Origin of the sequence: Enterococcus sp. DIV2384 (assembly GCF_050534975.1) — a bacterium.
In the GTDB taxonomy this organism is placed as follows: Bacteria; Bacillota; Bacilli; order Lactobacillales; family Enterococcaceae; genus Enterococcus; species Enterococcus faecalis.
This window is the reverse complement of sequence record NZ_CP172905.1, coordinates 2503014-2560684: the sequence shown is the minus strand read 5'-3', so window position 1 is coordinate 2560684 and position 57671 is coordinate 2503014. Positions and strand designations below refer to the sequence as shown.

Genomic DNA, 57671 nt, shown 5'->3' with positions numbered 1-57671 from the left:
AAACGTTGCTTGATTTTGTGCAATCGCCGTATTTCACGAAGGAAACGGTCGAAAAAGAAAAAGGCATCATCGGACAAGAAATTCAAATGTATTTAGATGATCCTAACTGGCGCTTGTTCTTTGGGATTTTAGGCAACCTTTATCCGAAACATCCATTGCACATTGATATTGCCGGTACAGTGGCAAGTATTGCGGAGATTACCGCAGAAGATTTGTATACATGCTACAATACGTTTTATCATCCAAGTAATATGACCTTATTCGTGGTAGGAAAAATGGACCCCGAAGCGTTAATGGCGTTCATTCGTGAAAACCAAGCGGCGAAAGAGTTTCCTGCCGCCCAACCTATTCGTCGGCATTTTCCTGAAGAAACAGCTGCTGACATTGTCAAAGAGAGCGCCATTGAAATGGCAGTCACACGGGCAAAAGTGCTTGTTGGCTTGAAAGGCTTAGATGAAGTGCCAACAACGGGTCGTGACTTAATGAAATATCAAGTCACCGTGAATTTGTTGTTACAATTATTGTTTGGTAATACCTCTCAAAACTATTTGGCTCTTTATGATGAAGGCTTGTTAGATGATAGTTTTAGTTATGACTTTAATTTAGATCGCAGTTTCCATTTTGCGGATATTGGCGGCGATAGTGAGCAACCAGAAGTCTTAGCAGAACGAATTGAAGCTATTTTATTATCTGCCACAACAAGTCCAGAATTAACGGAAGAAAATTTGTCCTTATTGAAGAAAAAAATGATTGGTAAATATTTCCAATCCTTAAACTCTTTAGAGTATATCGCCAACCAATTTTCACAATCATTGTTTGGGGAAACCACGCTGTTTGATAAGATTGAAGTCATTGAAAGCATTCAATTAGCCGACGTCCGCCAAGTAGCAGAGACCTTTATTCGTGAAGAAGGATTGAGCCGTTTCTACATGTATCCTAAAGGAGAAACCGAGCAATAAACCAACTGTTTAAGAAAAAGAAAAATCTTTGAAATCTTTCAATTTTGTTATCCTCAGTTGGCTTCTTTTGTGGTATTCTTAAAGGACGGGAATGTTTTCCTTGGCAATTGAAAAAGACTGATGAGACAATCGATAAATTAACAAAATAGACTGGAGAAGATGGACGAGTGGCCAGCGTAAATATTGGAGAAACACTAAAAGAAGCAAGATTGCAGAAGAACATCTCAATTGATGAACTGCAACAAATGACAAAAATTCAAAAAAGATATTTAGAAATTATTGAACAAAACGATTTTGAGTCCTTACCAGGCACCTTTTATGTGCGGGCGTTTATCCGCCAATATGCAAGTGCGGTCGGCTTAGATGGCAATCAATTGGTAGATATCTATGATGGCAAAGAACCAGCAATTGTCGAAGAACCCAAGCCAGTGTATGAAGAGCTTGAAGGGTCACGTAAGCAATTGCATGACGAAGAAAAGCAATCCAGTTGGTTACTGCGGAACTTACCAGCCATTGCCTTTTCGTTAATTGGTTTAGCCATTGCGGTCGTGGTGCTGTATATTATGTGGCAAGATCAAAAAGCCGAACCGATTATTCAAACACCGGCAACTAGTGCCAGTGTGGAAAAACCCAAAGAATCAAGTCAAGCCCCAGAAAGTAGCACACAAAGTAGTACACCGCCGTCTTCTTCAAGCGAACCAGAGAAGAAAACAGCTGTGGCTGTGGTGAGTGATGCCAACAATCAAGTGACTGCAACGGTTAAAGATGCGAATAGTCCAATCAACATTACCTTTAAAGGGACTGAAGGCTCTTGCTGGATTGGCGTGATGGTCGATGGCAACTATACGTACCAACACACCCTGCAAGCAGGAGAGACCCAAACAACAGCTTTACCTGCGAATGCCGCCAATGCAACACTGATCCTAGGCGCCTCAAATAACGTCGCCATTCAAGTCGATGGCGCCGATTTAACACTGGAAAAAACGCCAGTTTTAATTCGTAAGGATGTTACATTAGGGATTACGTATCGTTAGAAATGGTGTAAGAAGAATCTGGATAAACTGTCAAACGGCAATTATTCCAGATTCTTTTCTTTTTTTCGTGACACTGCCAGCAAGATAACGTAAAATAGAATAGGAGAAGGAAGGGGCAATTGAAGTGAATTTACCAAATAAATTAACAGTTTTAAGAATATTTATGATTCCGATTTTTATTATTATTGTGTCGGTGCCGATGGACTGGGGAACGATTAGTTTTGGCGACACAACGTTAGCCGTTACCCAATTAGTGGGCGCGATTATTTTTGCAGTTGCTAGTTTTACAGACTGGTTGGATGGCAAAATTGCCCGTGCGCAAGGCTTGGTGACGAACTTCGGAAAATTTGCGGACCCATTAGCGGACAAAATGCTAGTGATGACCGCCTTTATCGTCTTAGTTGGTCAAGGCAAAGTACCCGCTTGGATTGTAGCAATTATTGTTTGTCGTGAATTGGCAGTAACTGGTTTACGGTTGTTATTAGTCGAACATGGCGAAGTAATGGCAGCAGCTTGGCCGGGAAAAGTAAAAACAGCTACCCAAATGGTTGCAATTATTTTACTGTTCATTAACAACATTCCATTTTCAGCACTCCATCTACCACTAGATCAAATCATGCTATATGCCTGCTTGATTTTCACCATTTACTCTGGTGTTGATTATTTTGCTAAGAATAAAGATGTTTTTAAAGGTTCGATGTAAAGAGAGAATCAAAACGCTTGGCTTGTGCCAAGCGTTTTTTAGTATTCATGATTGAATCGGCAAATAGATTTTTAAGTAGAGGAACAGATGAATCGATAAAACAAATCGGCAATTTCTGTATGCTATTTTTCATTTTGGTTATATCTACATATAAATAATTAGTTTGTTGTTGACAAAGTAAACTAAATAGATTACTATTTAGTTCGTTAGCTTATATATAAACTAAATAAATTTTTTGGAGGAAATTATGAAAAAAACAGATATTTTAAATAAACTATTAAAAATTGCTCAACAACCTTACTTAATCTTTGCTTCTAGCATAGAGGAGAAACCAGATAACACTTTTGAAACGTTAAAATTGCTTGCTTCTGAAGAAAATGTAACAGCTGGAAGAATCGCTGAATATTTAGATATAAAACCTTCTAGTGTGACACAAATCATAAAAAAATTAGAGTCTGTTAAAGCAGTTAAACGAGTCAAAAATGAATCAGATGCTCGGGTCACATTCGTTGTATTGACCGATAAGGGACGAGAAAGTTTAAGTACTCAAGGAAATATTTCTAATGGATTTAATGAAGAAATGTTTAAGGGCTTTTCAGAGGAGGAACTAGAGTCTTTAAATAATTATTTAGAACGTATAGAAAAGAATATTTCTAGTGAAGAATTTTTAGATAAAATTGAAACAATTTTTGGCGACGATAAAAATTGGGAACATTTCAGAAAAATATCAGCTAGATATGGTAGAGCTAGAGAACAGATGATGGGACATGATGGCTTTGGTAGATTTGGTGAATTCAATGGTGAATACGGTGGCTTTGAAGGATGGAAGAGAGGTCGGAGAAGATAATGGCAGTAGGTGGAGGCGGCAAAAATAGTCATGATTCTATCCGAGCAGATAAAACAAAATTTTCGTTTAAAGAATTTTTAGGCTTAATCAAGATGACAGAGCCTAACTATTTACTGCTTGGCATTGGGATGATATTTCTTGTGATTTCTTCTAGTATCCAAGTGTACGTTCCAAAACTTGCTTCAAGTTTAGTCAATAATTTTCAAAAGGGAGTAGATTATAGTTTATTAGGTAAAGTTGTTGGATTATTTATATTTTCAGCACTCGTTTCTGCATTAGGAGGGACAATTTTAGGTATTTTTGGTGAAAATGTCATCCAAAATATGCGTAAACGCTTATGGAATAAATTAACTATTCTAAAAGTTTCTTATTTTGACTCTGTTAAAGCGGGTGAAATATCCAGCCGGGTCGTAAATGATACTAATCAAGTTAAGCAATTGTTAGCCGTTACTTTTCCTCAAACAGTTGCCAGTGTGATTACAGTTATTGGTACGGTATATATGATGATTAAAATGGATTGGCATATGTCGCTTGCTATGGTAATTGCTGTTCCTGTTGTAATCCTTTGTATGATTCCAGTAATGGCATTTGGTTCAAAAGTTAGTCACATTCGCCAAGATGCTATGAGTCAATTTAATGGACTTGCTACTGAAACGTTGAGTGAAATTCGTTTAGTCAAAACTTCTAATGCTGAATCTCAGGCGCAGGTTCGTGCTGCAAATGAAGTGGATCGGTTATTTAATGTAGGGAAAAAAGAAGCAATATTTGATGCATCTATGCAACCAATTATGATGATGGTCTTTATGAGTATGGTATTTGGGCTATTAGCATATGGGATGCATCGAATTGCCATTGGTGTGATGACAATCGGAACATTGATGAGTTTCTTAATGTATCTATTTAATCTTATTGGCGCCATGCCAATCATTGCGACGTTATTTTCTGAAGTAGCTAAAGCAGCAGGATCAACGCGACGAGTGCAAGAATTGTTATCTAGAGAACCTGAAGACTTTGAAAGTGGACAAGATATTGATTTATCGGAAAAGACTTTATCAGTTAAAAATGTAAAATTTTCTTATGAAGATGCACCAGAGGAACCTATCTTAACAGACATTTCTTTTACTGCTCAGCCAAACCAAGTAATTGCTTTTGCTGGCCCATCAGGTGGCGGGAAATCGACGATTTTTAGTTTAATTGAAAGGTTTTATGAACCTACAGAAGGACAAATTAAATTTGGAGATATTGACATAAAAGATATCAAATTATCAGATTATCGTCGTCAAATCGGCTTTGTATCACAGGATTCTGCGATTATGGCAGGGACAATCAGAGATAATCTAACGTATGGCTTAGCAGAAAACTTCTCAGATGAACAACTATGGGATGTCTTGGAACTAGCATATGCGCGAAAATTTGTAGAAGAAATGCCGGATAAATTGAATACGGAAGTCGGTGAACGTGGCGTTAAAATTTCTGGAGGACAAAGGCAGCGTATTGCAATTGCTCGTGCATTCTTGCGGAATCCCAAGATTTTAATGTTAGATGAAGCTACTGCTAGCCTAGATTCAGAATCTGAGATGAAGGTCCAAGAGGCATTGTCTAATTTAATGAAGGGCCGAACGACATTGGTTATTGCCCATAGATTGTCGACAATTGTTGATGCGGATAGCATTTACTTTGTTGAAAAAGGGAAAGTAACTGGTTCAGGAAAACATGATGAGCTAGTAAGTAAACATAAAACTTACGCTAAATATGTATCCGAACAATTTAAAGTAACGGAATGAACGAAATAAGCAAACTTAAAATGAAGCTAAGACAACACATGCATTTAACTAATTGTCTTAAGATTTAGAAAGAACTTGGACATAACCCCCAAGTTCTTTTTTATAACTTATTTTTACCCACAAGATAAAAAGCGTGGGACAAAAATCACTTTGGATTTTTGCTCTACGCTCAAAAACTAATAAACGGCGGGAACAGAAGCAACTCCTTCGGAAATAAGCCGAAATTCTCCAAAAATTAAAGAACAATTTTCGGAAATTCCTTCTTATTTCTCGGAGTTAAACACTTCTGTCCCGACCTCTTTAAATACCTCCATGGTAGTTCAATTGCTTCATAAAATGTAGAGTCACGGTATAAAGCCAATTCGCGAGGACCGATATTACAAAAATAAGCACCATTCAGATCTTTACGACAAATAATGCGGATCGGTCTTAGTCGTGCTAATGTTATCACGGATTTTTTTCAAGGAATCGGCATTTTGATCAAAATTGTGATACATCGTATTTGTATATAAAATATCCATTACCGTTAAGTAACTAATCCGTGAAGCCAAGGATTCCGCACGAAACAAGCCTTCTTCAGTGACGACAATAATTGCTTCGTCGGACAAGCCTGCCAATTCTGAACCGCTGTTACCAGTTAACGTAATCATTTTTGCGTTGGTTTTTTTAACTTGTCGTGCTAGGTTGATTGATTCTTTGGTTTTGCCTGAATGGGAAAAAATAAACACGCAATCTTCACTGGTTAATTTTGTGACAAAGCTTAACTGCATGTGGTAATCAAAAATGTAGTTGCACCGATAGTTAGTCCGAATGAATTTATGGAAACTATCAAAAGCCACAATCGAGGAGCCACCTTGCCCAAAAAAGTGAAGCGTTTTGGCAGAATACATCAAAGCCAACACGTTATCTAACAGCTCCTTTGTTAAGAACTGTGTGGCGTTACTGAGGGAATAAATATTGGCTTGTAAGACTTTTTTAGCAATGGTAATACTATCATCATCTGGTGAAATATCATCGGCGCCATTCACGCTATTGATGTTTTGAAAAGTCGGCTGATAATTAGAATTTCTAGCAATATCAATTTTAAATTCTTGGAACCCAGAATAGCCAATCTTTTTTACAAATTGATACACGGAAGATTGGGAGACGCCAATTTCGTTGGCCAGACTTTCTAACGTCATTTGTGTCAATAATGATTCAGAATGAACAAAGTAATCGGAAATTTTCTTTTCTGTGAGGCTCAAATTCGGTTTTTTGATCCGAATCCGTTGATCCAAATAGTGGTTTTTCATTAACACGTTCCTCCAATCTTATTTTTTTAAAATAAAATGAATGCCTTTTCATTGTTGGTATAGACTGATTATAGTGGAAAAAGAGGACAAATACAATTTCTCTTTTTCTCCACAAAAAAGAAATTCTTTAAAAAAGCCAAAAAAAATAAATAATCTTTTTTCTGAAAAATGAAGGGGTCTTGAAAAGACTTCTCTCAACTAAAGAAAGTAGCCAGTAAAAAGAACGTGATACCAAGAGATTTACTTGTGTTTTTTGTATGAAAGCTCCTTAAAAATAAAAACGTTTTACCTTTTGAGTAGGCAAGATTTTTGCTAAAAAATAAAAAATATTTTTTAATTAGTGTAATCGTTTACATTATTTTTTTTATCCTTTATGATTGAAGTATCAAAAGAGGCAGGTGAAAGAAAAATGGATATTGGCTTTATTGGACTTGGGAAAATGGGTTTGAACATGGCGTTAAATGTTCACGAACAAGGCTGGCCCATTATTGGCTTTGATGTAACAAAGGGAGCAAGAGCGACTGCTAGAGAGCAGGGGCTTTCCGTTGTAGATTCGTTGCCGGAATTATTGAAAGCGCTTAATAAAAGGAAGGTGATTTTTTTAAGTACCCCCGCTGGTCAGATTACCAATCAATTAGTGGCAGAATTGGTAGAGCAATTAGCACCAGAGGATATCATTGTGGATAGTGGCAATTCAAATTTTCATGATAGTGTTGCGAATGCTCAGCTTGCTAAGGAAAAAGGAATTTATTTTATTGATTGTGGTACTTCTGGTGGCATCAAAGGAGCGCGGGAAGGAGCGTGTTTAATGGTTGGCGGTGCGCCTGAAGCTGTCAAGGTGTTAACCCCATTTTTTGAAGATTTAGCTTGTGAACAAGGGTATCTTTATGCTGGAAAATCAGGAGCTGGTCACTATTTGAAAATGGTGCATAACGGGATTGAGTACGTCATGATGCAAGCCATGGGCGAAGGATTCAATTTATTAGAAGCTGCCGAATATGATTTTGCGTTGGAGAAAGTAGCCGATGTGTGGAATCACGGCTCGATTATTGAAGCTCGCTTGATGGGCTTAGCGAAAGAGGTTTTTGCGGAAAATCCTACGTTAGCCAATTTAGAAGGGAAAGTTGCAGCAAATGGCGAAGCCAAATGGATGATTGAAGAAGCATTGCGTTTGGAGATGCCCGTCCCAACTACGGCGTTGTCCTTATTTACTCGAAATGAAAGTATGCTAGCAAATCATTTTTCAAACAAAGTGGTCGCTTCTTTGCGACAAGGATTTGGCGGGCATGAAGTCGTAAAAAGTCAGTAAAGGAGTTTAGTCATGTTAAAAAAACAAAAAATTGCCATAGTGAATTCCAGTAGTTTTGGTCAAATTTTTCCTGAACACTTGACGCGCTTAGAAAAAATAGGCACCGTAAAGCATTTTACAGTCGACAGTGAAATTGGTGGGAAAGAGTTAGCGGAACGTTTACAAGGATATACGATTATTATTGCTAGCGTGACGCCATTTTTCACGAAAGAATTTTTTGAACATAAAGATGAATTATTGCTGATTTCTCGCCATGGTATTGGGTATAACAACATCGATTTAGACGCTGCAAAACAGCACGACACAATTGTTTCCATCATCCCGGCTTTAGTAGAACGAGATGCCGTGGCGGAAAACAATGTCACAAATTTACTAGCTGTTTTACGGCAAACCGTGGCTGCAGATGCCAGCGTTAAAGCAGATCAATGGGAAAAACGAGCGAATTTTGTCGGTCGGACGTTATTTAACAAAACTGTGGGTGTCATTGGTGTTGGGAACACAGGAAGTTGTGTCGTTGAGACGTTACGAAACGGATTTCGCTGTGACGTGTTAGCGTATGATCCCTATAAATCCGCCACTTATCTGCAAAGTTATGGAGCCAAAAAAGTAGACTTAGATACGTTGCTAGCTTCAGCTGACATCATTTGTTTATGTGCCAATTTAACTGAAGAAAGTTATCACATGATTGGCTCGGCGGAAATTGCCAAGATGAAAGACGGCGTCTATCTTTCCAATAGCGCACGAGGCGCCTTGATTGATGAAGAAGCCATGATTGCCGGCTTAGAATCGGGCAAAATTGCTGGGCTTGGGACAGATGTTTTAGAAGAGGAACCAGGTCGGAAAAATCATCCTTATCTTGCGTTTGAAAATGTAGTAATGACACCGCACACCTCCGCTTATACCATGGAATGCCTGCAAGCGATGGGAGAAAAATGTGTACAAGATGTGGAAGACGTGGTGCAAGGTATTTTACCTCAACGGGCAGTGCAAGAAGTCAGCCGTTACGTTAGTTAAGAAGGAGGAGGAGCATGTTAACTGATTTAAAAGTGAAAGTTGGACCGCAATTTTATCGTTACCACGAAGGCGCCTTAGCTTCGGTGCCGTCACTTTTCAAGGAATATCACGCCCAACGAATTTTGGTGGTGCATGGCACCGTATCCTTTGAAAAAGCTCAGCCATTTTTGCCCTTCTTGGCAGATTCAGAGTATCAATTCTTCTATCACACTTACACAGGAGAATGTAGTTATTTTGGCGCCGAACAAATTTCACAGCAAATAAAGGAACACCAGATTGACTTTCTTCTGGGAGTCGGCGGCGGTAAGTTAGCCGATTTAGTGGGCTACAGCGCCCATTTAAACAATCTGAATTTTGGCTTGGTCCCCACTTTGGCTAGTAACTGTGCGCCGTGGACACCGTTAGCTGTGATGTATCAAGAAAATGGCGCGGCCGAAGGCAAAACGGAACATTTCTTTCGCCAAGCTGCGTTTTTAATCACTGATCCTAAGTTGCTTCTGGATGCGCCCCGTGATTATTTTGTCGCTGGTTTAGCTGATACGTTAGCGAAATGGTATGAATCAGAGACCATTTTACGCCAAGCCCATTTGCAAGGGGAACCCTTTTTACAATTAGCGGGAGCGACCGCCAAGCTTTCGCAAGAAGCGATTATGCGGGACTCAAAATCAGCCTTAGCAGCGATGGACGAGGGCAAACTCACGCCTGAATTTGTCCATCTTTCAGAAATTGTTTTCGCTGTTTCTGGATTAGTCGGCGGCTTCGGCGACAAATACGCCCGCAATGCAGCAGCACACGCCATGCATGATGCTATGAGTAAATTTTTACCCAAAAGTCATGACTATTTACACGGCGAAAAAGTAGCTTACGGCATCTTCTATCAATTAGCATTGGAAAAAAGGTGGGCCATCATAGACGCATTAATCCCTTTTTATCAAGAGCTAAACTTGCCCATGTCGTTACGACAAATGGGCCTTTACCCAAAAGAAGAAGCAGTACTCGATGCAATGGTTCAATTTATTGATTCAAAAGAAAAGGTTCATTTAATTCCTATTGAGATTTCGGAAGAACGTTTACGTCAAGGGATTGAAGAGCTAGAAAAGTATATCCAAAACCAAGGATAAGAAGGAGGAACTATGGAAACGTTAAGTGTTTTACAAAGTTTGATAATGGCGCTTTGGGTGGCAGCAATTATGTCCAGATGGCTTGGAGGAGGAGCAACGTTAACGTTGCGTTTCTCGCCCTTAATGACAGGGTTAGTAGCAGGTTTAGTGATGGGCGATGTCCCGAAAGCGATGATCGTCACCGCAGCATTACAAATGATTTACATGGGTGTTTTTTCACCAGGTGGCTCTATGCCAGCAGAACCATCAATTGCGGCAGCGATTGCTGTGCCAGTTGCGTTGCTAGGGAATTTGAAGCCGGAAGCGGCTATCGCCGTAGCGGTTCCTGTCGGTCTTTTAGGAAGTTATTTATATCAATTCCGTTTCTTTATTAACACGTTTTTAGGGAAGTATACCGATCGTGCGGTGGCTGAACTAAATTCTAAAAAAATTGCCCGCTCAATTATCTGGTATCCAACGATCGCCTCATTTATTTTATTCGTTCCATTAGTCTTTTTTGCTCTTTATTTAGGGGCACCAGTCATTGCCGATATTATTAAAGCATTAGAAGGAACCGTTGTGATTCACGTGTTAGAAGTAGTCGGTGGTGGTTTAGCCGCAATTGGGATTGCGACAACGGTCTATGTCATTGGTCGAAAAGATTTCTTGGTTTTCTTTTTCCTTGCATACTTCATGAGTATCGTCTTTAAGTCATTGGAAATTACCATGGTAACGTATGCCATCTTTGGCGTAATTATTGCGTTAATTTTTGTGCAAGTCCAAAAAGGCAAACCTGTAGCAGAAAGTGCTGGTTCCGCCAGTGCCACCACTGATTTTGATGATGATGACGATTACGATGACGGGTTTTAAAAGAAAAAGGAGGAACTGAAATGACGGAAACAACAGAAAAAGTCGTGCCGAAAACAACGAATTTAGCACCAGAAGAAATTACCAATAAAGATGTTACAAAAGCCTATCTCCGTTGGCATTTTGCCAATGAAATTCCCCATTCCTTTGAACGTTACTTGGCGCCTTCGTTATTGTACGCAATGATGCCACTTTTAAAGAAATTATATAAAGACGATGAACAATTAAAAGCCGCTTATATGCGTCAACTGCTGTTTTTCAATACGCAATTAAGCTGGGGCGGCGGGGTCATTACTGGGTTGATGGCTTCCATGGAACAAGAGCGGGCCAAAGAAGAACATGAAGGCCGCGAAATCATGATGCAAGATGATTTAATGTATAACACCAAAGCTGGCTTGATGGGCGCGTTAGCGGGGATTGGTGATGCGATTGACTCAGGTACGGTTCAATATATTTTTATTGCGATTGCGGTGCCGTGGGCGCAACAAGGTAGCGCATTAGGTGCGATTTTCCCCTTTGTCGCGTTTGCCCTTTATCAAGTACTGTTAGGTGTGTTCTTTGCGAGACAATCCTTCAAAATGGGGCGGAATGCCACAGGCTTAATGCAAAGTGCTGGGATTCAAAAAGCCATTGAAATGTTATCTGTTTTAGGGTTGTTCATGATGGGGATTTTAGCTGGTAATTATGTCAAAGTTTCTTCAACTCTTCAATTTAAACTTTCTGGCCGTGAGTTTGTGGTTCAAGATATCCTTGATCAGATTGTCCCAGGACTCTTACCGCTAGCTGTTGTAATGGGCGTGTATTGGTTCTATACGAAAAAAGGCTTGAAAGTTACGCAAGCATTATTGTGGTTAACAGGTATCTTAATTGTCTTAGCAACAGTCGGTATTTTATAAAAAGAAAAGGACGTGAATCAGATGGGCGTAGTAAATTTAGCAAGAGTAGATGAACGATTAATTCATGGACAAGTGATGGTGACCTTGTCCCAAAAAAGTGGCGTTAATTCCATTTTCGTTGTTGATGAAGTGGTGGCAAAGGATAAATTTATGCGTGATTTATACAAAAGTGCAGGCAGTCGGACAGGACAAAAAACCATTGTCATTACGCCGGAAAAAGCTAAATTTTATTGGGATGAATACCAATTCAAAGAGTACAACTGTATTTTAATCGCTAAAACCGTCTCTGTAATTTATGACTTAGTAAAACACGGAGTCCCTATGAAGGAGTTAAACATCGGCGGTATTGCACAGAAGAATCCAGAAAAAGATTTATTAGTAACCAAATCTGTTTATTTAAACAAAGAAGATGCCGAAAAATTAAAAGAACTACATGAGGTGTATGGCGTAGAAGATATTTATTTCCAAGCAACGCCTTCTGCACCAAAAACTAGTTTAAAAGAGGTTTTAGGCAAATTTAATTTATAAAAAAGGCCAGTCGCTTGAGTCATTGCATGACTGTTTGAAGTAATGACTCAAGCCACTGAATTGAAGGAGGAACTTTTATGTTAGGGATTGTGATTGCTACACACGGTGCACTAAGTGACGGTGCGAAAGACGCAGCTACCGTGATTATGGGCGCAACCGAAAATATCGAAACCGTTAATCTAAATAGTGGAGACGATGTCCAAGCACTAGGCGGACAAATTAAAACAGCGATTGAGAACGTCCAACAAGGGGATGGCGTGTTGGTCATGGTTGACTTATTAAGTGCGAGTCCTTACAATCAGGCAGTTTTGGTGATTAACGAACTCGAACCAGCTCTACAAAAGAAAATCTTTGTGGTGAGTGGTACCAACCTACCAATGGTCTTAGAAGCGATAAACCATCAATTATTGGGCACACCGATTGCTGAAGCGGCGCAAGCGATTGTTGCGCAAGGCAAAGAAAGTGTGCAAGCATGGGATATTTCTATGACTTCCTTTGAGGACGAAGAGGATGAGGACGATGATTTTTAAGAATGTAGTAAAGGGTGAAAGCAATGAAATGGGGATTTAGATGGTACGGAGCGGCAGGCGATGCCATTCCGTTAAAACATATTCGACAGATTCCAGGAATTACTGGTGTTGTCGGTACCTTGTTAAATAAACTACCAGGTGATGTTTGGACAGTAGCCGAAATTCAGGCACTTAAACAATCGGTGGAACAAGAAGGATTAGCACTTTTAGGAATTGAAAGTGTCGCTATTCATGATGCCATTAAAGCGGGGACGGATCAACGAGACCACTATATTGATAATTATCGCCAAACGTTACGTAACTTGGGGAAATGTGGAATTTCCTTAGTGTGCTACAGTTTCAAGCCTATTTTTGGTTGGGCTAAAACGGACTTGGCGTATGAGAATGAAGATGGCAGTTTATCGTTGTTATTTGATCAAGCTGTGGTAGAGAACATGCAGCCAGAAGACATGTATCAATTGATTCACAGTCAGTCAAAAGGATTCCGGTTACCAGGTTGGGAAGAGGAGCGTTTGCAACAATTTCAAGAATTGAAAGCCATGTATGCCGGCGTAACAGAAGAAGATTTGGTCGAAAATTTGCGCTACTTTTTAGAACGTGTGATTCCTGTCTGTGAAGAAGAAAATATCAAAATGGGGATTCACCCCGATGATCCACCTTGGGAAATTTTTGGTTTGCCAAGAATCACTAAAAATTTAGCGGATTTGAAACGAATCCTTTCCTTAGTGGACTCACCAGCAAATGGGATTACATTTTGTACAGGTTCCCTCGGTGCGGACCCGACGAATGATTTGCCTACTATGATTCGTGAAATAGGTCACAGAATTAATTTTGTTCATTTCCGCAATGTGAAGTATTTAGGTGAGCATCGTTTTGAAGAAACGGCGCATCCTAGTGTCGCTGGTTCGTTAGATATGGCGGAATTAATGCAAGCACTGGTAGATGTAGGGTATGAAGGTGTTATTCGTCCTGACCATGGGCGGGCAATTTGGGATGAAAAAGCGATGCCTGGTTATGGTTTATATGATCGAGCAATGGGGTTGACCTATATTCAAGGACTGTACGAAGCAACCAAAGCCAAACAAAATAGGAAGTGACAGAATGGAAACAAAAGTTGAAAAAAATCAACTGTATCAACAATTAGCGACATGTAAACTTTTACCACTATACACTGCAACAGATTTACGCTATTTGCCACAAGTAGAATCGGTCTTAGTAGAAAACGAATTACCGTTTATTGAAGTCACTTTTCGGAGTCAGCTGGCCTTGCCTGCCATCAAACAACTTGCTGCTTCAGGGAATTTAATAGTAGGCGCAGGAACTGTTAGAACCTTGAAAGAAGCACAAGAGGCAGTAGCGAACGGTGCGCAGTTCATTGTTTCCCCAGCGATTGTTCCAGAAGTCATTGATTTTTGTCTGGCAAATGAGGTGCCTATTTTTCCAGGAACAGCTACGCCTGGGGAGATTCAGCGAGCGCTGGCGTATGGCTTACGAGTGGTTAAATTTTTCCCAGCCGATATTTACGGCGGGTTAAAAGCCATCAAAAGTTTAAGTGGCCCGTTTTATGATGTTCAATTTTTACCAACTGGTGGGATTGATGAAACAAACTTTATAGAGTATGTGGAAGCAGAAGAAGTATTAGCAGTGGGCGGCTCCTTTATTTTATCGGAAAAGATGCTTCAAGAAGATGAAGCTTCGGCACGCCAGCATGTTCAATCTTTACTCACGAAAATCAAAGAACGACAAGCAAAATAAAAAGATGAGGTCGGGACAGAAGCGTTTAACTCCGAGAAATAAGAAGGAATTTCCGAAAATTGTTCTGTAATTTTTGGAGAATTTCGGCTTATTTCCGAAGGAGTTGCTTCTGTTCCCGCCGTTTATAAGTTTTTGAGCGTGGAGCAAAAATCCAAAGTGATTTTTGTCCCACGCTCTCTTTTTTTTCTGTCCAAATACTACTGACATTATTTTAGTTTTCATTTTGTAAAAATAGTATAGGAGAAAAGCAATCAGTTATGTATAATTAGTGAAAGAAGGTTGCGTGAAGTAAAAATAAAAAGGAGAGCAAAGGATGTTAAAAAATGTAGAAGTGTTCTGGCAAAACTTTTTAGATAAACATGAATTAGATATGTTGATGCCCGATGTGTGGATGTTTGGTGATGGCTCTTCTGAGATGGGTAATCGTTTGGGTCAATTGGTTGTTTCTGGTCGTAAGACAGCGACATGTTCTTCTTTAGATATTTATAAGATGGAAGAAGAACAACTCCCTAAAGCTGGTCAATACGACATAATTTTAGATGGTCAGTCTCAACCGCTGGCTATTATTCGAACAACCAAAGTTGAAATTATGCCCATGAATAAGGTCTCAGAATCTTTTGCACAAGCGGAAGGTGAAGGAGATTTGACGCTGGATTATTGGTATGAAGAGCATGCACGGTTCTTTAAAGAAGAACTGGCCCCCTATCAGCTACAATTTTATCCCGACATGTTGTTAGTTTGCCAAAGTTTTGAAGTAGTGGATCTGTATACAGAAAAAGAATAGACAGAGAAGCGGTGACTGACACGATTGAAACGAGCAGTTGTCGCTTTTTTACTGATTTTTTGAAAAAGTTGCGTATGTTTATATAGACAGGGTGATAGAAAAGAGATGTGTATTTTAAGTGTCGAGGAAAAGATGGTACAATAACCTAAGGAATACTAACAAGGAGTGAATGTTATGAAAGAAGAATTTTCATATGAAATTTTAGAAGAAGTCGCTGTGTTATCTGAGAATGCTCGTGGCTGGCGTAAAGAATTGAATCTAATTAGTTGGAATGGTCGTCCACCAAAATTTGATTTGCGTGAGTGGGCCCCTGATCACGAAAAAATGGGTAAAGGCATCACCTTAACTAACGAAGAATTTGCTGAATTAAGCAAAACAATTAAATCCATGTAAAAGGAGCACCCTGTCAATGAAAAGTATGACTGGATTTGGAAAAAAGACTATTCAAAATGAAAATTATCAATTGGATGTTGAAGTTAAAAGTGTCAACCAACGGTTTTTAGATATTCAATTGCGTATGCCAAAGGAACTGAATGCCTATGAACTGGTGATTCGGCAAGTAATCAAACGCACGTTAAAACGTGGACGTGTGGAAGTCTATGTAAATCTCCAAAAAATCGGCAACAATCAAAAAGAAGTGCGCGTGCAGTGGGACTTAATTGATCAATTATTAACTTCGGTAGATCAACATTTAAAGGAAAACTATCCGGAAGCAACGTTTGATGCAGGGGACACGGTCAACCATTTATTAAAGCAAAATGATTTTGTCGAAATAGTGGAAGCAGAAATCGTTGCTCAGACATTTGAACCATTTTTTGTTCAAGCATTTGAAGCAGCCATCGCTAGTCTTGACCAAAGCCGGGTGCAAGAAGGCACGCAAATTAAACAAGTCCTGCTTGACTACGTAGCAGTGTTGACCCAATCAATTCAAGAGCTGCAAGCGTTTGTGGGCGTTTTTGAACAAGAATACCGTCAACGTTTTGAAGCGAAATTAAACGAATGGTTAGGTAGCCAAGTGGATGAAACACGCTTATTAACAGAAATGGCCATTTTATTGGAAAAAGGCGATATTCATGAAGAATTGGATCGTTTGGATATCCATATTGATAAGTTGCATCAGTTGCTTGACGAAACAGAACCAGTGGGCCGAGAACTAGATTTCTTAATTCAAGAAATGAACCGTGAAGTCAATACGATTGGTTCGAAATCAAGTCCAATTGAAATAAAAAATAGTGTCGTTCAAATGAAAACAACCTTAGAAAAGATTCGGGAACAAATTCAAAATGTCGAATAGAGAAAATGGTTTCGTGTTTTTCCAGAAAACGCTATAATATAGAAGTAACGAATAAATGACAGAGGTGAAAGCAATGACTAAATTTTATGATGTAACCTTTCAAGAATTAAGTGGTCGTTCTGTGGTAAAAACAGAAGTCGCTTCAGACAGAGAACCATTTGACGTCTGGCAAGATGCTTGTGCAAGCTATTCTGAAACAGAATTAAATATCCAAATTAACGAAGACACGTTTGTTACTTTGAATCGTCACTTTGTTGTTCGCATTGACGTGAAAGAAGTTGACGGCCCTGTCGACAAACAAGTTCGTCGTCGCGATGAATTGATGAACGTGGTCAATACGCTTTCTAATATGGGCTTATAAAAAATACCACCAAGCATTTCACGCTTGGTGGTATTTTTTTTAATTAGAATAAAAGAAACAAGCCAACGGCGCATAGGAAAGAAAGAACTGCGGCACTTAAAAAGATTGTCCGCATGGCTGCAGTTTTACTGCTTTCTTTGCCGTGTTTTTTCTGACGTTCTAAACGTTTTTGAAGCTGACGGGTAATTACTGAGAAGATTAGCCCGAAAAGGACTAAAACACTTGTGGCAATCGATTTGGGAATAAAATGATTCGGTTCTGCAACGGTGGTATCCCCAGAATGTTCGTTTGATTCTTCCGCAGCTTCAGCTGTTGTTTGTTTTGGCTTAACTTCTTGGTAAGCCACTTTAGGCGCTTGAACAGTACTATTTAACAATGTCAAAGGCGTGTCGACTTGCACCTGCCCTGCTACTAATTTAAAAGTAGGCTGACTGCCTTTGGGAACGACACCGTATAAATCGTTAGCCAAAGTGACTTTTTTGTGATCAATGGTTTGTGGTCCTTTGTCTAAAAGTTTTTTGCGTTCGTATGTCGTATAGGCATAGTCCAGCAAAGCATTCCCAGCCACATGCCGTTCGTATTCACCATCTTGGTTTTGCCAATTACCAACGCCTAAAATGACTTCAATTAAACGGAAATCTCCTTGTTTGACAGTCGCAATATAGTTAAAACCGCCTGTTGGACTAGAGCCTGTTTTTAAACCATCCACGCCTTGGTAGCCATACTTAGCGCCTGGTAAAGAATAATTGTACGCTTCAAAAGTTTCCTCGTAAGGCGTGCCGACCATTGTTTTCACCACTGGTTTATTGGTGATTTCTAAAATTTCTGGATAATTTTTCAGAAAATGATAGGTTAGTGAAGCTAAATCTCTAGCTGTAGAGACGTTATCGCCATTTGGGTCAATTCCTTGCATTTGATACAGGCCGTTAAAGGCACTTGCTTGCGCTCCACTGCAGTTGTAATAGGTAGTATTTGTCATCCCTAATTCAGCCGCTTTTTGATTCATTAAATGAACAAAGTCAGTAGGCTGGTTCCCTGAAATTAAGTTTGCCAACATGAGAGTCGCCACATTAGAAGAGGGGACAGCAATCATTTTTAACAGTTCACGGACTGGATAAGCAACACCTAACGTAATTTTGTTATTACTAATGGCGTATATTTTAGAAATATCGACATCTTTTTGCGTAGCAGTCACAGTCGTATCCATTGTAAATTTTCCTTGCTCCATTGCTTCAAAGGCCAAGTACATGGTCATCACTTTGGCAATACTGGCAGGATTCCACGCTAAATCTGGTTGCTGCGACCAGAGAATTTCTCCAGAATCAGCATCAACAACGATGGCTGCTTTGGGAATGCCATCCGCTTTCAGGGTTGTCCCCATTTTTTTAGCAATTGCGGTAATATCTTCTTCTGCGTGAGTCACAGTAGGTTGGGCAAAAAAGGCCCCACAACTGACAACTAAGCCTAGCAGAAACAATGTAAATGGTTTAATTCGTGCGATGTTTCTCAGTCCTTTCTTATTCACGTTTTTTTCATCCTAAAGGAGTCATCACTTCATTTTACTTAAAAAATGGCTGCCTGTATAGGAATTCTAGGTAATTTGTTTAAAAAAAGAACAAGTTATGAAAGCCAAATTAAAGAAGAAATGTTATTTTTTCAGTGAATCTCCAAGAAAGTCTTGAAAATTGCAGAAAAAAAGTGCAAAATAGAACTAATACTGTGAAATTATGTTTTGAAAGGAAGTCGTTATGTCAGAGCGCGGGTTATTAATCGTATTGTCAGGTCCTTCAGGAGTGGGGAAAGGGACTGTAAGAAAGGCTATTTTCGACAGTGAAGAAAATGATTTTCAATATTCAATCTCAATGACCACTCGGAAACAGCGAGAAGGCGAAGTGGATGGAGTAGATTACTATTTCCGTTCAAGAGAAGAATTTGAAGCGATGATTGAAGCTGGAGAAATGTTGGAATATGCGGAATATGTTGGTAACTATTATGGGACACCATTAACGTATGTTAACCAGACGCTAGATGAAGGCAAAGACGTCTTTTTAGAAATCGAAGTCCAAGGGGCTAAACAAGTCAAAGACAAAGTGCCTGATGGCGTATTTATCTTTTTGACACCCCCCGATTTAGCGGAATTAAAATCAAGAATTATTGGCCGCGGAACAGACGAAATGTCTGTGATTGAAGAACGAATGGCTGTGGCCAGAGAAGAAATCGAAATGATGGCGCTGTATGATTATGCGGTAGTGAATGATGAAGTTCCTTTAGCCGTGCAACGAATTAAAGACATTATCGCGAGTGAGCACTTCCGTGTTGACCGTGTAATTGGAAAATATATTAAAATGTTAGAGGAGATGTAGCCTTATGATGTTAAAACCGTCAATTGACTCATTATTAAAAGAAGTCCCTTCAAAATATTCTTTGGTTATTTTAGCAAGCAAACGTGCGCATGAATTAGATGAAGGCGTTCAACCAACCGTTGAATCCTTTGATTCTGTAAAAAGTGTGGGTCGTGCGTTAGAAGAAATCGAAGCAGGAACAGTGATCAGTGATCCAAATCCTGAAGAAAAACGCGAACGTCTACGCATTGAACGTGAAGAACGCAAACGCCAACGTGAACAAGAACAAAAAGAATTAGAAAACCGTTTACGTGACGAAAAAAATTAATTGAATGATTGTCAACGAATGGAGAAAGCCGTCTGTCTATTTCAGAGGCTTTCTCTTCGTTTATTCTGAAAGGTGCCAACGAGACACACAAGACAAATCAGTCAATCTTTAGTACAATAGGCAAAGAGAATTTACATAAAAAAGGAGGACGCACCATGCAAAAAGTAGCCAAAGTTATTGTGGATGTACCAACGATGCAAACCGATCAACCATTCACTTATTTAGTTCCTGAAAATTTAAATGAGCAATTGGCTGTCGGCATGCGTGTAGAAGTGCCTTTTGGTAACGGTAATCGGCATGTTCAAGGGTTTGTTCTAGCCATTGAACCAATGGCTGCAACGGTTCTTGACGAAACCAACGTTCAGTTGAAAGAACTAGTGGCGGTGTTGGATTTAAAACCTGTCTTAAATATAGAAATGTTGGCTTTAGCTGATTATATGAAGGAAAAAACGTTTGCCTTTAAAATCACTTGCTTGCAAACCATGTTGCCTAGCGTAATGCGTGCCGATTACCAAAAATATATTTATTTAACGAATGAGCTTTCTGAAGAATTACAAGATCAGTTATTTTATGGTTTAGAGGAAATTTCGTGGGACCAAGCGCAAGAACGTGGGATTTTGCCTCAACTAATGGCGTTGCGTAAACAGCAAAAAGTCGATATTCGCTACGAAGTTACGACGAGAAATAAAGTCAAAATGGTCCGCTTCATTCAAGCCGCTAAGGAATTTGAACAATTAGAGGAAATACGTTTGGGTTTACGCAAGGGAGCTAAGAAGAAAGAGCAACTTCTTTACTATTTACAACGCTTAGGCACTGAAAAAGTCACCGCTGTGAAGGAAATGAAAGAATTAGGTTTCAGTACCGCGCTTTTAAATGAAGCGGCCAAAAACGGCTGGTTAACGTTCATTGAAAAAGAAGCGTATCGTGATCCGTTTGCTAATCAGACGTTTGAAAAAACGACTGCGTTATCTTTGAATGCAGAACAACAGGTGGCTGTGGAAACAATCTTACAATCGGTCCAAGAACAGCAAAGCCAAACCTACTTATTGGAAGGTATTACAGGAAGTGGGAAAACAGAAGTTTATCTACAGGTCATTGCAGAAGTTCTTAACCAAGGCAAAACAGCCATTATGCTTGTCCCTGAAATTTCTTTAACTCCGCAAATGGTGCAACGCTTTAAAAGTCGCTTTGGCGAACATGTTGCTGTAATGCACAGTGGCTTATCGCAAGGTGAAAAATACGATGAGTGGCGGAAGATTGAACGAGGAGAAGCGGAAGTGGTGGTTGGCGCGCGTTCAGCCATTTTTGCGCCAATCGAAAACATCGGCGTGATCATTGTTGATGAAGAACACGAGGCAAGTTATAAACAAGAAGAAACCCCGCGCTACCACGCGAGAGATTTAGCGATTTGGCGTTCGGAGTACCATCATTGCCCTGTTGTTTTAGGCAGTGCCACGCCGTCCTTGGAATCACGCGCTCGCGCACAAAAAAATGTTTATCAGCGGTTACGATTAACACAGCGTGCCAATCAAGCGGCAACCTTGCCTACGATTGATGTAGTGGATATGCGGCAAGAAGTAGAAAATGGCAATGTCTCTTCTTTTTCCATGTCGTTGCAAGAAAAACTCCAAGAACGCTTAGAGAAAAACGAACAAAGTGTTCTCCTACTTAATCGCCGTGGCTATTCGTCATTTGTGATGTGTCGCGATTGTGGCTATGTGTTGCCGTGTCCGAATTGTGATATTTCCTTAACTTTGCATATGGATAGCAAAACAATGAAATGTCATTATTGTGGGCATGAAGAGCGAATTCCTTATCGCTGTCCTAACTGTGGCCAAGATAAAATTCGCTACTACGGAACAGGCACACAAAAAGTAGAAGAAGAATTACAAACGTTGTTACCAGACAGTCGTATTCTCCGAATGGATGTTGATACGACCCGACGCAAAGGTGCGCATGAAAAGATTTTGCGAACATTTGGTGAAGGACAAGCGGATATCTTATTAGGCACACAAATGATTGCCAAAGGACTGGACTTTCCAAATGTGACGTTAGTCGGTGTCTTAAATGCTGATACCGCCTTGAATTTACCCGATTTTCGTTCCAGTGAACGGACCTTCCAGTTATTGACACAGGTCAGTGGCCGAGCTGGTCGTGCTGAAAAACCGGGAGAAGTCATCATTCAATCTTTTAACCCCGAGCATTATGCGATACAATTGGCAAAAGCCCAAGATTATGAAGATTTTTATACAAAAGAAATGTATATTCGTCATCGTGGGGATTATCCGCCGTACTATTTTACGGTCCAAATTACGGCTAGCCATCCTGAAGAAAATGAAGCAGCGAAACAAATGTTTCAAATTGCGACGAAATTAAAACAAGGCTTATCGCCGCAAGCTATTTTGTTGGGACCAACGCCTAACGCAATTATGCGTGTCAATAATCGATACTTTTATCAAGTGATTATCAAGTATAAACAAGAACCAATGCTTCAACCATTATTGAAAGAAATTTTAACCGATACACAACGAGCAACGGCTCGTGGTTTAAAACTTTCCATTGATGCAGAACCCATGAATTTTATTTAAAAAATACAGCTTTGAAAGGAGCACTTATGCGCTATCCAGTTGTGATTCACCCGAACGAACACTTAAAAATGAAGGCTCAACCTGTGACGATTATTACCGATGAAATTGTGCAGTTACTAGAGGACATGTATGAAACAATGCTGGCCCATGATGGGATTGGCTTAGCAGCCCCGCAAATTGGGAAAAATTTGCAAATGGCAGTGATTGAAATCGATGAAGAATCTGGTCGTTTTGAACTAATTAATCCTGTGATTATTGAAAAAAAGGGAACCAGTATTGATGTGGAAGGCTGTTTAAGTATTCCAGAAACATATGGAACCGTTGAACGAGCAGATGAAGTGACTGTCCGTTATTTTGACCGTGAAGGTGAAGAAATGGAAGTTACGGCTTACGGCTATTTAGCTCGAGCTTTTCAACACGAAATTGATCATTTGAATGGCGAGTTATTTATCGATAAAATGATTGAGAAAATTGCACCAGAAGATTTAGAAGCGTATATGGAGGAACATTTTGATGACTAAAATTGTATTTATGGGCACACCAGCCTTTTCTGTTCCGATTTTAGAAAGTTTAATCGAGGCAGGCTATGACGTTCAAGCGGTTGTCACGCAACCAGATCGACCAGTTGGCCGAAAAAAAGTGATTACCCCAACGCCTGTCAAAGAAGCAGCTTTAAAACATAACTTATTAGTCTTACAACCAGAGAAAATTTCAGGTTCTCCTGAAATGGAAAAAGTGATTGACTTAGCACCAGATTTAATTGTGACAGCAGCCTTTGGGCAATTTTTACCAGAGAAAATTTTAAAAGCGCCCAAACTAGGTGCGATTAATGTCCATGCCTCACTTTTACCAAAATATCGTGGCGGCGCACCTGTACATTACTCAATTATTGAAGGAGAAAAAGAAACAGGCGTCACGATTATGGAAATGGTGAAGAAAATGGATGCTGGCGCGATTTTATCGCAACGCGCAATTCCGATTACGAAACAAGATGATGTAGGCACCATGTTTGAAAAATTAAGCATTCTAGGAAAAGAACTTTTATTAGAGACGTTACCTAAGCTAATTGCTGGCGAAATCACGCCTATTCCACAAGTGGAAGAAGAGGCTACTTTTTCACCAAATATTACTCGAGAACAAGAACGAATTGACTGGCAAAAAACTGCTGAGGCAATTGATAACCAAGTGCGTGGTATGCGTCCTTGGCCAACAGCGTTCACAACCTATCAAGGGACCAACTGGAAAATTTGGGCAGTGACACCACTGACTGAAACAACAACCAGCGCCCCAGGAACGATTATCCAACGTAGTAAAAAAGCGCTGTGGATTGCTTGTGGTGAAGGGACAGTCCTTCAAATTGATCGCCTGCAACCAGCAGGTAAAGGTCAATTAACGATTCAAGAATTTTTAAATGGCGTTGGTCAAAATGTCGCAGAAAAAGATAAGGTGGACTAACAAAAATGGCTGAAAAAATCCCCAAGAAATTAAAACGTTCTGTTCGATACGTTGCTTTAGAAACCATCGAACGTGTGGATAAAGGTGGGGCGTACTCCAATCTTTTACTTAATGAAATGATGACAAAATCAGAACTAAGCGAGAAAGATGGCCGCTTGTTTACAGAACTTGTCTACGGCACAATTAGTCGCAAATTATTGTTGGAATACTACTTAACACCATTTGTTAAGAAACCGCAAAAAGTCGATAATTGGGTGAAAAATTTATTGATTTTATCGTTATATCAATTACTTTATTTAGATAAAGTGCCTGATCACGCAGTCATTAATGAAGCGGTTGAAATTGGCAAACGTCGTGGCAATCCTGGGATTGGTAAATTCGTGAATGGCGTGCTGCGGGCGTTCCAACGAAATGGAGCACCTAGTTTGGCCGCAATTAGCGATCCAGTTGATCGTTTAGCAACGGAAATTAGTATGCCACGTTGGTTAACAGAAAAATTACTTGCCCAATTAGGCGAAGAAGAAACACGGCAGTTGGGTTTGTCATTATTTGAAAAAAGCCATGCGAGTGGCCGCGTAAACACACGGTTTATTTCACGAGAAGAAGCGCTGGAAGAATTACAAGAAACAGGGATTGCCGCGAAGGAAAGTCAACTTTCCCCTTATGGTGTTGTCGCTGAAAAAGGCTACTTAGCTGGTAGTGAACTGTTTATTAACGGTTGTTTAACCATTCAAGATGAAAGCTCTATGCTCGTGGCTCCAGCGATGCAAATTGAACCGCATCATCGTGTCTTGGATGCTTGTGCGGCTCCTGGTGGCAAAACGACTCATATCGCAACTTTTTTAGAGGCTGAAGCAGGTGGTCGTGTGACTTCTTTAGATATTCATGCGCACAAAATTAAGCTAATTAATGAAAATGCGCAACGCCTCCATGTGGCGGATGTCGTCCAAGCAGAAAAGCTTGATGCGCGACAAGTGGCCGAAGAATTTCCCGCAGAAACCTTTGATCGGATTTTAGTTGATGCACCATGTTCAGGCTTAGGGCTAATGCGCCGTAAACCAGACATTAAATACCATAAAACGGCCAATGATTTTCAAAATTTACCTAAAATTCAGTTAGAAATCTTAGAAAGTGTTGCCCCAACACTAAAACAATGGGGTATAATGGTCTATAGCACTTGTACTATTACGCCAGAAGAAAATCAGGAAGTAGTGGCAGCCTTTTTAGCCAAACACCCTGAATTTGAAAAAATTGAAATTGTTGCAAATGAAAATGTCCAAGCAGTAGTAAAAGAGCAAGAACTGGTTCTGTATCCCCATCAATACATGACAGATGGCTTCTTTATTTGCTGTATGCGGAAAGTTAGTTCAAATGAGGTGAAATAATTTGGAAATCAACGTTCAATCAGATGTCGGTCGCAAAAGAAATACGAACCAAGATTATGCCAACGTTTTTGAGAACCAACAACACATAACCTTTGCTGTTTTAGCAGATGGCATGGGTGGTCACCAAGCAGGTGATGTCGCTAGCCAAATGGCAGTCAATAATTTAGGTGAGAGTTGGTCCAATGCGTCTGTCGACTCAGCTGAAAAATCTGCACAGTGGTTAATTCAAGCAATTCAAAAGGAAAATGAAAAAATTTATGAACGCGGACAATCGAAACCAGAGTATTTAGGAATGGGGACAACCGTGGTTGGTGCCATCCTTTTACCGGATTCATTTGTCTTAGCAAATGTGGGGGACAGTCGTGCTTATTTAGTTCGTGACCAACACATGTTACAATTAACAGAAGATCATTCTTTAGTGAATGAACTAGTAAAATCAGGGGAGATTACTCGTGAGATGGCTGCAAATCATCCACGAAAAAATGTCCTAACACGTTCTTTGGGAATGCCTGGCACTGTCGAAGTCGATGTAACCAATCATGAATGGCTGCCTAATGACTATTTACTGTTATGTTCGGACGGTTTAACCAATATGGTTCCTGAGACAAAAATTTTAGAAATTTTAGAGACGTCAGATCCCTTAGAATCCAAATTAAGCCAACTCGTTGCCCAAGCAAATGAAGCAGGTGGTTTAGATAACATTACCGTGTTAGTGATACACTTTGACGAACAGAAGGAGGAAAACCAATGATAGAAATCGGCAAGAAGCTGAATGGTCGATATCACATTATTGGCAGCATCGGAAGCGGCGGCATGGCCAACGTCTATTTAGCACACGATTTAATTTTAGACCGAGACGTTGCAGTAAAAGTCTTGCGCTTTGACTTCCAAAACGATCAAGCCGCCATCCGACGTTTTCAGCGTGAAGCACTAGCCGCAACTGAGCTGGTTCACCCGAATATCGTCAGTGTGTACGATGTAGGCGAAGAAGATGGACTACAATATTTAGTCATGGAATATGTGAAAGGAATGGACTTAAAACGGTACATCCAAACGCATTTCCCAATTCCTTATTCCACAGTTGTGGACATTACGCAACAAATTTTATCTGCTGTCGCAATGGCACATGAACATAGAATTATTCACCGGGATTTAAAACCGCAAAACATTCTGATTGACGAACACGGCACAGTCAAAATTACTGACTTTGGGATTGCGATTGCCTTGTCAGAAACGTCAATTACGCAAACGAACACAATGTTAGGTTCGGTGCATTACTTATCGCCAGAACAAGCGCGCGGAAGCATGGCGACCAACCAATCAGATATTTACGCTGTGGGAATTATTCTCTATGAAATGCTAACAGGGAATGTACCTTTTGATGGTGAATCAGCCGTAACGATTGCCTTAAAACATTTTCAAGAAGAAATTCCCTCTGTCAAAATGTTTGATCCAGGGATTCCTCAATCATTGGAAAATGTGGTTCGTCATGCAACAGCAAAAGACCCAAGCGATCGCTACAAAACAGCGAATGAGATGGCAGAAGACTTATACACGTCCTTGTCAGCCAGTCGTTTAAACGAACCTGCGTGGGAACCAACGGCTTTATTAGGAGAAACGAAAGTATTAACTCCGATTCCCGAAGACATCGCTGAACCGGAAGAGACAACGCCTGTCGAAGTCCCAGAAGATATCGCAGATGACATTTTAGCTGAACAACCGCCGAAGAAAAACCGTAAAAAATTGTGGATTGGCTTAGCAATTGCGGCATTAATTGCTTTAGCAATAGGTGGCTTAGCCTTTGCAATGTCGGGTGGTAAAGACGTTGAAGTTCCTGATGTTACAAATGAAACGAAAGCGGACGCTTCACAAGCGCTACAAAGTGCCGGGCTGAAAGTCGATAGTGAAACCAAAAAAATTCCCGATGATAAGATTGAAGAAGGCAAGGTGGTCAAAACAGACCCCGAAGCAAAATCATCTGTGAAAAAAGGCCGATCTGTTACTTTGTACATCAGCTCTGGAACAGAAAAAATTGAGATGGCCGATTATACAAACGAATCGTATGAATCTGCTGTCGAAGCCTTGAAAAAACTAGGGTTTTCAGAAGACCAAATTACAACGAAAAAAGAATACAGTGATTCTGTGTCTACAGATAACATTATTAAACAAAAACCAGCTGCAGGTAAAAAAGTTGATCCGAAAAAAGACAACGTCACTTTAACGGTCAGTGAAGGACCAGAAGCGGTTACTTTGCCTAGTTACGCCGGTTATTCTTACACAAATGCAGTAAATGCACTGGCACAGTTAGGCATTTCTGAATCTCAAATTACGCGTGTCGACCAAGCAAGCGATACGGTAGAACCAGGTTTAGTCATTACGCAAGACCCCGCACCAGGGGGCACCGTGACACCTAAAAATGGTCAAGTGACATTATATGTAAGTAAAGGTAGCGACAAAGTGACACTTTCTGATTATAGCGGAATTTCTTACGATAATGCGGTAAGTCGCTTAATTGCTTTAGGTATCCCAGAATCTCAAATTAAACGAGTGGACGAAGAAAGCGACAAAGTTGAAAAAGATACCGTGATTAGTCAAGAACCAGCTTCTGGTACCGCTGTTGATCCGAAAAATGACACGATTACTTTACATGTCAGCAAAGGCAGTGACTCAGTAACTGTTCCTGATATTTCAGGTTATTCGCCAAAAGCTGCAGAAGACAGCATCAATAACGCTGGCCTTAAAATCAATGAACAAGGATTATCTGGCTCTGGCGATGGCCAAGTCGTTGAACGAACTAGCCCATCCGCTGGCAGCAAAGTTAAAAAAGGCGACTCTGTTACGGTTTATTATTCAAAAGCAAATGATTCAAAAAGCACCACTAGTGAAAGTAGTACGAGTAATTAAGACAAGAGGTTGGGACAGGAGTGTTTAGCTTCAAGAACCAAGTAGGTACTGTTTAACATCTATTTGCTTTTCAAATAGTGTTTCTCAGCAATAAGAAGAAGCTGCTCCTGTCTCGCCATTTATCTTAAGATTTAGGTCTAGGAAGGTAAGTCATTTCGACTTATGTCCTAGGCTCTTTTTAATTAATAGAATCGAGAGGCTCCCTTGATTTCTCTGCCACTATCCTGTATATTCGAAAGTAGTTAGGAGTGGTTTATCTGAAAGGTCAAATCAGAAAAGCGTTAAGCGGTTTTTATTATGTATACGCAGATGGAGAAACATATCAAACAAGAGCGCGAGGGAATTTTCGTAATCGAAAAATTACGCCACTCGTGGGAGATGAAGTGCTTTTTGAAAGCGATAATTTAACAGATGGTTATGTGTTGGAAATTTTACCAAGACGAAATGAATTAGTGCGCCCGCCTGTTGCAAATGTGGATCTAGGTGTGGTTGTCATGAGTATGGTTTCGCCAAATTTTTCGTTTAATTTGTTGGATCGTTTCTTAGTCAGCTTAGAGTATAAGGATATAGAACCAGTTATTTATTTAACGAAAGTTGATCTATTAGATGAGCCGCAACGTCAAGAAGTCACTGAAATTAAACAGATTTATGAAGCGTTAGGTTATGCGGTAATCGCTTCGGAAGACGTAGAAGCCACCAAAGAATTAGAACGCTTTTTCCCAGAACGGTTGACTGTTTTTATGGGACAATCAGGCGCTGGAAAATCAACATTGTTGAATCAAATTTCACCAGAATTACAACTAGCAACTGCGGAAATTTCCCAATCTTTAGGACGGGGCAAACATACGACCCGTCACGTGGAATTGATTCCGTTATACGACGGTTTGGTTGCTGATACACCAGGATTTAGTGCCATCGATTTCTTGGAGATGGAAGCAGTGGAATTACCAAAGCAATTTCCTGAATTTGTTGCCGCGGCCTCTCACTGTAAGTTTCGTGAATGTATGCACCACAAAGAACCTGGTTGTGAAGTGAAACGTCAAGTGGAAGCGGGAACCATTGCGACGAGTCGTTACGAAAATTATTTACAGTTTTTAATGGAAATCGAGAATCGACGACCTGTTTATAAGAAAAAATCATAGCAAATATAAAGGGAGCGAGCCAAATGAAACTAGCACCATCCATTTTAAGTGCCGATTTTGCCAATTTAGAAAGAGATATCCGTTTAGTAGAAGAATTAGGAGCAGATTATATTCATGTTGATGTCATGGACGGTCAATTTGTGCCCAACATTACCTTAGGACCGAATATCGTTTCAGCGATTCGTCCAGTGACAAAACTACCATTGGATGTTCATTTGATGATTGTACAACCTGAAAACTATATCAATGCCTTTGCGGAAGCCGGTGCGGATATTATTACTGTCCATCAAGAAGCAACACCCCATATTCATCGTGTCTTACAAATGATTAAAAATGCGGGTGTGAAAGCTGGCGTAACCATCAATCCTGGGACACCACTTTCGATGATCGAAAATGTATTAGATTTGGCAGATCAAGTCTTGGTAATGACTGTCAATCCAGGCTTTGGCGGACAATCATTTATTGAAAACTCACTAGAAAAAATTGCTCAATTAAAAGAATGGAAAGAAACAAAAGGATACACCTATGAAATTGAAGTCGATGGCGGGATTGTTCCTGAAACTGCCGCACGCTGCAAAGAAGCTGGTGCGGAAGTGTTCGTTGCAGGCTCCTACATTTATAATGCTGAAAATCCTCAAGAACGAATCGATGCACTGAGAGCAGTGCTAGACAAATGAGTCGTGTCTTACTGGTAGCTGGGGGCAATCCAAGTGATTGGCCAACCATTGAACCAGCTACGTATGATTATTTCGTAGGTATTGATCGCGGCTGTCTCCATTTATTAGAGGCCGATTTACCGTTACAATTAGCGGTGGGCGATTTTGATTCATTATCACGAGAAGAATACCATTTTGTCCAAGAAACTGCCGAAACACTCATCCAAGCACCTGCTGAAAAAGATGATACAGATACACAATTAGCGCTTCAAGAAGCTTTACAACGATTTCCACAAGCAGAGATGACGATTATCGGTGCGACAGGGGGCAGAATTGACCACTTATTAGCCAATCTTTGGTTACCCTTTGAACCACGATTTCAAGGCGTACTTCGCCAAATCCGTCTATGCGATCGTCAAAATAGCATCCAGTATTACGCCCCTGGTTCGTATATCGTACCAAAAGAGCCAGATAAAGAATATCTGGCCTACTGCTGTTTGACGCCTGTAGAAAACTTGACGCTACGACGCAGTAAATATTTATTAACCAATCAAGATGTTCCTTACCCAACATCGTATGCAAGTAATGAATTTATCGAAGAAGCCGCTGCTTTTTCCTTCGATGCAGGGATGATTGCGGTTATTCAAAGTAAAGACAAGTAAAAAGAGGTTGGACCTTCATCAATGCGATGAAGGTCCAGCCTCTTTTTTTATGCAATAAAAAAAGCCGAACAACGAACGTCCAGCTTTGCTTATTTAAGTTTATTAAACACGTTCGATTTTACCAGATTTCAAAGCACGAGTTGACACCCAAACTTTTTTAGGTTTACCATCGATTAATACGCGAACTTTTTGTAAGTTAGGTTTCACAGTGCGTTTTGTTGAGTTCATCGCATGTGAACGGTTATTACCACTTGAAGTCTTACGACCAGTGAAGTAACATACTTTTGCCATTTTAAGTTTCCTCCTTTGCCTTGATCTTGGAGCGATAATATTCAGCTCATACTAACTTAATTTATCATATTAGGCACTGATTTGCAAGAAGATTTTTTTCTATGATTTGACTTTAGCAATCAAAAAGAGTAAATTGAAATCTTGCTAGAATGTTCACTTAGAAGTGGAAGAATGAAAATATCTGACGAACTTCCTTTTAATTAAAGGCTGGATATGATAAAATGTTATGGAAGAAAATAGGGCGAATGTGCTCTTATAAGGAGGCTTTCATCAATGGCTGTAAAAATTCAAACACCCGCAGGTACCATTGAGATTACCAATGATGTGATCGCTACAGTAGTTGGCGGAGCTGCGACAGATATTTACGGAATTGTCGGAATGGCAAGCAAAAATCAAATTAAAGATAACTTAAACGATATTTTACGTCGTGAGAATTACTCACGTGGTGTCGTTGTTCGTCAAGAAGACAACGGAATCGCAGTGGATGTCTACACGATTGTTAGTTATGGTACAAAAATTTCTGAAGTTTCTCGTAACGTCCAAGAAAAAGTAAAATATAATCTTGAAACATTATTAGGTGTCACTGCGAATTCAGTTAACGTTTTTGTTCAAGGAGTTCGTGTATTACCGGATTAGAGGTAGTGTACTGTCAACGATGCAATTGCACAAGGAAGTCGTGTGTTGCCGTTAGCGGTAAATCTGAAGGAGGATTTTTTAGGTGAATGTAACAGAAATCAGCGCAGGTCAGTTCCAGGAAATGGTCCAGGCAGGTGCGACTCGTCTGCACACAAATGCAGAATATGTCAACTCATTAAACGTTTTCCCTGTACCCGATGGTGATACAGGAACAAATATGAACTTATCAATGACCAGTGGTGCAAAGGCTGTGGCCGATTCTCGCTCTGAAAAAGTAGGAGAATTAGCAGGTGCGTTATCCAAAGGGTTATTAATGGGTGCTCGTGGAAACTCTGGGGTTATTTTATCTCAATTATTCCGTGGCTTCTCAAAACAAATTCCTGAGGTTACAACATTAAATGCCAAAGACTTGGCCGCTGCCTTTACACATGGTGTAGAAACAGCGTATAAAGCAGTGATGAAACCCGTTGAAGGAACAATCTTAACTGTTTCTCGTGAAGCGGCGCGTTCTGGTGAACGTAAAGCGAAAGAAACAGATGACTGTATCGAAGTTATGACAGCTGTTGTAGCAGGTGCTAAACGTGCTTTAGCGAAAACACCTGATTTATTACCTGTCCTAAAAGAAGTCGGCGTTGTAGATAGTGGGGGTCAAGGACTACTATTTATCTATGAAGGATTTTTAGAAGCGCTTAGTGGTGAATTTTTACCAACTGAAACGTATGAACCAAGTCCTGCCGAAATGGACGAAATGGTTAATGCTGAACATCACCGTGGTGTTAGTGGTCACGTTGCGACAGAAGACATTAAATTTGGCTATTGTACAGAAATTATGGTTCGTATCGGCGAAGGCCCAACCGTGGACAGCGCTTTTGATTATGAAACATTCAGAAACTACTTAAATGAACTAGGCGATTCTCTATTAGTCGTTAACGATGACGAAATTATCAAAGTTCACGTACACACTGAGCATCCAGGTGAAGTGATGAACTACGGCCAAAAATTTGGTTCGTTAGTAAAAATAAAAGTAGACAATATGCGTTTACAACATGAAACGTTAGTTGAACGCGATGCTCAGCAAGAAGCGTTGACTGAAAAAGTTCGCGTACCGTTTGCTGTGATTGCTATTGCAGCCGGTGAAGGCGTTCAAGAATTATTCCGAAGTTTAGGTGCAAGCTACATTATTAGTGGTGGCCAAACAATGAACCCAAGTACGGAAGATATTTTAAAAGCAGTCAAAGAAGTGAATGCAGAGCAAGTCGTTATCTTACCAAATAACAAAAACATCTTTATGGCGGCTGATCAAGCAGCAGAAGTTGCCGATGTACCAGTAGCGGTTGTTCCATCTAAAACCATTTCTCAAGGAATGACAGCAATGTTAGCTTTCAATGATCAACAATCATTAGAAGAAAACAAAGCAAGTATGACGGAAATGTTAGACAGCGTTGTGAGTGGTCAAGTAACCACAGCTGTTCGTGACACAACCATTGATGACGTTGAAATTAAAAAAGATGACTTCTTAGGAATGATTGATGGTAAAATCGTCGTTTCTGAAGCAGATCGTTTTAATGCATCATTAGACACGTTGAACCGCATGATTGATGAAGACACTGAAATCGTGACAATTATTGTCGGCGAAGATGGTTCTGTTGAAGAAGCTGAAAAGCTAATCGCTATTTTAGTTTCTGAAAACGATGAACTAGAAACAGAACTTCATGAAGGTGGACAACCTGTATATCCATACTTATTCTCAGCAGAATAGGTTTTCGTGATGAAAAAATAAAAACGAATAGGCTGGTTCATTAGTTAGGGCTAATGAACCAGCCTATTTAATGAATGATCCATTTTTTTGCGTATATTAATGAGGAGGGGATTTTATGGACATCACAGATTTAGTCAGCGTATTGCCCGGTGTTGGCCCAAAACGTGCTGAAAATTTACAAGAACTGGGGATTGCTACAATTGAAGACTTATTGACGTATTATCCCTTCCGCTACGATGATATCCAAGAAAAGGATTTAAGCGAGATTCAGGATCAGGAAAAAGTTACGCTAAAAGGGCTAGTGGTTTCGGAAGCAGTCGTTAGTCGGTACGGTTATAAGAAGAGCCGGTTAACGTTTCGAATGATGCAAGAACATGCGGTCATTAATGTTTCCTTCTTCAATCAACCTTTTTTAAAAGACAAAGTAGTTCTTTCCGAAGAAATTGCTGTTTATGGCAAATGGGATGCCAAGAGAAAATCATTAAATGGCATGAAAATCTTAGCTTCTAAAGGAGACAATGAAGATTTCGCCCCCATTTATCATGTGAATAAAAAAGTCCGCCAAAGCACGTTGGTTCAGTTAATCCGCACTGCTTTTGAAGAGTATGGTTCACTGGTTGAAGAGATTTTACCGAATGATTTATTAGAAAAGTACCGCTTGATGCCTAGAAAAGAAGCAATGTGGGCGATGCATTTTCCCAGTAATCCAGAAGAAAGCCATCAAGCTAAACGACGAGTAGTCTTTGAAGAGTTTTTCCTTTTCCAACTTAAAATGCAAGGATTGAAGAAACAAGAAAAAGCGGAAAAAAATGGTTTAGCTATTCAATATGACGTGGAGCGCTTAAAAACGTTCACCCAAGGACTGCCTTTTGAATTGACAGGCGCCCAAAAAAAAGTGACCAATGAAATTTGTCGAGACTTGCGAAGTCCGAAGCATATGCAACGATTGCTTCAAGGTGACGTGGGGAGTGGGAAAACGGTAGTGGCTGCGATTGCGCTATACGCCACCATGACCGCTGGCTTTCAAGGAGCGTTGATGGTTCCGACTGAAATTTTAGCGCAGCAACACATGGAAAGCTTACAGCAGTTGTTTGATCCATTAGAAGTTCGAACGGCCTTATTAACAGGTTCCACCAAAACGAAAGAACGTCGTCTAATTCTCGAAGAACTGGCCAATGGCGAGATTGACATTGTGGTAGGGACCCATGCTTTGATACAACAAGATGTCAGTTTCCATCAATTAGGTTTGGTAATCACCGATGAGCAACATCGTTTTGGTGTGAACCAGAGAAAAATATTAAGAGAAAAAGGCTTAAAACCAGATGTTTTATTTATGACGGCCACTCCGATTCCTCGAACGCTGGCCATTACAGCCTATGGCGAAATGGATGTATCAATCATCGATGAAATGCCAGCTGGACGGATTCCAATCGAAACACGTTGGATTCGGCCGCCGCAGTTAGATACTGTTTTAGAATGGATGGAAAAAGAGCTAGCTCGAGGACATCAGGCCTATATTATTTGTCCCTTGATTGAAGAATCAGAAGCCTTAGATGTGAAAAACGCAACAGAAATTTTTGAACATATGCAAAGCTTTTATTCCCCAAGATATCAAGTGGGATTACTACATGGTAAAATGAAAAATCAAGAAAAAGATGACATTATGCAGGAGTTCAAAGACAATCAGCTGCAATTATTGGTTTCTACCACCGTTATTGAAGTTGGCGTGAATGTACCAAATGCCACGGTGATGTTAATTATGGATGCGGACCGGTTTGGGTTAGCACAGTTACATCAGTTACGGGGCCGTGTTGGGCGTGGCTCCAGTGCTTCTTATTGTATTTTAGTAGCCAATCCGAAAAATGAAATGGGCGTTGAGCGTATGAAAATCATGACAGAAACCACCAATGGTTTTGTCTTGAGTGAGCGTGATTTGGAACTTCGCGGACCTGGGGAAGTGTTCGGTGCACGGCAATCAGGGGTGCCTCAATTTGCGGTAGGAGATATCGTGACGGACTTTAACATTTTAGAAGTTGCGCGCCAAGAAGCAAGTGCCCTATGGAAAGTGAAAGAGTGGTGGCAATATCCTGCTTATCAAGGCTTAGCCAATCGAGTGAAACCCCAAGATGAGGCGGCCCAATTTTTCGATTAGAAGAGGTAATTTTTGAAGCCAGAAAGTAAAAGCCAATGCGTATTTCTTTGAAAAAAATATGTTATACTTGTTAGGAAACAAAAAAGTAGGAGGGAATCACTTATGAAAATTGCTGTAGATGCAATGGGTGGAGATAACGCCCCACAAGCAATTGTTGAAGGGGTTATGCTAGCCAAACAAGACTTCCCAGACATTGAATTTCAATTATATGGAAAAGAAGCCGAAATAAAAAAATACATCACCGATGAAAAAAACATTACGATTATTCATACCGATGAAAAAATTGCTAGTGACGATGAGCCAGTTAAAGCAATCCGTCGTAAGAAAACTGCTTCCATGGTTTTAGCAGCGCAAGCAGTTAAAAATGGGGAAGCCGATGCGATTTTTTCTGCAGGCAACACCGGAGCGCTATTAGCAGCGGGTCTGTTCATTGTCGGCCGCATCAAAAATGTGGAACGTCCCGGTTTGATGTCAACTTTACCTGTCATGGGAGAACCAGACAAAGGGTTTGACATGTTAGATTTAGGAGCCAATGCAGACAATAAACCAGAACATTTGGTTCAGTATGCCGTTTTAGGTTCATTCTATGCTGAAAAAGTTCGGAACGTTCAGAATCCTCGTGTCGGTCTATTAAATAACGGAACTGAGGAAACAAAGGGCAGTGAATTAACGAAAAAAGCCTTCGAATTGTTAGCAGCAGATGAAACGATTAATTTTGTCGGAAACGTTGAAGCACGAGAATTATTAAATGGCGTAGCTGACGTGGTGGTGACAGATGGCTTCACAGGAAATGCCGTTTTAAAATCCATCGAAGGCACAGCTATGAACATGATGAGCTTGCTGAAAACAGCGATTCTTTCTGAAGGTGTCAAAGGAAAAATGGGCGCCTTATTATTAAAGAATGCGTTGCGTGGCATGAAAGACGAAATGGACTACTCAAAACATGGGGGAGCGGTTTTATTTGGCTTAAAAGCGCCAGTCATTAAAACGCATGGGGCCACGGGGCCTGATGCCGTCCGCTACACCATTCGTCAAATTCATACAATGTTAGAAACCCAAGTTGTCCCACAATTAGTGGAATATTATGAAGGCAAAGCAGAGTAATTTGCAATTGTCTTGACATCAGTTTGTTACTCAAATGAAAAAAAGATGGACAAATACCCAAATTGTGAGTACAATGTATCTTAGCGTTTTAGTAAAAGAAAGAACCTTTTTTCAAAAGCAGTGGAGGTGAATACAGTTGACTCGTGAAGAAGTACTTCAAAAAGTAGCGAAGATTATCTCAAACCACTTTGATATTGAAGCGGATCAAGTAACAGATCAATTAAACATTAAAGATGATTTGAACGCTGACTCAATTAGCGTAATGGAGTTTGTTTTAGAACTTGAAGATGAATTTGGAACAGAGATTTCAGATGAAGATGCAGAAAAAATTGAAACAGTTGGTGCCGCTGTAGATTATATTGTGAGTAATTCATAAAAAATAATAAGACAAAGTCGATTGACATTCGTGTTGATCGACTTTTTTTGCGTACATAATGGTTATTTTATTAAGCAATAAGGCTATTTTTACACATATTTTTGTAAAAAAAATCATACATGTAAAAAAATAACTGCGAAAAAAGTTATTTTATCTTGCTTTTTATGGAATAATTCTATAAAATTATGAAAAAACAATGAGCTGTAAATTAACATTGATAAAAATTAGAAAGTGCTATCATTAAATATTAGTTAATTTATATAATGTTTTTGAAAGGACGTAAGGGGTGCGTATGGATGCAAGGAAATGAACAATTACTAGAGGTTTCAGGATTAGAAACAGCATTTAGAATCAAAGATGATTATTATAATGCCGTCGATGATGTTTCATTTGAATTGAAGAAAAATGAGATTCTGGCAATCGTCGGAGAATCTGGTTGTGGAAAAAGTACCTTAGCAACAACGATTATGGGCTTACATGATCCCAATCATACCAAAATTACTGGGGAAATTTTATACAACAATTTAAACTTAACTACGTTTAATGAAACATTGTACAACAAAGTCAGAGGAAACGATATTGGGATGATTTTCCAAGATCCGTTGTCTGCACTGAATCCGCTCATGCGAATTGAAGACCAAATTAAAGAAAGTCTCACGTATCATACCAAAATGACCGCACAACAAAAACAAGCACGGGCCATTGAACTGTTAGATCAAGTGGGGATTCCCAACCCAGAGCGTGTCGGGAAACAGTATCCTCATGAATTGTCTGGCGGCATGCGCCAACGGGTGATTATTGCCATTGCAATCGCGTGTAAACCACCGATTTTAATTGCAGATGAACCCACAACGGCCTTAGACGTTACCATTCAGGCACAAATTCTCGATTTGTTAAAAGATTTACAAGAAGAAACAGGGAGCGGCATTATTTTAATTACCCATGACTTAGGTGTAGTTGCGGAAATGGCTGATCGTGTAGCGGTTATGTATGCGGGTCAGTTTGTAGAAGTAGCCACTGCTGAAGAATTGTTTAGTCATCCGAAACATCCATATACACGTTCCTTACTTCAGTCCATTCCCCAAGAGAATTCAGATGAAGAAGAACTTCATGTGATTGAAGGGATTGTTCCTTCGTTAACCAAATTACCTAGAAAAGGTTGTCGGTTTGCTCCACGAATTCCTTGGATTGATGCATCGGAACATGAAGAAAATCCAACATTACATGAAGTTGCACCGAATCATTATGTTCGTTGTACATGTTATAAACATTTTCATTTTAGAGACGGGGAAGGGGAAGCGTAATGACAGAAATTATTCAAATTAAAGATTTAAAAGTTCATTATCCAATTCGCAGCGGCTTCTTCAATCGAATCACTGATCATGTTTTGGCGGTTGATGGTGTGGATTTCATGATTGAACAAGGTAAAACGTATGGGTTAGTTGGTGAATCGGGTTCTGGAAAATCAACGACAGGAAAAGCAATTATTGGTTTAGAAAAAATTACAAATGGTGAAATTATTTATCAAGGACAAGATGTAACCAAGCCGCGAAGTCGAAAAGCGATCGGATACAACAAAGATGTCCAAATGATTTTCCAAGATTCGATGTCAAGTTTAAACCCTAAAAAACGAGTACTAGATATTATCGCCGAACCAATTCGAAATTTTGAACGGTTAAGTGACCAAGAAGAAAAGAAAAAAGTCAAAAGTTTGTTGGATATTGTGGGGATGCCAGAAGATGCGTTGTACAAATATCCTCATGAATTTTCTGGTGGACAACGCCAACGTTTAGGCGTCGCCCGAGCGGTGGCTACTAGCCCCAAATTAATTATTGCAGATGAACCTGTTTCAGCACTGGACTTATCTGTGCAAGCACAGGTATTGAACTTTATGAAAAACATTCAACAGGAATATGGGTTAAGTTACTTATTTATTTCCCATGATTTGGGCGTAGTTAAACATATGTGTGACAACATTGCCATTATGTACAAAGGCCGTTTTGTAGAAATCGGTACACGCCAAGATATTTACACTAATCCACAACACATTTATACCAAACGCTTACTTTCAGCAATTCCTAAAATTGACGTAGCGAACCGAGAAGCTCACAAAGAAGAACGAAGAAGAGTTGAGCAAGAGTATCGGGAAAATCATAAAGACTATTATGATGAAAATGGGCGGGTTTATAACTTACATGCGATTAGTCCAACCCACCAAGTAGCGTTAAAAAATGGAGGTGCTGAATAATGTGGAAAACAATTTTACGCCGTTTGTTATTGATGATTCCGCAAGTGATTATTTTAAGTGTCTTGATTTTCCTGTTGGCTAAAATGATGCCAGGTGATCCGTTTACAGGATTGATTAATCCGAACCAAGACCCGAAAGTGATTGAAGCCATGCGCGAAGCTGCCGGGTTAAATGATCCTTGGTACGAACAATATTTCCGTTGGATTGGCAATGCCTTACATGGAGATTTTGGGCATAGTTTTATCTTTAAATTACCTGTATCCACGCTCATTGCTGGTCGGGTAGGGAATACGATTGCATTGGCTGCTGTATCAGTCATAATCACGTATTTAATCGCCATTCCTTTCGGTTTAATTGCTGGCCGTTACCAAAATTCATGGTTTGACAAAATGGTGGTTATCTATAACTTCTTCAGTTTTGCCGTGCCATTATTCATCTTTGCCTTGATTATGCTCTTTATTTTTGGGTATCGCTTAGACTGGTTCCCAACGAGTGGAACCGTGACTGTTGGTTTGGCTGAGGGAACGTGGCCGTATTATTTAGATAAACTGAAGCATTTAATTTTACCAGGGGTCACTCAAGCGTTGCTAGGGACAGCGGTCACTATTCAATATTTGCGCAGTGAAGTGATTGATGTTAAAAACATGGACTTTGTTCGTACTGCTCGTTCAAAAGGAGTGCCAACGAATAAAATTTTTAATCGACACATTTTTAGAAATGCAGCATTACCAATTGCCTCTCAATTAGGTTATGAAATTACTGCTTTGATTGCCGGATCAGTCGTTATTGAAAAGATTTTTGCTTTCCCAGGAATTGGAAAATTATTTATTGATAGTATCATTCAACGTGACTATTCCGTTATTACCGCTCTCGTGTTGATTTTGGGATTGGCAACCCTTATCGGAACCTTAATTTCTGATATTGTAATGAGTATTGTTGATCCAAGAATTCGAATTCAGTAGAAAAAACACGAAGAAAGGGTGATAAAAATGGAATTGACAGAAGAAAAAAGAGAAGAAGTCTTACAAGAAAGTATTCCACCAATGGGCTTTCGGATGATTGCGCGAGAATTCGTCAAAGAAAAAATGGCGATGTTTTCTTTAATCCTTTTGGTCATTATCTTATTAGCCGTTTTTATCGGTTCGTTAGTGTTAGACCAAAGTGCCGTTATGCATGTAAGTATTTTAGATAAATATGCGGAACCAGGTACCGTTACAATGAATGGCACCAAGTTCATTTTAGGTGCCGATGAAGGGGGTCGTGATGTTTTAGGACAATTGATTATCGGGGCTAGGAACTCGATTTTAATCGGTTTTGCCATTACGATTATTACGTCTATTATCGGGGTCGGTTTAGGGATTATTTCCGGTTATTATGGAGGTATGATTGATAATATTTTGATGCGTATCGTGGATTTTATTATGATTTTGCCAATTATGTTAATTATTATTGTGTTCGTTTCCGTGATTCCTAAATATAGTATCTGGTCCTTTATTTGGATTATGTGTGCGTTTTATTGGGTTGGAAAAGCGCGGTTGTTCCGCAGTAAAACGTTATCTGAAGGGCGCCGAGATTACGTTAGTGCCTCTAAGACAATGGGAACAAGCGATTTTAAAATTATGTTTCGAGAAATTATGCCGAATTTAAGTTCATTAATTATTACGAACTTAACGATTAATTTCGCGGCCAATATCGGGATCGAAACAACGTTAACTTTCTTAGGCTTCGGGTTACCACAAAGTGTCCCAAGTTTAGGAACCTTAATTGGCTACGCCAGCAGTGGGGATGTATTAGTCAATAAACAATGGGTTTGGTTACCTGCATCAATTCTAATTTTAGTCTTGATGTTAAGTATAAACTATGTTGGACAAGCATTTAAGCGCTCAGCAGATGCACGACAACGATTAGGCTAATTAGCCAAAAAATGAGGGAGGAAAAGAGATGAACAAGAAACGGATTTTAGGTGCAATCACGTTAGCTTCTGTGTTAGTATTCGGGTTAGCTGCATGTGGTGGCGGCAATAAAGGCGGGGGCAATAAAGCAACGGAAACAGAAGACATTTCAAAAATGCCAATCGCTGTTAAAAATGATAAAAAAGCAATTGATGGCGGGACATTAGATGTCGCTGTAGTTATGGATACACAATTCCAAGGACTTTTCCAGCAAGAATTTTATCAAGACAACTATGATGCACAATACATGCTTCCAACGGTACAGCCATTATTTAACAATGATGCAGACTTTAAGATTGTCGATGGGGGTCCTGCGGATCTGAAATTAGATGAAGATGCCAATACAGCAACCATTAAATTACGTGACAATTTGAAATGGTCTGACGGTAAAGATGTGACGGCAGATGACGTGATTTTCTCTTATGAAGTCATTGGTCATAAAGACTATACAGGGATTCGTTATGATGATAACTTTACGAATATTGTTGGCATGGAAGACTACCATGCTGGTAAATCGCCAACCATTTCTGGCATAGAAAAAGTCAATGATAAAGAAGTTAAAATCACTTATAAAGAAGTTCACCCAGGAATGCAACAATTAGGTGGCGGTGTTTGGGGCTCAGTTTTACCAAAACATGCCTTTGAAGGAATTGCTGTTAAAGACATGGAATCAAGCGATGCAGTTCGTAAAAACCCTGTAACTATTGGACCATACTACATGAGTAATATTGTGACAGGTGAATCTGTTGAATACCTACCAAATGAGTATTACTACGGTGGCAAACCTAAATTAGATAAATTAGTGTTCAAATCTGTTCCTTCTGCGAGCATTGTAGAAGCGATGAAAGCGAAACAATACGATATTGCATTATCAATGCCAACAGATACGTATCCAACATACAAAGATACTGAAGGGTATCAAATCTTAGGACGTCCCGAACAAGCCTACACGTATATTGGCTTTAAAATGGGTACGTTTGACAAAGAAACCAATACAGTGAAATACAATCCAAAAGCTAAAATGGCAGATAAAAGCTTACGTCAAGCCATGGGCTATGCAATTGACAATGATGCAGTCGGCCAAAAATTCTACAACGGCTTACGAACAGGGGCAACAACGTTAATTCCACCAGTCTTCAAGAGCTTGCATGATAGCGAAGCGAAAGGCTATACGCTTGATTTAGACAAAGCGAAAAAATTATTAGACGATGCTGGTTATAAAGACGTAGACGGCGATGGCATTCGCGAAGATAAAGAAGGCAAACCACTAGAAATCAAGTTTGCTTCAATGTCAGGCGGCGAAACTGCACAACCACTTGCTGATTACTATGTCCAACAATGGAAAGAAATTGGCTTAAACGTAACGTATACAACAGGACGCTTAATTGATTTCCAAGCATTCTATGATAAATTGAAAAATGATGACCCAGAAGTAGATATCTATCAAGGCGCGTGGGGCACAGGTTCAGATCCTTCACCAACCGGCTTATATGGTCCAAACTCAGCCTTTAACTATACACGTTTTGAGTCAGAAGAAAATACTAAATTACTTGATGCGATTGATTCAAAAGCATCATTTGATGAAGAAAAACGTAAAAAAGCCTTCTACGATTGGCAAGAGTATGCCATTGATGAAGCGTTTGTAATCCCAACGCTTTACAGAAATGAAGTCTTGCCTGTCAACGACCGTGTAGTTGACTTTACTTGGGCAGTTGATACGAAAGATAATCCATGGGCAACGGTGGGTGTCACTGCGGAAAAACGTTAAACAACGTTCCGCTGATTTAATAGAGATAGAACGAGGTCGGGACAGAAGTGTTTAACTCCGAGAAATAAGGAGGAGTTGCTTCTGTTCTCGCCATTTATCAGTTTTTGAGCGTGGCGCAAAAATCCAAAGTGATTTTTGTCCCACGCTCTTTCTATCTCTTACGTAAACAAACGCTTTTATCTCAATCATAGCTCTATTTATTTATTTTTTTCTAAAAAATAATGAGAACACAGTGAATAACAGGCTTTTTCTGAATAGAACCATTTAAAAAAAGTGAAAAAAAAAGTATAATGAAACAAGGTGTAAATAAATGTAAAGGAATGTGGAGAATGGACAATCAGTTAACAACAGAGTTAAAAGAACGTTACGGCATTGTTTTCCATGATGTCAATCTATTAGAGCAAGCTTTTACTCATTCATCCTATGTGAATGAGCATCGCTATTTAAAATTATCCGATAATGAACGTCTTGAATTTTTAGGAGATGCAGTTTTAGAATTAATTGTTTCACAATATTTGTATTTAAAATTCCCAGAACTTCCAGAAGGAAAATTAACGAAGATGCGCGCAGCCATCGTTCGGGAAGATAGTTTAGCCAAATTTGCGAAAGAATGTCACTTCGACAACTACATTTTATTAGGTAAAGGAGAAGAAGCATCGGGCGGACGAACACGTGCATCATTATTATGTGACTTATTTGAAGCCTTTTTAGGTGCCCTCTACTTAGACCAAAAAGTTGGCGCAGCCAAGAAATTTATTGAAGACGTTATTTTTCCGAAAATTGATGCCGGTGCTTTTTCACATGAGATGGATCACAAAACACAATTACAAGAAGTTTTACAACGCAAAGGCGATGTTTCAATTGAATATCGCTTAATTAAAGAAGAAGGCCCTGCTCATGACCGCACCTTTTTCACTGAAGTTTACATGAATGGTGAACTCATTGGGTTAGGCCAAGGAAAATCGAAGAAGTTAGCTGAACAGGATGCCGCTGAGCGGGCACTGAAAAGTATTCCTCAGTAAGGCTGGAAGGAGCAATATTCGTGTATTTAAAACGAATTGAAATTACAGGATTTAAATCATTTGCAGATAAAACCATTATTGAATTTGAAGATGATGTGACAGCAGTGGTTGGTCCGAATGGAAGTGGGAAAAGTAATATCACGGAAGCCGTTCGCTGGGTATTAGGTGAACAATCTGCGAAAAACCTTCGCGGTGGCAAAATGAACGACATTATCTTTGCCGGTTCGGAAGGTCGTAAGCCGCTAAATATTGCGGAAGTTACCGTGACGTTAGACAACAGCGACCATTATTTAGCATTGGATTATAGTGAGATTAGTGTCACCCGTCGTTTAAAACGAACGGGCGAAAGTGACTTTTTTATTAATAAACAAGCGTGCCGTTTAAAAGATATTCAAGATTTATTTATGGATTCAGGGTTAGGCAAAGAATCTTTTTCAATTATTTCACAAGGAAAAGTTGAAGCGATTTTTAATAGTAAACCTGAAGACCGTCGTGGGATCTTTGAAGAAGCAGCGGGCGTTTTAAAATACAAACAACGAAAGAAAAAAGCTGAACAAAAGCTTTTCGAAACCGAGGACAACTTAAGCCGTGTCCAAGATATCATTTACGAGTTGGAAGACCAATTAGTTCCTCTAGCCGCCCAAGCAGATGCGGCTAAAAAGTATTTAGCTTTGAAAGAAGAACTTACCGAAATTGATGTCAATTTAACTGTGACCGAAATTCAAGAAGCAAAAGCTATTTGGGAAACGAAAACGCAAGAATTAACAGCCATTGAAGAAAAGTTAGCTGGCGCAAGTAAGCAAGTCCATGACCTAGAAGGCAAATTGGTACGTTTACGAAGCAAGCGCAATCGTTTAGATGAACAAATTGAAACGGAACAACAACAATTATTACAAGTGACAGAAGCGTTGAAACAAGCAGAAGGACAAAAAAATGTTTTAATTGAACGTTCCAAACACACCTCCCAAACGGCAAGCGAATACGAAGAGACGTTGGCAGAAACGGCCGAAAAAATTGTTCGTTATCGAGAAGAATTGCAGACGCTGGAAACAGCAATCGCAGAAAAAACGGCACAACGTCAGACGTTAAAAGAAGCATTGGCTTTGGCAACGAAAGATGTGGAAAAATATAGTAAGTCTTCTAAAGAATTAATGGAAGAATTGCGCAGTCAGTATGTGGAAGTCATGCAAGAACAAGCCAATACAGCCAATGACTTAAAATATTTAGAACGACAATATCAACAAGAAACAGCTAAAAATCAACAATCGCTAGCAAAACACGAAGCGCTAGAAGAACAGATGGTTGAAGCTCTTGCAATGAAAGAAACGCTAGAAAAAGAGCAAAAAGTTGCAAAACAAGGCTTACAAGAACAGTTGGAAGAATACACTGCGTTGAAAGCAACGCTTGAAGCCAAACGTGAACGATTAGCACAGCGTCAAAATGATATGTACCAAGCGATGAATCAAGTGCAACAAGCGAAGGCACGCCAAAAAAGTTTGCAAGAAATTCAAGAAAATTACGCTGGCTTCTATCAAGGCGTGAAAGCTGTATTGCGTCACAAAAACCAATTAACTGGGATTGTTGGCGCAGTGGCTGAGTTAATTGAAGTGCCTAAAGAATATACGTTGGCGATTGAAACGGCCTTAGGTGGTGCGGCGCAACATATTGTTGTGGAAAATGAGAAAGATGGTCGTGCAGGCATTACCTTCTTAAAACAACAACACAGTGGCCGAGCAACCTTTTTACCATTGACTACCATTAAGCCGCGCTCTGTATCGTCGATGGTTCAGAATCGTTTGGCTGGTGCACCGGGCTTCGTGGGGATTGCCAGTGAATTAGTTCGTTATCCAGAACAAGTACAAGCCGTTATTCAAAATCTCTTAGGCGTCACGATTTTAGCGGCAGATTTAACGAGTGCCAACCAGTTAGCAAAATTAGTCAATTACCAATATCGCGTTGTCTCATTGGAAGGCGATGTGATGAATCCTGGCGGTTCGATGACTGGGGGAGCCAATAAACGTGGCAACCAAGGAAGCCTATTTTCACAAGCGCAAGAACTTCAAACAATTACTGAACAAATGACTCAATTAGAAACACAACTAAGAAGTGTGGAACAAGAAGTCCAAGCGCTCTCGCAAGAAGTGAAAACAGCCACGGAACGTGCAGAAATGTTGCGCTCTGCTGGTGAACAAAATCGTTTAAAACAACAAGAAATTGATAATAAATTAGCCAATCAAACAGAAACGATTACTCGTTTAACAAAAGAAAAACGTTTGTTTGAATATGAATCACGGGAATTGCATCAATTCTTAACCGAATATCAAACGAAAAAAGCCAAATTGACAGAGCAACAAGCAAACTTAACGGCAACGAAAGAACGTTTAGATGCTGAAATGAAACAAGTGGAACAAGAAGCTAGCCAAATGGAAACCTTTAAAGCCCAAGCGCAAGAACGCTTGACGACAGTTCAAGCAGAACAAGCAGTAGCGGCGGAACAATGTGCCCATTTTGCTCGTCAAAAACAAGACAAACAAGAACAATTGGACGAATTGTTGATTCGAGAAACGGCCATCCGTCAACAGCTACAACAATTAAGTAGCCATTCTAGCGATCACCAGTTAACCGAAGAAGGCTTAGCGGCACAAGTCGCGCAATTAGCGGAGAAACAAACAGCGTTGCAAACGTCTTTACAAACGGCACGCAGTCAACGACAAGCGTTGCAAGAAGAAGTAGACGAGTTAGATACAAAATTAGCGGAAGAAAACAAACGCCAACAACAGTATTTAGCAGATAAAACACAAATTGAAGTCCTAAAAAATCGTGCAGAAATGCAATTAGATAGCTCATTAAGTTACTTACAGGAAGAATACAGCTTAACCTTTGAAGCTGCCTATGAAGCGTATTTCCCAATCGATGATTTGGCGCAAGCGCAACAAACAGTGAAGCGCCTAAAACAAGAAATTGAGCGGTTAGGACCTGTTAACTTAAGTGCCATCGAGCAATTTGAACAAGTCGATGAACGCCATCAATTTTTAGTCAGTCAACGAGATGATTTATTAAATGCGAAAGAACAATTATTTGAAACCATGGATGAAATGGACCAAGAAGTGAAAGAACGGTTTAAAGAAGTCTTTGAAGCAATTCGTGGCCAGTTCAAAGTGGTATTTCCTAATATGTTTGGTGGCGGACGGGCAGAACTGGTGCTAACCAATCCAGAGGATCTCTTGAATACAGGGATTGAGATTGAGGCGCAACCACCAGGGAAAAAATTACAACATTTAAGCTTGTTGTCTGGAGGCGAACGGGCATTAACGGCGATCGCGTTACTCTTTTCAATTATTCGTGTTCGACCAGTTCCGTTCTGTATTTTAGATGAAGTAGAAGCAGCTTTAGATGAAGCCAACGTTGCTCGTTTTGGCCATTATTTAAGCGAATTTGAAGATGGCACACAGTTTATTGTGGTGACGCATCGTAAAGGGACAATGGAAGCCGCAGATGTTTTATATGGCGTGACTATGCAAGAATCTGGGGTTTCAAAAATCGTTTCAGTTCGCTTGGAAGAGGTCAAAGAAGGTGGCGCAATTGAAAAAAGCAATTAGCCAGAAGCAAGGAGGAGCGAACGTTTGATAAAATTAGTTGCTATTGATTTAGATGGAACATTATTAAATAGCCAAAAAGAGATTTCTTTACGGAATAAACAAGCACTGATGGCTGCGAAACAAGCAGGCGTGAAAGTTGTTATCTGCACAGGTCGACCTTTGGCAGCTATTGGTCCTTACTTAGAAGAATTAGGTTTACAAGAGGAAGGCGATTATAGCATTACTTTTAACGGCGGGTTGGTTCAAAAAAATGATACAGGGGCCATTATTGAGAAAACATTGATGCCCTTGGAAGCGATTCATGAGCTGTACCAATTAGCAACCACACTCAACATGCCGTTTGATGTCTTATCTGATGAGGTCGTGATGCAACTGCCTTCTGCACCTAATTATCCTTCAATTTATAGTTCTCTAAACAAATTATTAACCTTTGAGTCCTACAAATTAGAAGAGTTAACCCCGAATCGAATTTATAACAAAGTTGTTGTTGCGATTGATGAAGCGTATTTAAATGAACGCATCAAGGAAATTCCAGCCTCTTTTTATGAGCGTTTTGAAATTATTAAAACGCGAAATAACTTATTAGAATTTATGCCAAAAGGGATTACGAAAGCCTATGGTATTTCCTTGTTAGCCAAAGATTTAGGAATCCATGCAGAAGAAATCATGACCTTAGGGGACGAAGAAAATGATTTACCGATGATCGAATACGCTGGCTTAGGTGTCGCCATGGCAAATGCGATTCCATTAGTTAAAGAAGCCGCAGATGTCGTTACAGACACGAATGACCAAGATGGTGTTGCCAAAGCGGTCGAAAAATATATTTTAACGCCGTTGGAAGGAGGCCAATAAGAATGGGATTTTTTGATAAAATTAAAAAAGCTTTTTCCGCTGAGAAAAAGGAAGAAGAAAAACAAGAGATAATTGAAGAAACAGTAGACGAAACACCTAGTGATGAATCAGCGCCTGCTGAATCAAAAGAAACCGCAGCAGAAGAGGCGCAAACAATGCCAGAAACGACAGCGGAAGAAGTCACAGAAACAGCCGATTTAACAGATAACGCTGAAATGGAAAAATTAGCTGGCGTAGAAGAAGCATTAGAAGAAGAGCCAGAAGAAATCCTGACAGAGGAAACACAAGAAGTTGTTGTGGAAGCGCCTGAGGAAGAAAGTAGTGTCGTAACTCCGTTGGCAGAACCAACAGACACGCAGGTTTCAGAAGAAATTGAAGAGTCAAAAGAAGAGCAGGTCCAAGAAAAATATGAAAAAGGCTTGGAAAAAACGCGTAAAACATTTGGTCAACGGTTGAACGAATTGTTTGCTAATTTCCGGAGAGTTGATGAAGATTTCTTTGAAGAATTAGAAGAAACGTTAATTGGTGCAGACGTAGGCTTTGATACATCCTTAAAAATTACAGAAGCCTTACGACAAGAAGTGAAACTGCGAAACGTGAAAAAACCAGCTCAAGTTCAAAATACCATCATTGAAAAAATGGTTGATTTGTATGAAGAAGCAGGAATTAATGAAAATAATGCGATTAACTTACAGCCAAATGGCTTAACCGTGATTTTATTTGTTGGTGTTAATGGAGTTGGTAAAACAACCAGCATTGGTAAATTAGCCCATCAATACAAGTTGGAAGGAAAGAAAGTTTTAATGGCCGCTGCCGATACGTTCCGAGCGGGCGCCATCGATCAATTAGTTGTTTGGGGTGAACGGGCTGGCGTTGAAGTTGTGCGTGGGAATGCTGGCGGTGATCCAGCAGCGGTCGTTTTCGATGCAGTGGAACGTGCCAAGGCAGAACAGGCCGATGTTTTGCTAGTGGATACAGCAGGTCGTTTACAAAATAAAGTCAACTTAATGAAAGAATTAGAAAAAATCAAACGAGTCATCCAACGAGAAATTCCAGATGCGCCTCACGAAGTTCTCTTAGTCGTGGACGCAACTACTGGGCAAAATGCGATGACACAAGCCAAACAGTTCAAAGAAACAACCGATGTCACTGGTTTAGTTTTAACCAAACTAGACGGAACAGCCAAAGGTGGTATTGTCATTGCTATTCGGAATGAATTACACTTGCCAGTGAAATTAGTTGGTCTAGGTGAAGGCATTAACGATTTAGAACCATTTAATGCCAACGATTTCGCAATGGGCTTATTTAAAGGCTTATTAAAAGATGTTTAGTTGTAGAAAATAAACAGGTTTGGGAAGAACGTGGGACAGGAGCCTGGGACAAAAATCACTTTGGATTTTTGTCCCAGGCTCAAAACCTGATAAACGGCGGGAACAGAACCAACTCCTTCGGAAATAAGTCGAAATTCTCCAAAAATTAAAGAGCAATTTTCGGAAATTTCTTCTTATTTCTCGGAGCTAAACGGTTCTGTCCCGACCTCCTGTCCCGCCGTTTATTTTAGGATTGGGACGGATGTTCTAAGTTCTTCCTAAATTGTTTCTGAAAAAATGAAGGAGTGAGGGAGAAGATGACAGAACAAATGTGGATTGAGAAGTTAGGATTAGAAGCGCATCCTGAGGGCGGTTATTTTAAACAAACCAATAAAAGTGAACAATTGATTCCGACCAAACGAGGCGAACGGGCGTTGCATACAGCGATTTTGTTTCTATTAAATACAGAAAGTCCGTCACATTTTCATCGTTTAAAAGCGGATGAATTATGGTTTTTTCACGATGGTCAGCCGTTAACCGTTCACTGTATTTTTCCTGATGGAACGTATCAAGCTGTTCAGTTAGGGAAAGACTTAGTTCAAGGACAACAGCTTTCGTTCTCAGTTCCTGCCGGCACAATCTTTGGCTCTACAGTAGCGGCAGGATTTGCGTTAGTCAGTTGTGTGGTTACACCAGGCTTTGAGTTTGAAGACTTCGAGTTATTTACTCAAGCGGAATTGTTAAACGATTATCCACAACATAGTGAAATCATTCAGCACTTGGCTTATCGAGAATTACCTTAAGAAAACGTTTTAGTAACATTTCTTTTATGAATATGCTAGTATAAATCAAACAAGCTTGTTGATTTTGTCGCAACGCACAGTTAGCTGTCGTAGATGATTAAAAGAAAGGGATGAATCACATGGGCACAATGGTTTTTGTTAACTTCCCAGTAGCGGATGTCCAACGTTCTACAGCCTTTTATGAAAAACTTGGATTCAAAAAGAACGAGGAATTTTCAACAGAGGAAGCTAGTTCGATGATGTGGGATGATCAATTTTGGATTATGTTGTTGAACCATGACTTTTATGGAAAATTTATCCAAGAAAAGCAAATTATTGATGCGCAAACAACCAGTGGGGCATTAATTTCCTTTAGTTTAGAGAGTGCCGAAGCCGTAAAACAGTTTGGCGAAACCGCCAAAGCTAACGGAGGCAACTGCTACCGAGTTGATATGGGAATACCAGAAGAGCAAATGTATGGCTTAGAAGTGCAAGATTTGGATGGCAATAGCTTAGAACCTGTCTGGATGAAGATGTAAAAAGAGCCGCAAAATCTCTACAGATTTTGCGGCTCTTTTCCTACAAAAAACTATTGTAAATTATTGGCATTAGTTGCTTCAACACCATAAGAATCAGCTACTTTTTTCAAGCTAAATCCTTTTCCGTAGACTTCACTCGCACTCATTGAAATCAAAAAAGCTTCTTCATCAATATCAAGAATGGCTTCTTTTAAGCGGGGAAAATCTTTTTCACGAATGACAGTCATTAAGAGCATGCCTTTCGCGCTTCGATAACCGCCTTCGATTGGCACCAAGGTCACACCTTTATCTAGTTCACGTAATAAGCGTTCTTGAATAGCGACATATTTTGGTGAAATAATCATCACATTCTTCGAGCGAACCAGACCAACTTGAATCATGTCAACGACACGACCAATTGTAAATAAACAAATTAAAGAGAATAACACAATATCTGCATTAAAAGCATACATTGCTGATAAAATGACTAAACCATCGACGAATAAAATAGCAATACCTAAGGAAACTTTGAAGTATTTATTGACAATTTGTGAAATGATTGCTGTCCCACCAGTTGAGGCATTGCCACGGAAAACCAAGCCTAGGCCAGCACCTGTAATAATACCGCCAAATAATGCTGCTAGAAAAATATTATGTGTTAAAACAGGCATCCCCGAAGTAATTCCTACAAAAAATGGATAAATAAGACTGCCATAAATGGTTTTGACACCGACCTCTTTCCCAAGAAGTAAGAAACAAAGCACTAAAAGAGGAATATTGATGGCGTAAAGAACAATGGCGGGACTAATCCCGAAAACATAATTAATAACAATACTAATGCCATTGGCTCCGCCTGCGACAAGTTTATTTGGCAATAAGACCGCATTGATTGAAATGGCCAAAATGAATGCGCCGACTGTTACATAGGCGGTGTCTTTTAAACGTTGGGCTGTAAAAAATTTGTTCATAAAATACCTCCAATTATTTATTAGTTTAGTGAATGATGACATAAAAAAAGACAGAACATGAGAGACAAGCCTAATCGACTCATGTCCCACACTCTAAATCTTCAACTAATCAACTGAACACTTTTTCCTTATACTAACATGAAATACGACAAGAAAACATAGTGAACAAACAATTTTTTGGAAAAGCCCTCAATTTATTGAAGGTAAAAAAGTCAAAAAGCGGCCAGCCCAAATAGCTTCATGATGTTGGATAATTTGTGCCGCGGTTAAATGTCCATTATCCAAGGTGGAAGTGGTTTTCGGTGTCATCAAACATGTATAGCCTAAACCATGAGCCATCCGAATTGTAGTGTCCACACAAAACTCGGTTTGGACACCAGCGATTTCTAACGTTTGAATGTCGTGTTCCGTCAGTAAATCATTTAAATTTGTTTGGTAAAAGGCATTCGCATGTGTTTTGCGGATGAAAAAATCTGTGGGTTGTGTATCCAGCTTTTCAAAAAGTTGCCAAGAGTCTGAGCCAAAAGGTAGTTCAGTTTCTTCATGTTGAACAAAAATAATGGGCGCATGGTGTTGGCGGTAGACAGCAATACGCTGATTGACCTTTTCCAACACTGCTGGCAGACGGTACAATTGCTGCGACGGACTTTCGATGCCTTTTTGAAAGTCAATTAAAAGTAATGCACGATTTTTCATGAGCAATCCCCACTTTCTATAAACTAGTTGTTTTCAGTATAACGGAAAAAGGCGCTCTCAAAAAGTGTCTCGAAAATTCCCAAGCGAACGTTCAAAAAAACAGCATATTTACTCGTTTTCCTATATAATAGTAAGAGAAACAGATAGTTTGTAGAAAGAAAGGCGACAAGATGAATTATAGAGAATTAATGCAAAAGAAAAATGTTCGTCCTTACGTATTGATGGCTCGTTTTGGTTTAGAAAAAGAAAACCAACGTAGTACACGAGAAGGGCTTTTAGCGACAACTGATCATCCCACGGTTTTTGGTAACCGTTCTTATCATCCATATATTCAAACAGATTTTAGTGAAACACAATTAGAACTAATCACGCCTGTAGCAAATAGCGGCACAGAAATGCTTCGTTTTTTAGATGCCATTCACGATGTGGCTCGTCGTTCGATTCCAGAAGATGAAATGTTGTGGCCATTAAGTATGCCACCACAATTACCAACAAAAGATGAAGAGATTAAAATCGCTAAATTAGATCAATATGATGCGGTGTTATATCGTCGTTATTTGGCAAAAGAGTATGGCAAACGAAAACAAATGGTCAGCGGAATTCATTTTAATTTTGAATATGACCAAGCCCTGATTCAGCAATTATATGATGAACAATCCGAAGTGACAGATTGCAAACAATTTAAAACGAAAGTGTACATGAAAGTTGCCCGTAACTTTTTACGTTATCGCTGGTTAATTACGTATCTTTTTGGGGCTTCGCCAGTTAGTGAAGACGGCTACTTTAGGGTCTATGACGACCAACCGCAAGAACCCATTCGCAGTATTCGGAATAGTACGTATGGCTACAGAAATCATGACAATGTGAAAGTATCGTATGCCTCATTGGAACGCTATTTAGAAGATATTCATCGCATGGTGGAAAATGGTTTACTTTCTGAAGAAAAAGAATTTTATGCGCCTGTGCGCTTACGTGGCGGGAAACAAATGTCTGATCTGCCTAAAACAGGTATTCGCTATATCGAGTTGCGTAATTTAGACTTAAATCCTTTTTCACGTTTAGGCATTGTGGAAGATACCGTGGATTTCTTACATTATTTCATGTTGTATTTATTGTGGACAGATGAAAAAGAAGAAGCGGATGAATGGGTAAAAACTGGCGATATTTTTAATGAACAAGTGGCTCTTGGTCATCCTCATGAAACGATTAAGTTAATTGCAGAAGGCGATCGGATTTTTTCAGAAATGATTGATATGTTAGATGCTCTAGGCATTCGTAAAGGTAAAGAAGTTGTCGGTAAGTATTATCAACAACTGCGGAATCCACAAGACACCGTTTCTGGCAAAATGTGGACGATTATTCAAGAAAACTCCAACAGTGAACTGGGAAATATTTTTGGAAACCAATATCAAAGTATGGCCTTTGAACGCCCTTATCAATTAGCTGGTTTCCGTGAGATGGAATTATCCACACAAATTTTCTTATTTGATGCGATTCAAAAAGGTTTGGAAATCGAAATTTTAGATGAACAAGAGCAATTTTTGAAACTGCAACATGGCGAGCACATTGAATACGTCAAAAATGCCAACATGACTAGCAAAGATAACTACGTGGTACCATTGATTATGGAAAACAAAACCGTGACAAAGAAAATTTTGTCTGCAGCAGGGTTCCATGTGCCTGGCGGTGAAGAATTTTCATCTTTTATTGAGGCACAAGAAGCACATTTACGCTACGCCAATAAAGCGTTTGTCGTGAAACCAAAATCAACGAATTACGGTTTAGGAATTACCATTTTTAAAGAAGGCGCTTCGTTGGAAGACTTTACGGAAGCGTTACGGATTGCTTTTAAAGAGGACACAGCGGTTTTAATTGAAGAGTTTTTACCTGGAACAGAATATCGGTTCTTTGTGTTAGATAATGATGTAAAAGCCATCATGTTGCGCGTGCCAGCCAATGTTACCGGAGATGGCAAACATACTGTAGAAGAATTGGTGGCCGCTAAAAATAGTGATCCATTGCGGGGGACCAATCACCGTGCACCACTAGAGTTAATCCAGTTAAATGATTTAGAAAAACTAATGTTGAAAGAACAAGGTTTAACTATCTATTCTGTGCCAGAAAAAGAGCAAATCGTGTACTTGCGAGAAAATTCTAATGTTAGCACGGGCGGGGATTCGATTGATATGACCGATGTCATTGATGATAGTTATAAACAAATCGCCATTGAGGCCGTAGCTGCTTTAGGAGCCAAAATTTGTGGTATTGATTTAATCATTCCTGACAAAGACGTAAAAGGCACACGTGATAGCTTAACGTACGGGATTATCGAAGCAAACTTTAATCCAGCCATGCACATGCATGTGTATCCATACGCTGGACAGGGTAGACGCTTGACAATGGACGTTTTAAAACTTTTATACCCAGAAGTGGTTCAATAAAAAAAGAATACCGCCAAAAAATTCATAATAGATTTTTTGGCGGTATTCTTTATAAAAACGTTTTCTTGGTGAACCCAATAGGTTATACTAAAACTATTACCAATGAAAGTTGTATGACGGTGGCTCTGAGTTAGAGAGGCAGGTGATGCCTATGTGTATCCGATGCACTTTAACGAAAGGAGCATTTTTTTGTCAATCGAAGCGACATTGGAATTGATGATTAGTTTTGCTCTGAGGCTAAGGCGAAAGCGTTTAGCTCCGAGAAATAAGAAGGAATTTCCGAAAATAGTTCTTCAATTTTTGGAGAATTTCGGCTTATTTCCGAAGGAGTTGCTTTTGTTCAGCTGATTAGCGTTTGTTGCACTACTGATTTTCGGTATCCTTGAAGCAACGAAAAACGATAAAAAATAACCGTTCATAAGCTTAGACGGCCGAACGGTTAAACAGTAATAAAAACTTAACTCAGTAAGCCACCAGTTCTTATAACTGGCGCTGGTATAAAGGAGAGGTATGTAGCCGCATACCTCTCTTTTTCATCTTTATAATAGCACAATTCTATTATAAATGGAAGCGCTCATAACTTATGTTTAAACAATCCAATGACTCATAAATTTTCTTGATCTTTTTATGAGTGAAATAGTTTTTGCCAAAAGCCTTTTTTAGCTGTTGGCTCTTCTTTTGGCGTTTCGGTTGCTTGAGGATATTTTTCTGTAACGTCAATCACAGGTTCATCTACTGCATGTTTTTCAGCTAACAGTAAGCCGAGAGAGTCAGGGTTGTTCTCCACAAAATTGTTAACAATCTTAAAGGTTGCGCCATGCTGATTTAATAATTTAATATAGGTACTTTGCAGGTCAGAAGAGATTTCGCCATTTAAAAGTACTGTAACTTCAGGATGCTTCGCTAATTCTTCTAATAAATGTTTTTGGTTCTGTGCATCTTTCATTTCAGCGACGGTCATGGAGAGACGGCAGCGTTCACGAAATGTGCCCATGTATTTGTGTTGTTCTTCAGGATTAACGAGGGGCGTACCGTACATTCCTTTATCCAGACGTTGTTGTAAGTCATCATTCGCCATTCAGTAACACTCCTTTCCTAACGTTTCCCTCCATTATAGCATATCTTAGATAAGTCGTTGGTCAGTCGGCTTGAGAAGAAGTTTTTAATAAAGGAAAAAAAGTGGTTGCATTTGTGATGATTTTCTCATACACTGTAACTAAGAATGAGAATCATTCTCAATTAAATAAAAATGGAGTTTTCTCATGAAAAAGATTGGTTTGTTTGTTCTACTATTACTTTTCAGCTTATTGTCATTAGTGATAGGGGTGAAGGACATTGCACTTTCTCAGTTGTTTCAATTAGATGCGCAGCAACAATTTGTTTTATTTACCACCCGTGTTCCCCGCACGTTGAGTTTAATCATTGCTGGTAGTACGATGAGTATTTCTGGATTGATTATGCAGCAACTCACACAAAATAAATTTGTCGCTCCTAGTGTCGCTGGAACAACCGATAGTGCAAGGTTGGGTATTTTAGTCGCAATGTTATTTTTCCCAACAGCTCCGTTTCTCTATCGAACGGCAATTGCTTTTATTTTTGCGCTAAGCGGGACCTTATTATTCTTAGCGCTCATTCGATTATTACCAAGTAAGAATCAAGTGATGGTCCCTTTGGTGGGCGTGATGTTTGGTAACATTCTAGGTTCAATTGCCACATTTTTTGCCTATCAATATCAATTGGTTCAAAATATGTCTGCTTGGTTACAAGGAAATTTTTCCACAGTTATGAAAGGGAATTATGAATGGTTATTCTTAATGATTCCTTTGTGGTTTGTTATTTATTTATTTGCTTATCATTTCACTGTCGTTGGTATGGGTGAAGCATTTGCAAATAGTCTTGGCGTCCATTACCAGCGAATTCAGTTTTTAGGTTTGACGCTGGTTGCTTTAGCAAGTGCCATCGTTTTATTGATGGTGGGGAATATTCCGTTTTTAGGGGTTGTGATTCCCAATCTCGTGTCTTTACGTTATGGCGATCATATGAAAAATACCTTGTGGTTAACTGGGATTTGCGGGAGTTTGTTCTTGTTAATCTGTGATATTTTAGCACGAGTATTGATTGCCCCCTATGAAATTCCTGTCAGCGTGGTTGTCGGAACATTAGGGAGCATTTTGTTCATTTTATTATTACTAAGGGGGCGCAAACAATGAAACGGCCTTTAAAAAAATGGCTTTCATTACTTTTGCTTTTAGCTGCCGTAGTAATTGTGAGCCTTTGTTATTTAACTTATAACACGTATGGCAATTGGTCCTTTGCTTTGGCGTTACGAGGCAAAAAGTTATTGGCTTTTATTTTTGTCGGAATCGCTGCGGCTTTTTCAACCATTAGTTTTCAAACGGTCACGCAAAATCATTTTCTAACGCCAAACATTTTAGGGATGGATTCCTTGTACGTCTTTGTGCAGACGGTGTTATTTTTTCTTTTAGGAGGCGCACAAGCGTTAGGTCAAGTAAGTCTTGGCTCGTTTTTGATGAACGTCTTTTTAATGGTATTTTTAAGTACTAGTTTATCGTATTTTCTATTACGCAAAAATCAATCCGACTTATTTTTATTATTGATGATTGGCATGATTTTAGGTACTTTTTTCAGTAGTATTAGTACGTTTTTACAAGTGATTA

55 protein-coding genes (2 of these 55 cut by a window edge) are annotated in these 57671 nt (G+C 39.6%); 49 read left to right on the top strand and 6 right to left on the bottom strand.

Going from position 1 to position 57671, the window contains the following annotated elements; translation table 11 throughout:
* The 5 genes from yfmH to IGK54_RS12240 all read left to right on the top strand — a co-directional run.
* Positions 1-959, top strand: partial view of an EF-P 5-aminopentanol modification-associated protein YfmH gene (yfmH, locus tag IGK54_RS12260; RefSeq protein ID WP_002380969.1) — the 3' portion only. It extends 346 nt beyond the left edge of the window; the window shows 959 of its 1305 coding nt (coding positions 347-1305); the start codon falls outside the window, past its left edge; its stop codon occupies positions 957-959.
* 167 nt (positions 960-1126) lie between these two features.
* Complete coding sequence (locus IGK54_RS12255) at positions 1127-1993, top strand: RodZ domain-containing protein (protein WP_002359020.1); 867 nt, start codon at positions 1127-1129, stop codon at positions 1991-1993.
* A 124-nt stretch (positions 1994-2117) separates the two neighbouring features.
* Positions 2118-2696 carry a CDP-diacylglycerol--glycerol-3-phosphate 3-phosphatidyltransferase gene (pgsA, locus tag IGK54_RS12250; protein WP_002365382.1) on the top strand — a complete coding sequence of 193 codons (579 nt, stop codon included), beginning with the start codon at positions 2118-2120 and terminating at the stop codon, positions 2694-2696.
* 247 nt (positions 2697-2943) lie between these two features.
* Positions 2944-3543, top strand: a complete 600-nt coding sequence (locus tag IGK54_RS12245; RefSeq protein WP_002359022.1) for a MarR family winged helix-turn-helix transcriptional regulator — start codon at positions 2944-2946, stop codon at positions 3541-3543.
* A complete protein-coding gene (locus IGK54_RS12240) occupies positions 3543-5327 on the top strand; it encodes an ABC transporter ATP-binding protein (RefSeq protein WP_002370114.1) in 1785 nt (594 codons plus the stop codon). The genes IGK54_RS12245 and IGK54_RS12240 overlap by 1 nt, the downstream gene beginning before the upstream one ends.
* A 404-nt stretch (positions 5328-5731) precedes the next feature.
* Here IGK54_RS12240 and IGK54_RS12235 read toward each other — a convergent pair whose 3' ends face one another.
* The gene (locus tag IGK54_RS12235; protein ID WP_048737430.1) at positions 5732-6619 is read right to left on the bottom strand and encodes a MurR/RpiR family transcriptional regulator; all 888 of its coding nucleotides are present in this window, start codon (positions 6617-6619) and stop codon (positions 5732-5734) included.
* Between the two features lie 373 nt (positions 6620-6992).
* Here IGK54_RS12235 and gnd point away from each other — a divergent pair, with 373 nt between their 5' ends.
* From gnd to IGK54_RS12170, 13 genes are all read left to right on the top strand, one after another.
* Positions 6993-7928: a phosphogluconate dehydrogenase (NAD(+)-dependent, decarboxylating) gene (gene gnd / locus IGK54_RS12230; protein WP_002368456.1), complete on the top strand. Its 936-nt coding sequence runs from the start codon at positions 6993-6995 to the stop codon at positions 7926-7928.
* Between the two features lie 12 nt (positions 7929-7940).
* The gene (locus IGK54_RS12225; RefSeq protein ID WP_002368455.1) at positions 7941-8942 is read left to right on the top strand and encodes a D-isomer specific 2-hydroxyacid dehydrogenase family protein; all 1002 of its coding nucleotides are present in this window, start codon (positions 7941-7943) and stop codon (positions 8940-8942) included.
* Between the two features lie 14 nt (positions 8943-8956).
* Positions 8957-10063 carry an iron-containing alcohol dehydrogenase family protein gene (locus tag IGK54_RS12220; RefSeq protein ID WP_142957072.1) on the top strand — a complete coding sequence of 369 codons (1107 nt, stop codon included), beginning with the start codon at positions 8957-8959 and terminating at the stop codon, positions 10061-10063.
* Positions 10064-10075: 12 nt separating this feature from the next.
* On the top strand, positions 10076-10912 hold the full coding sequence (locus IGK54_RS12215; RefSeq protein ID WP_002354902.1) for a PTS mannose/fructose/sorbose/N-acetylgalactosamine transporter subunit IIC: 837 nt from the start codon (positions 10076-10078) through the stop codon (positions 10910-10912).
* Between the two features lie 20 nt (positions 10913-10932).
* Positions 10933-11805, top strand: coding sequence for a PTS system mannose/fructose/sorbose family transporter subunit IID (locus tag IGK54_RS12210; protein WP_002354903.1), 873 nt, complete (start codon positions 10933-10935; stop codon positions 11803-11805).
* 21 nt (positions 11806-11826) lie between these two features.
* Positions 11827-12333 (top strand): PTS system mannose/fructose/N-acetylgalactosamine-transporter subunit IIB, encoded by a 507-nt coding sequence (locus IGK54_RS12205; RefSeq protein ID WP_002354904.1) that lies wholly within the window; start codon positions 11827-11829, stop codon positions 12331-12333.
* Positions 12334-12410: 77 nt separating this feature from the next.
* A complete protein-coding gene (locus tag IGK54_RS12200) occupies positions 12411-12863 on the top strand; it encodes a PTS sugar transporter subunit IIA (RefSeq protein WP_002354905.1) in 453 nt (150 codons plus the stop codon).
* A 23-nt stretch (positions 12864-12886) separates the two neighbouring features.
* On the top strand, positions 12887-13960 hold the full coding sequence (gene uxuA / locus IGK54_RS12195) for a mannonate dehydratase (RefSeq protein WP_002388613.1): 1074 nt from the start codon (positions 12887-12889) through the stop codon (positions 13958-13960).
* A 4-nt stretch (positions 13961-13964) separates the two neighbouring features.
* A complete protein-coding gene (locus IGK54_RS12190) occupies positions 13965-14618 on the top strand; it encodes a bifunctional 4-hydroxy-2-oxoglutarate aldolase/2-dehydro-3-deoxy-phosphogluconate aldolase (RefSeq protein WP_002359031.1) in 654 nt (217 codons plus the stop codon).
* Positions 14619-14931: 313 nt separating this feature from the next.
* Positions 14932-15402 (top strand): ASCH domain-containing protein, encoded by a 471-nt coding sequence (locus IGK54_RS12185; RefSeq protein WP_002354908.1) that lies wholly within the window; start codon positions 14932-14934, stop codon positions 15400-15402.
* A gap of 174 nt (positions 15403-15576) precedes the next feature.
* On the top strand, positions 15577-15795 hold the full coding sequence (locus IGK54_RS12180; protein WP_002381076.1) for a YdbC family protein: 219 nt from the start codon (positions 15577-15579) through the stop codon (positions 15793-15795).
* 16 nt (positions 15796-15811) lie between these two features.
* Entirely contained in the window at positions 15812-16696 is an 885-nt protein-coding gene (locus tag IGK54_RS12175; RefSeq protein WP_430603048.1) for a YicC/YloC family endoribonuclease, read from the top strand.
* A 55-nt stretch (positions 16697-16751) separates the two neighbouring features.
* On the top strand, positions 16752-17057 hold the full coding sequence (locus IGK54_RS12170; protein ID WP_002383233.1) for a hypothetical protein: 306 nt from the start codon (positions 16752-16754) through the stop codon (positions 17055-17057).
* A 43-nt stretch (positions 17058-17100) separates the two neighbouring features.
* On the opposite strand, the gene IGK54_RS12165 is transcribed toward IGK54_RS12170, so the two are convergent.
* Positions 17101-18582: a DUF1958 domain-containing protein gene (locus IGK54_RS12165; protein WP_002389422.1), complete on the bottom strand. Its 1482-nt coding sequence runs from the start codon at positions 18580-18582 to the stop codon at positions 17101-17103.
* A gap of 223 nt (positions 18583-18805) precedes the next feature.
* On the opposite strand from IGK54_RS12165, the gene gmk reads away from it, so the two are divergent.
* The 11 genes from gmk to IGK54_RS12110 all read left to right on the top strand — a co-directional run bounded on the left by gmk (position 18806) and on the right by IGK54_RS12110 (position 30519).
* Complete coding sequence (gene gmk / locus IGK54_RS12160) at positions 18806-19420, top strand: guanylate kinase (protein WP_002354915.1); 615 nt, start codon at positions 18806-18808, stop codon at positions 19418-19420.
* 4 nt (positions 19421-19424) lie between these two features.
* Positions 19425-19727 (top strand): DNA-directed RNA polymerase subunit omega, encoded by a 303-nt coding sequence (rpoZ, locus tag IGK54_RS12155; protein WP_002354916.1) that lies wholly within the window; start codon positions 19425-19427, stop codon positions 19725-19727.
* A 155-nt stretch (positions 19728-19882) separates the two neighbouring features.
* Positions 19883-22315: a primosomal protein N' gene (gene priA, locus IGK54_RS12150; RefSeq protein ID WP_173968716.1), complete on the top strand. Its 2433-nt coding sequence runs from the start codon at positions 19883-19885 to the stop codon at positions 22313-22315.
* Positions 22316-22341: 26 nt separating this feature from the next.
* Entirely contained in the window at positions 22342-22836 is a 495-nt protein-coding gene (gene def, locus IGK54_RS12145; protein ID WP_002371656.1) for a peptide deformylase, read from the top strand.
* The gene (gene fmt / locus IGK54_RS12140; protein WP_002365369.1) at positions 22829-23770 is read left to right on the top strand and encodes a methionyl-tRNA formyltransferase; all 942 of its coding nucleotides are present in this window, start codon (positions 22829-22831) and stop codon (positions 23768-23770) included. Before def ends, fmt begins: the two co-directional genes overlap by 8 nt.
* Positions 23771-23775: 5 nt before the next feature.
* Positions 23776-25155, top strand: coding sequence for a 16S rRNA (cytosine(967)-C(5))-methyltransferase RsmB (gene rsmB / locus IGK54_RS12135; protein ID WP_002354921.1), 1380 nt, complete (start codon positions 23776-23778; stop codon positions 25153-25155).
* Position 25156: 1 nt separating this feature from the next.
* A complete protein-coding gene (locus IGK54_RS12130) occupies positions 25157-25906 on the top strand; it encodes a Stp1/IreP family PP2C-type Ser/Thr phosphatase (RefSeq protein ID WP_002354922.1) in 750 nt (249 codons plus the stop codon).
* Positions 25903-28059: a serine/threonine protein kinase IreK gene (gene ireK, locus IGK54_RS12125; RefSeq protein ID WP_002370103.1), complete on the top strand. Its 2157-nt coding sequence runs from the start codon at positions 25903-25905 to the stop codon at positions 28057-28059. The genes IGK54_RS12130 and ireK overlap by 4 nt, the downstream gene beginning before the upstream one ends.
* Positions 28060-28307: 248 nt before the next feature.
* A complete protein-coding gene (gene rsgA / locus IGK54_RS12120; RefSeq protein ID WP_002359046.1) occupies positions 28308-29201 on the top strand; it encodes a ribosome small subunit-dependent GTPase A in 894 nt (297 codons plus the stop codon).
* A 23-nt stretch (positions 29202-29224) separates the two neighbouring features.
* Positions 29225-29878, top strand: coding sequence for a ribulose-phosphate 3-epimerase (gene rpe / locus IGK54_RS12115; protein ID WP_010825550.1), 654 nt, complete (start codon positions 29225-29227; stop codon positions 29876-29878).
* Positions 29875-30519, top strand: coding sequence for a thiamine diphosphokinase (locus tag IGK54_RS12110; RefSeq protein WP_002361010.1), 645 nt, complete (start codon positions 29875-29877; stop codon positions 30517-30519). The genes rpe and IGK54_RS12110 overlap by 4 nt, the downstream gene beginning before the upstream one ends.
* A 102-nt stretch (positions 30520-30621) precedes the next feature.
* On the opposite strand, the gene rpmB is transcribed toward IGK54_RS12110, so the two are convergent.
* Entirely contained in the window at positions 30622-30810 is a 189-nt protein-coding gene (rpmB, locus tag IGK54_RS12105; RefSeq protein ID WP_002354928.1) for a 50S ribosomal protein L28, read from the bottom strand.
* 273 nt (positions 30811-31083) lie between these two features.
* Here rpmB and IGK54_RS12100 point away from each other — a divergent pair, with 273 nt between their 5' ends.
* From IGK54_RS12100 to IGK54_RS12025, 16 genes are all read left to right on the top strand, one after another.
* Complete coding sequence (locus IGK54_RS12100) at positions 31084-31446, top strand: Asp23/Gls24 family envelope stress response protein (RefSeq protein ID WP_002354933.1); 363 nt, start codon at positions 31084-31086, stop codon at positions 31444-31446.
* An 82-nt stretch (positions 31447-31528) separates the two neighbouring features.
* A complete protein-coding gene (locus IGK54_RS12095) occupies positions 31529-33205 on the top strand; it encodes a DAK2 domain-containing protein (RefSeq protein ID WP_173950948.1) in 1677 nt (558 codons plus the stop codon).
* A 115-nt stretch (positions 33206-33320) separates the two neighbouring features.
* A complete protein-coding gene (gene recG / locus IGK54_RS12090; protein ID WP_002368446.1) occupies positions 33321-35357 on the top strand; it encodes an ATP-dependent DNA helicase RecG in 2037 nt (678 codons plus the stop codon).
* Between the two features lie 102 nt (positions 35358-35459).
* Positions 35460-36461: a phosphate acyltransferase PlsX gene (plsX, locus tag IGK54_RS12085; RefSeq protein ID WP_002354938.1), complete on the top strand. Its 1002-nt coding sequence runs from the start codon at positions 35460-35462 to the stop codon at positions 36459-36461.
* Positions 36462-36597: 136 nt separating this feature from the next.
* Entirely contained in the window at positions 36598-36837 is a 240-nt protein-coding gene (gene acpP, locus IGK54_RS12080; protein ID WP_002354939.1) for an acyl carrier protein, read from the top strand.
* Between the two features lie 263 nt (positions 36838-37100).
* Positions 37101-38141, top strand: coding sequence for an oligopeptide ABC transporter ATP-binding protein Opp2D (gene opp2D / locus IGK54_RS12075; RefSeq protein ID WP_002367425.1), 1041 nt, complete (start codon positions 37101-37103; stop codon positions 38139-38141).
* Positions 38141-39085, top strand: a complete 945-nt coding sequence (gene opp2F / locus IGK54_RS12070; RefSeq protein ID WP_002354942.1) for an oligopeptide ABC transporter ATP-binding protein Opp2F — start codon at positions 38141-38143, stop codon at positions 39083-39085. The genes opp2D and opp2F overlap by 1 nt, the downstream gene beginning before the upstream one ends.
* Entirely contained in the window at positions 39085-40047 is a 963-nt protein-coding gene (opp2B, locus tag IGK54_RS12065; RefSeq protein ID WP_002354943.1) for an oligopeptide ABC transporter permease Opp2B, read from the top strand. Before opp2F ends, opp2B begins: the two co-directional genes overlap by 1 nt.
* A 27-nt stretch (positions 40048-40074) precedes the next feature.
* Entirely contained in the window at positions 40075-40998 is a 924-nt protein-coding gene (gene opp2C / locus IGK54_RS12060; RefSeq protein ID WP_002365358.1) for an oligopeptide ABC transporter permease Opp2C, read from the top strand.
* 28 nt (positions 40999-41026) lie between these two features.
* A complete protein-coding gene (opp2A, locus tag IGK54_RS12055; protein WP_002395965.1) occupies positions 41027-42805 on the top strand; it encodes an oligopeptide ABC transporter substrate-binding protein Opp2A in 1779 nt (592 codons plus the stop codon).
* A 329-nt stretch (positions 42806-43134) separates the two neighbouring features.
* A complete protein-coding gene (gene rnc / locus IGK54_RS12050) occupies positions 43135-43827 on the top strand; it encodes a ribonuclease III (RefSeq protein WP_002354946.1) in 693 nt (230 codons plus the stop codon).
* Positions 43828-43847: 20 nt separating this feature from the next.
* Positions 43848-47426 (top strand): chromosome segregation protein SMC, encoded by a 3579-nt coding sequence (gene smc / locus IGK54_RS12045; protein WP_142957067.1) that lies wholly within the window; start codon positions 43848-43850, stop codon positions 47424-47426.
* A gap of 24 nt (positions 47427-47450) precedes the next feature.
* Positions 47451-48278: a Cof-type HAD-IIB family hydrolase gene (locus IGK54_RS12040; protein WP_156248750.1), complete on the top strand. Its 828-nt coding sequence runs from the start codon at positions 47451-47453 to the stop codon at positions 48276-48278.
* A 2-nt stretch (positions 48279-48280) separates the two neighbouring features.
* On the top strand, positions 48281-49609 hold the full coding sequence (gene ftsY / locus IGK54_RS12035) for a signal recognition particle-docking protein FtsY (RefSeq protein WP_173968850.1): 1329 nt from the start codon (positions 48281-48283) through the stop codon (positions 49607-49609).
* A gap of 296 nt (positions 49610-49905) precedes the next feature.
* Positions 49906-50391 (top strand): cupin domain-containing protein, encoded by a 486-nt coding sequence (locus tag IGK54_RS12030; RefSeq protein WP_010777992.1) that lies wholly within the window; start codon positions 49906-49908, stop codon positions 50389-50391.
* A 119-nt stretch (positions 50392-50510) separates the two neighbouring features.
* A complete protein-coding gene (locus IGK54_RS12025; RefSeq protein WP_002354951.1) occupies positions 50511-50909 on the top strand; it encodes a VOC family protein in 399 nt (132 codons plus the stop codon).
* A gap of 50 nt (positions 50910-50959) precedes the next feature.
* Here the strand turns inward: IGK54_RS12025 and IGK54_RS12020 are convergent, their stop codons facing one another.
* Together IGK54_RS12020 and IGK54_RS12015 are read right to left on the bottom strand one after the other, a co-directional pair.
* Positions 50960-51856: a YitT family protein gene (locus IGK54_RS12020; RefSeq protein WP_002368434.1), complete on the bottom strand. Its 897-nt coding sequence runs from the start codon at positions 51854-51856 to the stop codon at positions 50960-50962.
* Positions 51857-52045: 189 nt separating this feature from the next.
* Complete coding sequence (locus IGK54_RS12015) at positions 52046-52552, bottom strand: cysteine hydrolase family protein (protein WP_010777986.1); 507 nt, start codon at positions 52550-52552, stop codon at positions 52046-52048.
* A 170-nt stretch (positions 52553-52722) separates the two neighbouring features.
* Here IGK54_RS12015 and gshAB point away from each other — a divergent pair, with 170 nt between their 5' ends.
* Both gshAB and IGK54_RS12005 read left to right on the top strand, forming a co-directional pair.
* A complete protein-coding gene (gene gshAB / locus IGK54_RS12010; protein ID WP_002354955.1) occupies positions 52723-54993 on the top strand; it encodes a bifunctional glutamate--cysteine ligase/glutathione synthetase in 2271 nt (756 codons plus the stop codon).
* Between the two features lie 162 nt (positions 54994-55155).
* Positions 55156-55341, top strand: a complete 186-nt coding sequence (locus tag IGK54_RS12005; protein WP_048949489.1) for a hypothetical protein — start codon at positions 55156-55158, stop codon at positions 55339-55341.
* A gap of 277 nt (positions 55342-55618) precedes the next feature.
* Here the strand turns inward: IGK54_RS12005 and IGK54_RS12000 are convergent, their stop codons facing one another.
* Positions 55619-56071 (bottom strand): YueI family protein, encoded by a 453-nt coding sequence (locus IGK54_RS12000; RefSeq protein WP_002359057.1) that lies wholly within the window; start codon positions 56069-56071, stop codon positions 55619-55621.
* 184 nt (positions 56072-56255) lie between these two features.
* On the opposite strand from IGK54_RS12000, the gene IGK54_RS11995 reads away from it, so the two are divergent.
* A complete protein-coding gene (locus IGK54_RS11995) occupies positions 56256-57203 on the top strand; it encodes an ABC transporter permease (protein WP_002354960.1) in 948 nt (315 codons plus the stop codon).
* Positions 57200-57671: the beginning of an iron chelate uptake ABC transporter family permease subunit gene (locus tag IGK54_RS11990; RefSeq protein ID WP_002371665.1), read on the top strand. The gene runs 494 nt beyond the window's last position; the window shows 472 of its 966 coding nt (coding positions 1-472); the start codon lies at positions 57200-57202; its stop codon lies beyond the right edge, outside the window. The genes IGK54_RS11995 and IGK54_RS11990 overlap by 4 nt, the downstream gene beginning before the upstream one ends.

Bases quoted from the DNA above. Each gene is read 5' to 3' on its own strand.
- IGK54_RS12240 (WP_002370114.1), top strand. From the start codon at position 3,543: ATGGCAGTAGGTGGAGGCGGCAAAAATAGTCATGATTCTATCCGAGCA.
- ireK (WP_002370103.1), top strand. From the start codon at position 25,903: ATGATAGAAATCGGCAAGAAGCTGAATGGTCGATATCACATTATTGGC.
- IGK54_RS12205 (WP_002354904.1), top strand. From the start codon at position 11,827: ATGGGCGTAGTAAATTTAGCAAGAGTAGATGAACGATTAATTCATGGA.
- IGK54_RS12015 (WP_010777986.1), bottom strand. From the start codon at position 52,552: ATGAAAAATCGTGCATTACTTTTAATTGACTTTCAAAAAGGCATCGAA.
- priA (WP_173968716.1), top strand. From the start codon at position 19,883: ATGCAAAAAGTAGCCAAAGTTATTGTGGATGTACCAACGATGCAAACC.
- opp2D (WP_002367425.1), top strand. From the start codon at position 37,101: ATGTTTTTGAAAGGACGTAAGGGGTGCGTATGGATGCAAGGAAATGAA.
- IGK54_RS12245 (WP_002359022.1), top strand. From the start codon at position 2,944: ATGAAAAAAACAGATATTTTAAATAAACTATTAAAAATTGCTCAACAA.
- IGK54_RS12100 (WP_002354933.1), top strand. From the start codon at position 31,084: ATGGCTGTAAAAATTCAAACACCCGCAGGTACCATTGAGATTACCAAT.
- IGK54_RS12020 (WP_002368434.1), bottom strand. From the start codon at position 51,856: ATGAACAAATTTTTTACAGCCCAACGTTTAAAAGACACCGCCTATGTA.
- IGK54_RS12005 (WP_048949489.1), top strand. From the start codon at position 55,156: ATGCACTTTAACGAAAGGAGCATTTTTTTGTCAATCGAAGCGACATTG.
- uxuA (WP_002388613.1), top strand. From the start codon at position 12,887: ATGAAATGGGGATTTAGATGGTACGGAGCGGCAGGCGATGCCATTCCG.
- IGK54_RS12215 (WP_002354902.1), top strand. From the start codon at position 10,076: ATGGAAACGTTAAGTGTTTTACAAAGTTTGATAATGGCGCTTTGGGTG.
- rpe (WP_010825550.1), top strand. From the start codon at position 29,225: ATGAAACTAGCACCATCCATTTTAAGTGCCGATTTTGCCAATTTAGAA.
- IGK54_RS11995 (WP_002354960.1), top strand. From the start codon at position 56,256: ATGAAAAAGATTGGTTTGTTTGTTCTACTATTACTTTTCAGCTTATTG.
- opp2A (WP_002395965.1), top strand. From the start codon at position 41,027: ATGAACAAGAAACGGATTTTAGGTGCAATCACGTTAGCTTCTGTGTTA.
- gshAB (WP_002354955.1), top strand. From the start codon at position 52,723: ATGAATTATAGAGAATTAATGCAAAAGAAAAATGTTCGTCCTTACGTA.
- IGK54_RS12190 (WP_002359031.1), top strand. From the start codon at position 13,965: ATGGAAACAAAAGTTGAAAAAAATCAACTGTATCAACAATTAGCGACA.
- rnc (WP_002354946.1), top strand. From the start codon at position 43,135: ATGGACAATCAGTTAACAACAGAGTTAAAAGAACGTTACGGCATTGTT.
- IGK54_RS12170 (WP_002383233.1), top strand. From the start codon at position 16,752: ATGACAGAGGTGAAAGCAATGACTAAATTTTATGATGTAACCTTTCAA.
- rsmB (WP_002354921.1), top strand. From the start codon at position 23,776: ATGGCTGAAAAAATCCCCAAGAAATTAAAACGTTCTGTTCGATACGTT.
- IGK54_RS12175 (WP_430603048.1), top strand. From the start codon at position 15,812: ATGAAAAGTATGACTGGATTTGGAAAAAAGACTATTCAAAATGAAAAT.
- recG (WP_002368446.1), top strand. From the start codon at position 33,321: ATGGACATCACAGATTTAGTCAGCGTATTGCCCGGTGTTGGCCCAAAA.
- IGK54_RS12225 (WP_002368455.1), top strand. From the start codon at position 7,941: ATGTTAAAAAAACAAAAAATTGCCATAGTGAATTCCAGTAGTTTTGGT.
- IGK54_RS12220 (WP_142957072.1), top strand. From the start codon at position 8,957: ATGTTAACTGATTTAAAAGTGAAAGTTGGACCGCAATTTTATCGTTAC.
- gmk (WP_002354915.1), top strand. From the start codon at position 18,806: ATGTCAGAGCGCGGGTTATTAATCGTATTGTCAGGTCCTTCAGGAGTG.
- ftsY (WP_173968850.1), top strand. From the start codon at position 48,281: ATGGGATTTTTTGATAAAATTAAAAAAGCTTTTTCCGCTGAGAAAAAG.
- plsX (WP_002354938.1), top strand. From the start codon at position 35,460: ATGAAAATTGCTGTAGATGCAATGGGTGGAGATAACGCCCCACAAGCA.
- IGK54_RS12000 (WP_002359057.1), bottom strand. From the start codon at position 56,071: ATGGCGAATGATGACTTACAACAACGTCTGGATAAAGGAATGTACGGT.
- opp2F (WP_002354942.1), top strand. From the start codon at position 38,141: ATGACAGAAATTATTCAAATTAAAGATTTAAAAGTTCATTATCCAATT.
- IGK54_RS12110 (WP_002361010.1), top strand. From the start codon at position 29,875: ATGAGTCGTGTCTTACTGGTAGCTGGGGGCAATCCAAGTGATTGGCCA.
- IGK54_RS12030 (WP_010777992.1), top strand. From the start codon at position 49,906: ATGACAGAACAAATGTGGATTGAGAAGTTAGGATTAGAAGCGCATCCT.
- def (WP_002371656.1), top strand. From the start codon at position 22,342: ATGCGCTATCCAGTTGTGATTCACCCGAACGAACACTTAAAAATGAAG.
- opp2B (WP_002354943.1), top strand. From the start codon at position 39,085: ATGTGGAAAACAATTTTACGCCGTTTGTTATTGATGATTCCGCAAGTG.
- rpmB (WP_002354928.1), bottom strand. From the start codon at position 30,810: ATGGCAAAAGTATGTTACTTCACTGGTCGTAAGACTTCAAGTGGTAAT.
- IGK54_RS12235 (WP_048737430.1), bottom strand. From the start codon at position 6,619: ATGAAAAACCACTATTTGGATCAACGGATTCGGATCAAAAAACCGAAT.
- rpoZ (WP_002354916.1), top strand. From the start codon at position 19,425: ATGATGTTAAAACCGTCAATTGACTCATTATTAAAAGAAGTCCCTTCA.
- fmt (WP_002365369.1), top strand. From the start codon at position 22,829: ATGACTAAAATTGTATTTATGGGCACACCAGCCTTTTCTGTTCCGATT.
- IGK54_RS12180 (WP_002381076.1), top strand. From the start codon at position 15,577: ATGAAAGAAGAATTTTCATATGAAATTTTAGAAGAAGTCGCTGTGTTA.
- opp2C (WP_002365358.1), top strand. From the start codon at position 40,075: ATGGAATTGACAGAAGAAAAAAGAGAAGAAGTCTTACAAGAAAGTATT.
- gnd (WP_002368456.1), top strand. From the start codon at position 6,993: ATGATTGAAGTATCAAAAGAGGCAGGTGAAAGAAAAATGGATATTGGC.
- IGK54_RS12210 (WP_002354903.1), top strand. From the start codon at position 10,933: ATGACGGAAACAACAGAAAAAGTCGTGCCGAAAACAACGAATTTAGCA.
- IGK54_RS12200 (WP_002354905.1), top strand. From the start codon at position 12,411: ATGTTAGGGATTGTGATTGCTACACACGGTGCACTAAGTGACGGTGCG.
- IGK54_RS12025 (WP_002354951.1), top strand. From the start codon at position 50,511: ATGGGCACAATGGTTTTTGTTAACTTCCCAGTAGCGGATGTCCAACGT.
- IGK54_RS12185 (WP_002354908.1), top strand. From the start codon at position 14,932: ATGTTAAAAAATGTAGAAGTGTTCTGGCAAAACTTTTTAGATAAACAT.